This window comes from Mesorhizobium sp. L-2-11 (assembly GCF_016756595.1).
Taxonomy (GTDB): domain Bacteria; phylum Pseudomonadota; class Alphaproteobacteria; order Rhizobiales; family Rhizobiaceae; genus Mesorhizobium.
Genome location: NZ_AP023257.1, coordinates 4246826 through 4303647, shown reverse-complemented (window position 1 = coordinate 4303647; position 56822 = coordinate 4246826). Strand labels below are relative to the sequence as shown.

General features: G+C 61.9%; 51 protein-coding genes, 2 tRNA genes and 3 pseudogenes (1 of these 56 cut by a window edge). 31 read left to right on the top strand and 25 right to left on the bottom strand.

Translation table 11 applies throughout. The annotated features are described in order from the left end of the window. The 3 genes and pseudogenes from JG739_RS20655 to speB all read right to left on the bottom strand — a co-directional run. Positions 1-574 (bottom strand): annotated as a pseudogene (locus tag JG739_RS20655) (aminoglycoside phosphotransferase family protein); it reaches 261 nt to the left of the window's first position. Then, positions 575-1507 (bottom strand): N-acetyl-gamma-glutamyl-phosphate reductase, encoded by a 933-nt coding sequence (argC, locus tag JG739_RS20650; RefSeq protein WP_202363147.1) that lies wholly within the window; start codon positions 1505-1507, stop codon positions 575-577. Positions 1508-1537: 30 nt separating this feature from the next. After that, positions 1538-2545: an agmatinase gene (gene speB, locus JG739_RS20645; protein ID WP_202363146.1), complete on the bottom strand. Its 1008-nt coding sequence runs from the start codon at positions 2543-2545 to the stop codon at positions 1538-1540. Positions 2546-2859: 314 nt separating this feature from the next. Here speB and JG739_RS20640 point away from each other — a divergent pair, with 314 nt between their 5' ends. Then, positions 2860-3918: a glycerophosphodiester phosphodiesterase family protein gene (locus JG739_RS20640; protein ID WP_202363145.1), complete on the top strand. Its 1059-nt coding sequence runs from the start codon at positions 2860-2862 to the stop codon at positions 3916-3918. A gap of 450 nt (positions 3919-4368) precedes the next feature. Further along, complete coding sequence (locus JG739_RS20635) at positions 4369-5532, top strand: IS4 family transposase (protein WP_202363144.1); 1164 nt, start codon at positions 4369-4371, stop codon at positions 5530-5532. 113 nt (positions 5533-5645) lie between these two features. Here JG739_RS20635 and JG739_RS20630 read toward each other — a convergent pair whose 3' ends face one another. Continuing rightward, the gene (locus JG739_RS20630) at positions 5646-6518 is read right to left on the bottom strand and encodes an aldo/keto reductase family oxidoreductase (protein ID WP_202363143.1); all 873 of its coding nucleotides are present in this window, start codon (positions 6516-6518) and stop codon (positions 5646-5648) included. A 93-nt stretch (positions 6519-6611) separates the two neighbouring features. Here JG739_RS20630 and JG739_RS20625 point away from each other — a divergent pair, with 93 nt between their 5' ends. Further along, positions 6612-7514 (top strand): LysR family transcriptional regulator, encoded by a 903-nt coding sequence (locus JG739_RS20625; RefSeq protein ID WP_202363142.1) that lies wholly within the window; start codon positions 6612-6614, stop codon positions 7512-7514. A 279-nt stretch (positions 7515-7793) separates the two neighbouring features. Here the strand turns inward: JG739_RS20625 and rpsI are convergent, their stop codons facing one another. From rpsI to JG739_RS20610, 3 genes are all read right to left on the bottom strand, one after another. Next, a complete protein-coding gene (rpsI, locus tag JG739_RS20620; protein ID WP_027155304.1) occupies positions 7794-8276 on the bottom strand; it encodes a 30S ribosomal protein S9 in 483 nt (160 codons plus the stop codon). Between the two features lies 1 nt (position 8277). After that, positions 8278-8742 carry a 50S ribosomal protein L13 gene (rplM, locus tag JG739_RS20615; RefSeq protein ID WP_023798353.1) on the bottom strand — a complete coding sequence of 155 codons (465 nt, stop codon included), beginning with the start codon at positions 8740-8742 and terminating at the stop codon, positions 8278-8280. Between the two features lie 331 nt (positions 8743-9073). Continuing rightward, on the bottom strand, positions 9074-10288 hold the full coding sequence (locus tag JG739_RS20610) for an integrase core domain-containing protein (RefSeq protein ID WP_202362542.1): 1215 nt from the start codon (positions 10286-10288) through the stop codon (positions 9074-9076). Between the two features lie 349 nt (positions 10289-10637). Here JG739_RS20610 and JG739_RS20605 point away from each other — a divergent pair, with 349 nt between their 5' ends. The 5 genes from JG739_RS20605 to JG739_RS20585 all read left to right on the top strand — a co-directional run bounded on the left by JG739_RS20605 (position 10638) and on the right by JG739_RS20585 (position 14529). Further along, complete coding sequence (locus tag JG739_RS20605; protein WP_202363141.1) at positions 10638-11459, top strand: enoyl-CoA hydratase; 822 nt, start codon at positions 10638-10640, stop codon at positions 11457-11459. Between the two features lie 15 nt (positions 11460-11474). After that, positions 11475-11897, top strand: coding sequence for a VOC family protein (locus tag JG739_RS20600; RefSeq protein WP_202363140.1), 423 nt, complete (start codon positions 11475-11477; stop codon positions 11895-11897). 154 nt (positions 11898-12051) lie between these two features. Then, positions 12052-12573 (top strand): CoA-binding protein, encoded by a 522-nt coding sequence (locus JG739_RS20595; protein ID WP_202363139.1) that lies wholly within the window; start codon positions 12052-12054, stop codon positions 12571-12573. A gap of 304 nt (positions 12574-12877) precedes the next feature. After that, positions 12878-14158 (top strand): O-acetylhomoserine aminocarboxypropyltransferase, encoded by a 1281-nt coding sequence (locus JG739_RS20590; protein WP_202363138.1) that lies wholly within the window; start codon positions 12878-12880, stop codon positions 14156-14158. Between the two features lie 20 nt (positions 14159-14178). After that, entirely contained in the window at positions 14179-14529 is a 351-nt protein-coding gene (locus tag JG739_RS20585; RefSeq protein ID WP_202363137.1) for a cupin domain-containing protein, read from the top strand. On the opposite strand, the gene JG739_RS20580 is transcribed toward JG739_RS20585, so the two are convergent. After that, a complete protein-coding gene (locus tag JG739_RS20580) occupies positions 14519-15781 on the bottom strand; it encodes a cytochrome P450 (RefSeq protein WP_202363136.1) in 1263 nt (420 codons plus the stop codon). The two genes, JG739_RS20585 and JG739_RS20580, sit on opposite strands and share 11 nt — an antisense overlap. Before the next feature lie 183 nt (positions 15782-15964). Here JG739_RS20580 and JG739_RS20575 point away from each other — a divergent pair, with 183 nt between their 5' ends. The 5 genes from JG739_RS20575 (at position 15965) to JG739_RS20555 (ending at position 22693) form a co-directional block, all read left to right on the top strand. After that, positions 15965-17068, top strand: coding sequence for an NAD(P)/FAD-dependent oxidoreductase (locus tag JG739_RS20575; protein ID WP_202363135.1), 1104 nt, complete (start codon positions 15965-15967; stop codon positions 17066-17068). Positions 17069-17271: 203 nt separating this feature from the next. Further along, positions 17272-17901, top strand: a complete 630-nt coding sequence (gene clpP / locus JG739_RS20570; RefSeq protein WP_202363134.1) for an ATP-dependent Clp endopeptidase proteolytic subunit ClpP — start codon at positions 17272-17274, stop codon at positions 17899-17901. A gap of 294 nt (positions 17902-18195) precedes the next feature. Next, positions 18196-19470: an ATP-dependent Clp protease ATP-binding subunit ClpX gene (gene clpX, locus JG739_RS20565; RefSeq protein WP_027155315.1), complete on the top strand. Its 1275-nt coding sequence runs from the start codon at positions 18196-18198 to the stop codon at positions 19468-19470. 286 nt (positions 19471-19756) lie between these two features. Then, positions 19757-22168, top strand: a complete 2412-nt coding sequence (gene lon / locus JG739_RS20560) for an endopeptidase La (protein ID WP_202363133.1) — start codon at positions 19757-19759, stop codon at positions 22166-22168. A 252-nt stretch (positions 22169-22420) separates the two neighbouring features. Continuing rightward, positions 22421-22693 carry an HU family DNA-binding protein gene (locus JG739_RS20555; protein WP_023798342.1) on the top strand — a complete coding sequence of 91 codons (273 nt, stop codon included), beginning with the start codon at positions 22421-22423 and terminating at the stop codon, positions 22691-22693. 103 nt (positions 22694-22796) lie between these two features. Here JG739_RS20555 and JG739_RS20550 read toward each other — a convergent pair whose 3' ends face one another. Next, positions 22797-23819 carry an aldo/keto reductase gene (locus JG739_RS20550; RefSeq protein WP_202367550.1) on the bottom strand — a complete coding sequence of 341 codons (1023 nt, stop codon included), beginning with the start codon at positions 23817-23819 and terminating at the stop codon, positions 22797-22799. A 155-nt stretch (positions 23820-23974) separates the two neighbouring features. On the opposite strand from JG739_RS20550, the gene hxlB reads away from it, so the two are divergent. After that, the gene (gene hxlB / locus JG739_RS20545; RefSeq protein ID WP_202367549.1) at positions 23975-24541 is read left to right on the top strand and encodes a 6-phospho-3-hexuloisomerase; all 567 of its coding nucleotides are present in this window, start codon (positions 23975-23977) and stop codon (positions 24539-24541) included. A gap of 5 nt (positions 24542-24546) precedes the next feature. After that, complete coding sequence (locus JG739_RS20540; protein ID WP_202363132.1) at positions 24547-25290, top strand: creatininase family protein; 744 nt, start codon at positions 24547-24549, stop codon at positions 25288-25290. 12 nt (positions 25291-25302) lie between these two features. On the opposite strand, the gene JG739_RS20535 is transcribed toward JG739_RS20540, so the two are convergent. From JG739_RS20535 to JG739_RS20515, 5 genes are all read right to left on the bottom strand, one after another. Then, positions 25303-26246, bottom strand: a protein-coding gene (locus tag JG739_RS20535) for an IS630 family transposase (RefSeq protein WP_446720497.1) whose coding sequence is annotated in 2 segments (ribosomal slippage) — positions 25303-25910 and positions 25910-26246 — 945 coding nt in all. Because the reading frame shifts where the segments join, the coding sequence is not laid out codon by codon here. Positions 26247-26361: 115 nt separating this feature from the next. After that, positions 26362-27768, bottom strand: a complete 1407-nt coding sequence (locus JG739_RS20530; RefSeq protein ID WP_202363131.1) for an IS30 family transposase — start codon at positions 27766-27768, stop codon at positions 26362-26364. Between the two features lie 278 nt (positions 27769-28046). Continuing rightward, positions 28047-28964, bottom strand: a complete 918-nt coding sequence (locus JG739_RS20525) for a carbohydrate ABC transporter permease (RefSeq protein ID WP_023798337.1) — start codon at positions 28962-28964, stop codon at positions 28047-28049. 11 nt (positions 28965-28975) lie between these two features. Further along, positions 28976-30097: a carbohydrate ABC transporter permease gene (locus JG739_RS20520; RefSeq protein WP_202363130.1), complete on the bottom strand. Its 1122-nt coding sequence runs from the start codon at positions 30095-30097 to the stop codon at positions 28976-28978. A 127-nt stretch (positions 30098-30224) separates the two neighbouring features. Further along, complete coding sequence (locus tag JG739_RS20515) at positions 30225-31889, bottom strand: ABC transporter substrate-binding protein (RefSeq protein WP_202363129.1); 1665 nt, start codon at positions 31887-31889, stop codon at positions 30225-30227. A 329-nt stretch (positions 31890-32218) separates the two neighbouring features. On the opposite strand from JG739_RS20515, the gene JG739_RS20510 reads away from it, so the two are divergent. The 4 genes from JG739_RS20510 to JG739_RS20495 all read left to right on the top strand — a co-directional run bounded on the left by JG739_RS20510 (position 32219) and on the right by JG739_RS20495 (position 36314). After that, positions 32219-33277, top strand: coding sequence for an ABC transporter ATP-binding protein (locus tag JG739_RS20510; RefSeq protein ID WP_202363128.1), 1059 nt, complete (start codon positions 32219-32221; stop codon positions 33275-33277). A 97-nt stretch (positions 33278-33374) separates the two neighbouring features. Further along, the gene (locus JG739_RS20505) at positions 33375-33827 is read left to right on the top strand and encodes an RbsD/FucU family protein (protein WP_202363127.1); all 453 of its coding nucleotides are present in this window, start codon (positions 33375-33377) and stop codon (positions 33825-33827) included. A 4-nt stretch (positions 33828-33831) separates the two neighbouring features. After that, entirely contained in the window at positions 33832-34773 is a 942-nt protein-coding gene (gene rbsK, locus JG739_RS20500) for a ribokinase (protein WP_202363126.1), read from the top strand. 416 nt (positions 34774-35189) lie between these two features. Further along, complete coding sequence (locus JG739_RS20495; RefSeq protein WP_446720507.1) at positions 35190-36314, top strand: IS110 family transposase; 1125 nt, start codon at positions 35190-35192, stop codon at positions 36312-36314. 322 nt (positions 36315-36636) lie between these two features. Here the strand turns inward: JG739_RS20495 and JG739_RS20490 are convergent, their stop codons facing one another. Then, positions 36637-36906 (bottom strand): hypothetical protein, encoded by a 270-nt coding sequence (locus tag JG739_RS20490; RefSeq protein ID WP_202367724.1) that lies wholly within the window; start codon positions 36904-36906, stop codon positions 36637-36639. 124 nt (positions 36907-37030) lie between these two features. On the opposite strand from JG739_RS20490, the gene JG739_RS35435 reads away from it, so the two are divergent. After that, a complete protein-coding gene (locus JG739_RS35435) occupies positions 37031-37348 on the top strand; it encodes an EF-hand domain-containing protein (protein WP_244749493.1) in 318 nt (105 codons plus the stop codon). A gap of 601 nt (positions 37349-37949) precedes the next feature. Here JG739_RS35435 and JG739_RS20480 read toward each other — a convergent pair. After that, a complete protein-coding gene (locus JG739_RS20480) occupies positions 37950-38735 on the bottom strand; it encodes an ion transporter (RefSeq protein ID WP_202363125.1) in 786 nt (261 codons plus the stop codon). A gap of 389 nt (positions 38736-39124) precedes the next feature. Here JG739_RS20480 and JG739_RS20475 point away from each other — a divergent pair, with 389 nt between their 5' ends. The 4 genes from JG739_RS20475 to JG739_RS20460 all read left to right on the top strand — a co-directional run bounded on the left by JG739_RS20475 (position 39125) and on the right by JG739_RS20460 (position 42312). Beyond that, on the top strand, positions 39125-40231 hold the full coding sequence (locus tag JG739_RS20475; RefSeq protein ID WP_244749492.1) for a flavodoxin family protein: 1107 nt from the start codon (positions 39125-39127) through the stop codon (positions 40229-40231). Positions 40232-40302: 71 nt separating this feature from the next. Further along, positions 40303-40503 (top strand): hypothetical protein, encoded by a 201-nt coding sequence (locus JG739_RS20470; protein ID WP_202367723.1) that lies wholly within the window; start codon positions 40303-40305, stop codon positions 40501-40503. 332 nt (positions 40504-40835) lie between these two features. Continuing rightward, positions 40836-41744: a hypothetical protein gene (locus JG739_RS20465; protein ID WP_202363124.1), complete on the top strand. Its 909-nt coding sequence runs from the start codon at positions 40836-40838 to the stop codon at positions 41742-41744. 25 nt (positions 41745-41769) lie between these two features. Then, positions 41770-42312 (top strand): hypothetical protein, encoded by a 543-nt coding sequence (locus JG739_RS20460; RefSeq protein WP_202363123.1) that lies wholly within the window; start codon positions 41770-41772, stop codon positions 42310-42312. Between the two features lie 45 nt (positions 42313-42357). On the opposite strand, the gene JG739_RS20455 is transcribed toward JG739_RS20460, so the two are convergent. After that, positions 42358-42434: transfer RNA gene (locus JG739_RS20455), tRNA-Asp, on the bottom strand. Between the two features lie 215 nt (positions 42435-42649). Here JG739_RS20455 and JG739_RS20450 point away from each other — a divergent pair. The 5 genes from JG739_RS20450 (at position 42650) to nadE (ending at position 48149) form a co-directional block, all read left to right on the top strand. Then, a tRNA-Val gene (locus JG739_RS20450) sits at positions 42650-42725 on the top strand. A 628-nt stretch (positions 42726-43353) separates the two neighbouring features. After that, on the top strand, positions 43354-45300 hold the full coding sequence (asnB, locus tag JG739_RS20445) for an asparagine synthase (glutamine-hydrolyzing) (RefSeq protein ID WP_202363122.1): 1947 nt from the start codon (positions 43354-43356) through the stop codon (positions 45298-45300). Between the two features lie 20 nt (positions 45301-45320). Then, positions 45321-45578, top strand: a complete 258-nt coding sequence (locus JG739_RS20440) for an acyl carrier protein (RefSeq protein WP_202363121.1) — start codon at positions 45321-45323, stop codon at positions 45576-45578. Between the two features lie 25 nt (positions 45579-45603). Continuing rightward, on the top strand, positions 45604-47145 hold the full coding sequence (locus JG739_RS20435) for a class I adenylate-forming enzyme family protein (RefSeq protein ID WP_202363120.1): 1542 nt from the start codon (positions 45604-45606) through the stop codon (positions 47143-47145). Further along, entirely contained in the window at positions 47142-48149 is a 1008-nt protein-coding gene (gene nadE, locus JG739_RS20430; RefSeq protein ID WP_202363119.1) for an NAD(+) synthase, read from the top strand. The genes JG739_RS20435 and nadE overlap by 4 nt, the downstream gene beginning before the upstream one ends. A 32-nt stretch (positions 48150-48181) precedes the next feature. Here nadE and JG739_RS20425 read toward each other — a convergent pair. From JG739_RS20425 to JG739_RS20405, 5 genes and pseudogenes are all read right to left on the bottom strand, one after another. Beyond that, positions 48182-48403: pseudogene (locus tag JG739_RS20425) on the bottom strand (hypothetical protein); the annotation flags it as partial. Between the two features lie 157 nt (positions 48404-48560). Continuing rightward, positions 48561-48908, bottom strand: coding sequence for a hypothetical protein (locus JG739_RS20420; RefSeq protein ID WP_202362814.1), 348 nt, complete (start codon positions 48906-48908; stop codon positions 48561-48563). A gap of 657 nt (positions 48909-49565) precedes the next feature. Next, complete coding sequence (locus tag JG739_RS20415; RefSeq protein WP_202362815.1) at positions 49566-49799, bottom strand: RHS repeat-associated core domain-containing protein; 234 nt, start codon at positions 49797-49799, stop codon at positions 49566-49568. A 63-nt stretch (positions 49800-49862) separates the two neighbouring features. Beyond that, on the bottom strand, positions 49863-50828 hold the full coding sequence (locus tag JG739_RS20410; RefSeq protein WP_199202862.1) for a transglutaminase family protein: 966 nt from the start codon (positions 50826-50828) through the stop codon (positions 49863-49865). Between the two features lie 162 nt (positions 50829-50990). Further along, positions 50991-53915 carry a Tn3 family transposase gene (locus JG739_RS20405; RefSeq protein WP_199202861.1) on the bottom strand — a complete coding sequence of 975 codons (2925 nt, stop codon included), beginning with the start codon at positions 53913-53915 and terminating at the stop codon, positions 50991-50993. Between the two features lie 121 nt (positions 53916-54036). On the opposite strand from JG739_RS20405, the gene JG739_RS20400 reads away from it, so the two are divergent. After that, positions 54037-54648: a recombinase family protein gene (locus tag JG739_RS20400; protein ID WP_199202860.1), complete on the top strand. Its 612-nt coding sequence runs from the start codon at positions 54037-54039 to the stop codon at positions 54646-54648. Here JG739_RS20400 and JG739_RS20395 read toward each other — a convergent pair. Then, positions 54645-55418, bottom strand: a complete 774-nt coding sequence (locus JG739_RS20395) for an adenylate/guanylate cyclase domain-containing protein (RefSeq protein WP_202363118.1) — start codon at positions 55416-55418, stop codon at positions 54645-54647. The two genes, JG739_RS20400 and JG739_RS20395, sit on opposite strands and share 4 nt — an antisense overlap. Before the next feature lie 92 nt (positions 55419-55510). On the opposite strand from JG739_RS20395, the pseudogene JG739_RS36205 reads away from it, so the two are divergent. After that, positions 55511-55733, top strand: a pseudogene (locus JG739_RS36205) (oxidoreductase); the annotation flags it as partial. Between the two features lie 21 nt (positions 55734-55754). On the opposite strand, the gene JG739_RS20385 reads toward JG739_RS36205, so the two are convergent. Both JG739_RS20385 and JG739_RS20380 read right to left on the bottom strand, forming a co-directional pair. Continuing rightward, entirely contained in the window at positions 55755-56459 is a 705-nt protein-coding gene (locus JG739_RS20385; protein WP_202363117.1) for a TIGR02281 family clan AA aspartic protease, read from the bottom strand. 7 nt (positions 56460-56466) lie between these two features. After that, complete coding sequence (locus JG739_RS20380; RefSeq protein WP_202363116.1) at positions 56467-56700, bottom strand: DUF1289 domain-containing protein; 234 nt, start codon at positions 56698-56700, stop codon at positions 56467-56469. Positions 56701-56822 lie beyond the last annotated feature (122 nt).

The window sequence follows — 56822 nt, the reverse complement described above, 5'->3', positions numbered from 1 at the left end:
GAGAACGCCCTTCGGGTCGATCGCCAGCCAGCCGCGCGGTCCGTGCATGATGTTGTCGTGATGCAGGTCGCCATGCAGCGGCAGCATGGCGACAGGATCGGCCAGCAGCCGTTCCGCGGTCGCCGCCGCTTCGACGTAGAGGCCCTGTTCGCCGGCGTCGCGATCGACCTTCGCCTTGTTGAACAGGCTGGAAAACCGCATCCGCAGCGGCTGCAGATCCGGTGGGGGAGGGTGGTCGGATGGCGAGAACAGTCTTGCCATCACTTCGGCCGCGATTGCTGTGGCGGCATTGTCTCCCTGCTCGGCGAGAACCTGTGACAGCAAGGTTTCGCCGGCATATTCGAGCAGCATGCAGTGGCCGTCGCGGCAGCCGTACCGCGCCTTCGCCGCGCCGCCAGGCGAGGAAATGCTCGCCGCGCAACTCGTCTTCGACGTCGTCGAAAGCTTTGAGGGCCTTGACGATCGCCGGCGAGCCGTCCTCGCGAACAACCTTCCAGATGCGGCTGCTGAACGTCTCGGCAATCAGTTGTGGCGCGCTGACCTTCCAGCGGCTTGGAAATGCCGGAGCGTCCATTCAGTGCTTGAGGCCGAGCATCAGATCCATGTTCTGCACGGCAGCACCCGAGGCGCCCTTGCCGAGATTGTCATAGACGGCGAACAGCAGCGCCTGGGCCCTGTCGTCGTTGGCGAATACATGGAGCATCATCCGGTTGGTGCCATTGTACGTTTCCGGATCGATCTCCGGCACGCGCTCGAGCTGCGCATAGGGCGCCACCTCGACCACGCCGCCATCGATGGCGGCGAAATGGTCGGCGATCGCCGCATGAAGATCGGCGCCGGTCGGCACATAGTCGAGGCCGCCGAGCTGCAGCGGCACCACGGTGATCATGCCTTGCGCGAAATTGCCGACCGCCGGCTGCATGATCGGATCATGCGACAGTTTTGCATAGGTCCTGAGCTCCGGCACATGCTTGTGCTGCAGGGTCAGCCCGTAGGGCAGGAATTCCGCGGCATCCTCGCCCTTGGCGACATAGTCCTCGATCATCGGCCGGCCGCCGCCCGAATAGCCGGTAATGCCGTTGACGGTGACCGGAAAATCCGGCGGCAACAGCCCTGCTTCCACCAATGGCCTCAGCGTCGCGATCGGGCCCTGCGGCCAGCAGCCCGGATTGGCGACGCGCTTCGCCGAAGCGATTTTTCGGGCCTGATCCTTGTCCATTTCGGCAAAACCATATTCCCAACCTTCTGCCACGCGATGCGCAGTCGAGGCGTCGATAACCCTGGTCGTGTCGTTGCTGATCAGCGAGACGCTTTCTTTCGCGGCTGCGTCCGGCAGGCACAGGATCGCGACATCGGCGGCGTTGAGGAACTCGGCCCTGGCTGCCGGTTCCTTGCGGCGCTCAGTCGGAATCGAGATGATCTCCAGGTCGCTGCGCTCGGCCAGCAGCGCCCTGATCTGGAGACCCGTGGTGCCGTGCTCGCCGTCTATGAAGATTTTCGGTTTCATTGCCTGCCTGAACTCCCTGGTACTTCGTAATTATATGCCACTTGCCTGATTCAGTCCGGCAACGATCTGATTGCCGTTGTTCAGCTCTTCGAGCCGGGCCTTTCGTTCCGCCAGCAGCCCGAGATAGTGCATGGCCACCGTCGACCCGGCAATCGCCGTTATATCGGCGTGATCATAGGCCGGCGCAACCTCCACGATATCGGCGCCGACGATATCGAGCTGATTGATCTGGCGCAGCACCGACAGGATTTTTGCCGAGGACGGCCCGCCGGCGACCGGTGTTCCGGTGCCGGGCGCGAAGGCCGGGTCGAGGCAATCGATGTCGAAGGTGACGTAGGCCTTCTTGCCGCCGGTGCGGTCGACGATGGCATAGGCGATATCGGACGCGCGCATGTCCTCGATTTCGTGGCCGTAGAGGATCTTGATGCCGAAGGTGTCGGGCGCATGGGTGCGGATGCCGATCTGGATCGAACGGTCGGGATCGATGATCCCCTCCTTGACCGCACGGCCGACGAAGGAGCCGTGATCGATGCGCTTGCCGTCGTCCGGCCAGGTGTCCTGGTGGGCGTCGAACTGCACCATGGCGAGCGGACCGTGGATGGCGGCATGCGCCTTGAGCAGCGGCCAGGTGACGAAATGATCGCCGCCGAGCGATAGCAGGAAGGCGCCGGATTTCAGGATCTTTGCCGCCTCGCGCTCGATCGTCCCCGGCGTCTTCTGGTGATTGCCGCTGTCGAGCAGGCAATCGCCATAGTCGACCACGGCGAGATGTTCGAACAGATCGCGCGAAAACGGATATTGCGGGTCGTTGTCGAGAATGGTCGAGGCGCGGCGAATCGCCTGCGGCCCGAAACGCGCGCCCGGCCGGTTGGTGACGGCGGCGTCGAAGGGGATGCCCCACACCACCGCGTCCGCGCCCTTCACGTCCTTCGAATACTTGCGTCGCATGAACGACAGCGCGCCGGCATAGGTCGGCTCGAAGGACGCACCCGTCCTGGCCCGGGCGGTGAAGGCGTGGTCGATGTTGGTGTTCGGCATGAAGCGATCTCCTGTGCGTCGAGGCGCAACCTTATTGGATATAATTCTCGGAAATGCGACCCCTTCCGCGGCCGTGGCCATTCGAGATCGGTCACAAATACTTGCTTGGCAGGTGAGCCCGCATGGCCAACCCGGAAATTGCGCAGACATGCATGAATACAATCTAAAGTTGCGAACCGTCCTGTCGTGAGATTGAAGAACGGCCGCTTCAGCCGGCATTGACCTGACTTTCCGGCATTTGCGAAGCCGGCTTCGTTCACCGGGTTGTCACGTGCGTCGCTTATCCGGGTTTGCATCCGGTAGGAGCGATTCTCATGCGAACGACCTGGCTGAAACTTCTGCTTGCCGCCGCCTCGGTGCTGTTCACCGGCTCGGCATCGGCTGGCGAAACACGCGCCAGACAGATTCTCGAGCGTTTCGAACACGCCAACCAGTGGCGCGACCATGTCATGGTGGCGGCACACCGCGCCGGCAGCCTGCAGGCCCGCAAGACGCTGTTTGCGGAGAACTCGATCGCCGCCCTCGAGGCATCGATCGCGCTTGGCGCCGAAATCGTCGAGGTCGACGTCAGGCGCTCGAAGGACGGCCAGTTCGTCGTCATGCATGACAGCTGGCTCGACCGCACGACGAACTGCAAGGGCGAGGTGGCCAAGCGCACGCTGGCCGAACTCAAAACCTGCAGGCTGGTGATCGAGGGCACCGGCGCCGTCACCGACGAGCCGGTTTCGTCGCTGCGCGAGATGCTGATGGCGACCAAAGACAGGATCCTCGTCAACATCGACAACAAGCTCGACGTCGACAGCCTGGCCGGCATGATCGCGGTCGCGCGTGACCTTGGCATGGCCGAACAGGTGATCGTCAAGGAGAACCTGTGGAACCCGGCCAGGATCACCACTGTCAAGGCCGCCATGGGCGCGATCGGCAGCGGTTTCCAGTTCATGCCGATCATTGCCGACGACGCGGTTCGCGACGCCGGTTTCGCCGAGAAAGTCAGCGGCGCGTTTTCGCCGCGCGCGGTCGAGATGATCAACTGGCGCGACGGCGCCGAGACGCTGACCGAGACCGGCGGTCCGCTGTTCAGCCCGCGCATGCGCGCGGCGGCGATAAGGGGCGGCTGGCACATCTGGGCCAATACCTACGCCATCGTCAACAAGCCGGGCGGCTTCCTTGCCGGCGGTCGCGGCGATGAACTGGCGGTGTTCGCCAGCCTGCCGCGCGAGACCTACGGCTTCTGGGCCGAGCGCGGCGCCACCATCATCCAGACCGACGAGCCGAAAGCGGCGATCGAATGGCTGGCGGCGAACGGCTACCGCGTGCCCTATTCGGATGAGGCGCGCCCGGCGGAGCCGGCGAACACCGCGAGCATCAATTAGTTCCTCTCTGAACAGGGACTGACGGTCGCGCTGCCGGCCGGCCTGCCACCATCTCTGACGCTGCCACAGGCCGCCATGCCTTCGTCATCCAGGGCGAAGCAAGGAGCGAAGCGACGCGGCGCAGACCCTGGGATCCAGGCCGTTACCTCAGAGCGTCACGAAGGTGCAGAACCTTTGATGGCGGCGGGACAGCGCCCCCCTCTGTCCTGCCCCTCTTTGCCAAGACTCGGCATCTCCCCCACTTGGGGGGAGATCGGCAGCTTCGCGGGCAGCGTCCTTTTTGCAAGGTTGGTGGTTGGCGAAATCAGTGATGACGGCCAATCTCCCCCTTGTGGGCAGGGCTGTCCGGGGAAAGTTTTGAGTGAATCGAAATGCCACATGTGCATGCCCCGTAAAACGGGGTTTGTCCGTCTTTTCTCTGGTTGTCGAGACTCAGAAAAGGAACGGGGCATGCGCTTTGCACCTAGCATCTTCGGGCAGCTTCTTGAACCCATCGATCGGCGTCAATTCCAAGCAATTGTGGATCGCCACGACGGGGATGCGTACGACAAATCGTTCAGAAGCTGGGATCATCTGGTGGCGCTGATCTATGCCCAGTTCTGCGGCAGCAGCAGCTTGCGTGGCCTGGAAGCCGGCTGGAACGCCAACAGCCAGCATCATTATCACCTGGGCAGCGGTCCGTTGATGCGTTCGACCTTGTCGGATGCCAACAGACGGCGTCCGGTCGCCATCTTTGCCGAGGCGTTCGGTCTGGTGGCGAACCTGCTCGACAGGCAAATGCGGCGCGAGGGCGAAGCAATGCTGCGGCTGATCGACTCGACCCCCATTCCGCTCGGCAAACTGTGCGATTGGGCCAAGTCGAACGGGCGCATCCGCGGCATGAAGGTGCATGTCGTCTATGACCCGAAGACCGACTGTCCGCGCGTCCTCGACATCACCGACGCCAACGTCAACGACGCCCAGGTCGGTCGCCAGATCACGATCGAAGCTGGAGCGACCTACGTGTTCGACAAGGGCTACTGCCATTATGGCTGGTGGACGGCGATCGCCGAAGCCGGATCGATCTTCGTGACGCGGCCCAAATCCAACATGAGGCTGGCGCTGCTGCGTGATCGCCCTGTAGCCGAGCCGCAGGGCGACGGCTTCCTGGTTGTGGAAGACAGTGAGGTAAGCCTGGTCAGCAAGGCTGCTTGCAAGCTGCCGATGCGGCTGCGTCGCCTGCGCGTTCAGCGCGAAACGGGCGACACCATCACGCTTTTGACCAACGATCTGGAGCGCTCCGCCGTCGAGATTGGACGGCTCTACAAAGGCCGCTGGCACATCGAGCTTCTGTTCCGATGGATCAAGCAGCACCTCAAGATCAGCAAGTTCCTCGGCAACAACGGCAATGCAAGTCGCCTGCAACTCTTTGCAGCAATGATCGCCTTTGCGCTGCTGCGCATTGTCGCGCGCACCCGCCGCGTCACTATTCCTATCTTGAGGTTCACAGAACTGGTCGCTCAATACTTGTTCGGGCGGCGGAAACTGCACACCATCGATAAGCCGCCACCGGTCAATCCAAGCCGACCAAGGGACCGAGCCTCTCCCAATCAGATGGCCTTCATTTATGAATAACTTTCCCCGGACAGCCCTGCCTTGTGGGGGAGATGCCCGGAAGGGCAGAGGGGGCGCTGTCCCGCCAGCCTGTCGATCAGGGCGAGATTGGCTCGTTGCCGCTTTCGCCGACCTCATGCAGCCATCGCCACACCGTCCAGCTCGCTTACGGCATCCTCCGGCAGATCGAGTTCGGCCGCGGCAAGGTTCTCCCGCAAATGCGCAACGGAAGACGTGCCGGGGATGAGCAAAATATTGGGCGCGCGACGGAGCAGCCAGGCGAGCGCGACCTGCATCGGCGTGGCGCCCAGGCGCTGAGCGACGCCGGACAGGGTAGAGGACTGCAGCGGGTTGAAGCCGCCGAGCGGAAAGAACGGCACATAGGCGATGCCGTTGCTGGCGAGTTGGTCGATCAAGGCATCGTCGCCCCTGTGCGCCAGATTGTATTGGTTCTGCACGCAGACGATTTTGGCGATCCGTCGCGCCTCTTCGATCTGCGCTGGCGTGACATTGCTGAGCCCGATGTGACGCACCAAACCCTGTCGCTGCAGCTCGGCCAGCACAGTGAGCGGCGCCTCGATCGAGCCTTCGGCCGGGCCATGCGCGTCGAACATGATCCGAAGGTTAACCACGTCGAGCACGTCGAGCCCGAGATTGCGCAGATTGTCGTGCACCGCCCGGGTCAGCTCTTCGGCCGAGAAGGCCGGCAGCCATGATCCGTCTTCGCCGCGCCGGGCGCCGATCTTGGTGACGATGACGAGGTCTTCCCGATAGGGCGCGAGCGCCTCGCGGATGAGCAGATTGGTGACGTGCGGCCCGTAGAAATCGCTGGTGTCGATGTGGTTCACCCCAAGCGCAACAGCTTCGCGCAGCACGGCCAATGCCGCGCCATGGTTTTTGGGCGGGCCAAATACGCCGGGTCCTGCGAGCTGCATGGCGCCGTAGCCGAGCCGTTTCACGGTTCGGTCGCCGAGAGTGAATGTGCCGTAATTGTCGGTACTGGACATGTCTATCTCCGTTCTGGATGAGGCTAAGATAGGCGCTGTCCGATCTCACGATAATTAGGTACATTCCGCACGGGCTGTACAGAAAATCGAACAATGAGGATCGACCTCGGAGACCTGAACGCCTTCGTGGCCGTCGCGCGGGCCAAGGGCTTTCGCGATGGCGCCCGCGCCAGCGGCGGCAGTGCGTCGGGCCTCAGCGAGGCGGTGCGCCGCCTCGAGACGCAGCTCGGAGTCCGGCTGCTCAACCGGACGACCCGCAGCGTCGTCCTGACCGAAGCGGGCGCGAGCTTGCTGGCTCGGCTCGGCCCAGCCTTGACCGAGGTGGAATCGGCCCTCGACGTTGTCAATGGCTTCCGCGACAGGCCGGCAGGTACGTTGCGCCTCAACGTTCCGGTCAGCGCGGCGCGACTGGTGCTGCCCGGCATCGTCCCGGGGTTTCTCGCTGCCTATCCCGGCATCCGGCTGGAGGTGATCGCCGAAGAGAGCTTTGTCGACGTGCTGGCGGCCGGCTGCGATGCCGGGATCCGTTATGACGAGCGGCTGGAACAGGACATGATCGCGGTGCCGATCGGACCGCGCCTGCAGCGCTTTGCCACCGCCGCCAGCCCTGCCTACCTTGATCGCCATGGCCGGCCTGAACACCCGCGCGACCTGCTCGGCCACGCCTGCCTGCGCGGCCGCTTCGCCAGCGGCGCGATGCCGCCGTGGGAATTCGAGCGTGCCGGCGAGGTGGTGCGGGTCGATCCGACGGGGCCGCTTCTCGTGACCCTGGGCGGAGCGGCCGATCTCGCCGTCGATGCTGCCATCGCCGGTACCGGCATTGTCACACTGTTCGAGGATTGGCTTCGCCCCTACTTTGAGAGCGGTGTGCTCGAACCCGTCCTCGAACCTTGGTGGCAGAGCTTCCCCGGGCCGTTCCTCTATTATCCCGGTCGGTGTCTCGTGCCGGCGCCGTTGCGGGCGTTTATCGATTTTATCAGGGACAGCCGGACCTGAGCGCCAGGCATGAACTGCGCCCGGCGCCGTCACCCCACCCGGCGCTGCGCGCCGACCTCCCCATTGAGGGGAGGTAGGGCGTCGCGCCTTACATTCGGACCATCGTTCCGTCACCCGGCCGGCTTTTGCAGACCGTTCGGCGAGCGGGAAACTGCCGCGACCTCCTACCTTCCCTTGATGGGGGGGTCGCGCGCAGGCGCGGGTGGGTAATAGCTCTGCACGAAAAGAAAAGGCCGCCCGGAGGCGGCCTTTTCGACTGTCTGAAGCTGAAGCGGGTGCTTAGCGCTTCGAGAACTGGAACGAGCGGCGGGCCTTCGCCTTGCCGTACTTCTTGCGCTCGACGACGCGGCTGTCGCGGGTCAGGAAGCCGCCCTTCTTGAGCACGCCGCGCAGCGCCGGCTCGTAATAAGTCAGCGCCTTGGAGATGCCGTGGCGCACGGCACCGGCCTGGCCGGAAAGCCCGCCGCCGATGACCGTGGCGACGATGTCGTACTGGCCGGCGCGGTTGGCGGCGATGATCGGCTGGTTGAGGATCATCTGCAGGACCGGGCGCGCAAAATATTCGGCGAACACCTTGTCGTTGACGACGATCTTGCCGGAGCCGGGCTTCACCCAGACACGGGCGATGGCGTTCTTGCGCTTGCCGGTGGCATAGGCGCGGCCCGACTTGTCGAGCTTCTGGACATGAACGGGTGCAGCCGGCTGCGTGTTGGTGTTGCCGGTGGCAGTTCCGAGTTCTGCGAGCGAGGAAAGCTCAGCCATTTTACGAAACCTTTTTGTTCTTGGCGTTCAGCTTGGCCACGTCGAGCGTGACGGGCTGCTGGGCGACATGCGGATGTTCCGTGCCTGCATAGACGCGGAGATTCTTCATCTGGCGACGGCCGAGCGGTCCACGCGGGATCATGCGTTCGACGGCCTTCTCGACGACACGCTCGGGAAAACGACCCTCGAGCAGCTGGCGCGCGGTGCGCTCCTTGATGCCGCCGGGGTGGCCGGTGTGCCAGTAATAGACCTTGTCGGTGAATTTCTTGCCGGTGAACACCACCTTGTCGGCATTGATGACGATGACGTTGTCGCCGTCGTCGACATGCGGGGTGAAGGTGGGCTTGTGTTTGCCGCGAAGATGATTGGCGATGACAGTGGCGAGTCGGCCGACGACGAGACCCTCGGCGTCGATCAGCACCCACTTCTTCACCACATCCGCAGGCTTCTGCGAAAAGGTTGCCATGGATTGTCGCTTTCGGTTCGGACCTTCCCCATCGACGAACGACTAAGGAAAGGCGTTTCTTGTTGCTTGGATTGACGCCGAGCGCTCGCCCGCCGCCAATAACAAAACGGCGGCCTTTGCGGGCCGCTGTTCCGTGAGCGCTTATAGGCGAGGGCGGTCAGCGCGTCAAGGCTGGTGAAAAGACTAGTATCGCAGAAAATGAAGCAAAAACAAAGGATTGGATGATAGGTATTATTTTACCACCGCGGGTTTATCGAAGTCGGCGCCGCCCCTCATCCGCCTGCCGGTGTCCAGCCGATAGATAGGTAACAGTTTGAACCGGATACATAGGTTACAGTTTTCCCCCCTTCTCCTGCGCAGTGGTGTCCGCCGCAGCGCCGGCTGGTCGGGGTTGCAAGGCGCTGCGGCGGACCAGGCGCATTCGCTTGAGATCGATGTGGCCGAGCGGGTGGGCGTAGAAGCGTAAGGCCCATTCGCCGGTTTCGGTTTCTTCGACGGCGACCGGCTCGCCGGCAAGCGAGGCCGAGACATAGATCTCGCCGCCCTGCCACTTGATCGCGCCATTGTTGCGCACGCGCCTGACTGCGGCCTCGGCCGGATAGTCGGGCTCGGGCACGTTGGCCGGCATTTGCCGCTCGCTACCGCGGTAGTATTCGGCCGGCGTGTCCATGCCGAGCGCCTCATGCGGACGCTCCTCATTGTACTCGCGACGGAAGGCGTCGAAAGCCTGGCTCTGCGCCTGTCTGTCGATCTCAGGCGCCTTGGCCAGCGGCAACATGGTCAGGTGAAAGCGCTCGTGGCAGCCGTTCTGCTGAGGCTTGCCGGGCGCGATCCGCTCCAGCGCGATGCCGAGCTTGATGAAGCGCACCGCAAGCGGCGTCAGCCCGGTGACGCCGGCCGACGCGAAGGGTGAACCATTGTCGCTTCTGAACCGATCCGGCAGACCATGCTCCTCAAACAGCCGTTCGAACACCGGCCAGGCCTCCTCATCTGCCGTCGAACCCGTCGCTTCGAGCGCCAACAGGTAGCGGCTCCACGCATCCAGCACTGTCAACGGTTCGCAGCGCCACCCGTCACGGGTCCGGAACCAGCCCTTGTGGTCGCCCGTCCACACCGCATTCGGCCTTTGCGCATCTGGCCAGGGGCCGTTGCCCACAGCTCTCCAGCGCCCCCGCCGCCGGCCGACAAGGCCGTGGCGCTTCAGAATCTCGCCGGCCGTCGAGATCGCCGGCCACGGGTGCGACGGCGCCTCACGCTTGAGCCGCCCGATGATCTTCTTGGGCCCCCATGCCGGATGCGCCTCCTTCAGCGCAACGATCCGCTCAACCAGATCGGCAGCGGTCGCGCGGCCGTGATTGAGCGGCGCTCGCGGCAGATCATGCAAACCTTCCGGGCCGAACTCCCGGTAACGACCAAGCCACTTGTAGCCGATCTTGCGCGATATCCCGTACCGCTCGCAAACAGCCGTCATCGTCTCCTCTCCCGAAAGGCAATCCACTATAAACCTCAACCGCTCGTCCATGATGTCAGTCTCTCGCCAAACCATCGCCGGTACCTCCCGGCGGACAAGAAAACTGTCACCTATGCAATCGGTCTACTCTGTTACCTATCTATCCGGTTCGGACAAGGCTCCCTTCTCCCCGTCCCTATACGGGGAGAAGTGCCCGGCAGGGCGATGAGGGGCGGCGCAGACCTGAAGCGATTGCACTGAAACCGACCTCAACCGGGCGGCATGGTGAGCAGATGCATGCAAGATGCCGCGGCCGCCACCCGAGAAAACACGTCTCAAGCCTGTTCTTCAATCGGCAGCGTGCTAGTTCTTTTGTTCCATGGCCGGCGAATCCGATGCCGCTGGCCAATGATGAGGGTGGGAGACATGGGAAGAGGTTTGAAAAATGGCTGAAATCGTCGCCATCAAGCCGGCTGCTGCCGAAGGTCCTGTCGTCACGAGGCTGGAAAAGGGCGTTCTCCGCCTCACGCTCGCCAATCCGCCGGCCAATGCGCTGTCGCTGGCGGTCATGGCAGCACTGATGGCGGAGCTCGACCGCGCCAAATCAGACAGATCCGTCCGCGTCATCGTCCTGGCGGCAGCCGGAAAAGTGTTCTGCGCCGGACACGACCTCAAGGAAATGACCGCGCGCCGCAGCGATGCCGATCGCGGCAAGGCGTTCTTCGAGGAGACGTTTTCCGCTTGCGCGGCACTGATGCAGGCGATCGTGCGCCATCCCAGGCCGGTGATCGCCGAGGTCGATGGCCTGGCGACGGCGGCCGGGGCACAACTGGTCGCGAGCTGCGATCTGGCGATCGCCTCGCACGAGGCGACCTTCTGCACGCCGGGCGTCAATATCGGCCTGTTCTGCTCGACGCCGATGGTGGCGCTGTCGCGCAACGTTTCGCGCAAGCAGGCGATGGAGATGCTTTTGACCGGCGAGACCATCGATGCGGCGACGGCAAAGGAATTCGGCCTCATCAACCGCGTCGTTCCGCGTGAATATCTCAATCAGATTGTCACCAAATACGCGCAAACCATTGCCGCCAAATCGTCTTTGGTCGTCACGACCGGCAAGGAAGCCTTTTACGCGCAGGCCGAGATGGGGCTGGCCGAGGCCTATGCCTATACCGGCCGCGTCATGGTCGACAACATGCTGGCGCGCGACGCGGAAGAGGGCATCGGCGCCTTCATCGGCAAGCGCAAGCCGCAATGGTCGGACGAATAGGGACGGAGAATAGACATGGAGCCTCGCATCTCCATCATCACCATTGCCGTCGACGATCTCGAGCGCGCCACGCGCTTCTACGAGGCGATGGGCCTCACCCGTCATGCCGGGATCACCGACGGCGTCGCCTTCTTCCAGATGGGCGGCGTCATTCTCGGGCTGTTCCCGCGCGCAAGCGCCGAAGCGGATTCAGGCATTGCGTTCGGCAAGGCGCCGTCGGCGATTTACCTCGCCTACAACACTCGCTCCGACGCGGAGGTCGATGACGTGCTGACGATGGCCGAGAAGGCCGGCGGCCGCATCGTCAAGCCGGCCGGCCGCGCCTTCTGGGGCGGCTGGTATGGTTATTTCGCCGACTCGGAAGGGCATGTCTGGGAAGTGGCGCACAATCCGGCTTTTCCGATCGCGGAAGACGGCAGCATCTCGCTGCCGGGCTGATTCCACTGCCAGTATCGAAACGCACTGACGCGACTGCGGTTGTTCCGCATCAGCCGGCTCGGCCTCGACCGGACCGATTTCCACGATACATTTTGGCCGGTTTCTGCAACGATCCGGATGGTTTTCTCGCCGAAGCTCTGTATGAGGACGAGGCATGAACCACGACGCCTACGACAACGCCTATATCGCCGGCATCCTCAATGCGGTGAAGACCATCGCCATGGTCGGTGCGTCCGCCAACGATGTGCGACCGAGCTATTTCGTGCTGAAATACCTGCTGGGCAAGGGCTTTTCGGTGTTCCCGATCAACCCCGGCCAGGCCGGCAAGGAAATCCTTGGCCGGATGACCTATGCCAGGCTCGCCGATGTTCCAGAGCCGATCGACATGGTCGACGTTTTTCGCGGCTCCGCGGCGGTGCCGGGCGTCGTCGACGAGGTCTTGCGGCTCGATCCGTTGCCGAAAGTCATCTGGATGCAGCTTGGCGTGCGCCATGACGAGGCAGCCGCACGCGCCGAGGCCGCCGGCATCAAGGTGGTGATGAACCGCTGCCCAAAAATCGAATATGGCAAGCTGTCGGGCGAGATCGGCTGGACCGGCGTCAACTCAGGCGTGCTGTCGTCGAAGAAGCCGCTGATGCGGCCGGGATTCCAGAGTTTTGGAGTCCGCAGGAAGTAGTGAATAGTGAATAGTGAATTGAAGGATTTTTCTGGAAGGCGGGCGCAGCGCCATATGAGCCGCTTGCAATCGGGTTGAGGCTGCCCAACCATCCACCATCCACCATCCACCATCCACCATCCACCATCCACCATCCACCATCCACCATCCACCATCCACCATCCACCATTCACCATTCACCATTCACCATTCACCATTCACCATTCACCATTCACCATTCACTACTCACTACTCACTACTCACTACTCACTACTCACTACTCATTACTCATTACTCACCATTCACCCACCAGGGGAGATCTTCGATGACCCGCACGCCCGGTTTCAACACGCTCGCCGTCCATGCCGGCGCCAAGCCTGACCCGGCGACCGGCGCGCGTGCCACGCCGATCTATCAGACGACCTCCTTTGTCTTCGACGATGCCGACCATGCTGCCTCGCTGTTCGGGCTAAAAGCCTTCGGCAACATCTATACCCGGATCATGAACCCGACGCAGGCGGTGCTGGAGGAGCGTATTGCGGCACTCGAAGGCGGCACGGCGGGGCTGGCGGTGGCGTCCGGCCATGCAGCGCAGGTGCTGGTGTTCCACAACCTGATGCAACCCGGCGACAATTTCGTCGCCGCGACAAGGCTTTACGGCGGCTCGATCAACCAGTTCGGCCACGCCTTCAAGAATTTCGGCTGGCAGGTGCGCTGGGCCGACACCAACGACATCTCGACCTTCGAAAGCCAGATCGACGAAAAGACCAAGGCGATCTTCATCGAAAGCCTGGCCAATCCGGGCGGTGTCTTCGTCGACATCGAGAAGATCGGCGACATCGCCCGCAGGCACGGCCTGCCGCTGATCGTCGACAACACGCTGGCCTCGCCCTATCTGGTGCGGCCGATCGAACATGGCGCCGACATAGTCGTGCATTCGCTGACCAAGTTCATCGGCGGCCACGGCAATTCGATCGGCGGCGCGATTGTCGACGGCGGCACCTTCGACTGGTCGAAATCCGGCAAATATCCAATGCTGTCTGAGCCGCGCCCCGAATATGGCGGCCTCGTCCTGCACGAAACTTTTGGCAATTTCGCTTTCGCCATTGCCGCGCGCGTGCTTGGTCTGCGCGACATGGGCCCGGCGATCTCGCCCTTCAATGCGTTCCTGATCCTGACCGGGCTGGAAACCCTTCCGCTCCGGATGCAGCGCCATTGCGACAATGCGGTCACTGTCGCCGGCTGGCTGTCCAACCACCCAAAGATCGCCTGGGTGTCCTATCCCGGCCTGCCCAGCGACAACAACAACGCGCTGCAGAAAAAATATTCGCCGCTCGGCGCCGGTGCCGTGTTCACCTTCGGCCTGAAGGGCGGCTACGCTGCGGGCATCAAGTTCGTCGAGGCGCTCGAACTGTTCTCGCACCTCGCCAATGTCGGCGACACCAAGTCGCTGGTCATCCACCCGGCATCGACCACGCATCGGCAACTGTCCGACGAACAGAAGGTCGCCGCCGGCGCTGGGCCGGATACGGTCAGGCTGTCGGTCGGCATCGAGGATGTCAACGACATCGTCGCCGATCTGGAACAGGCTCTCGCCAAGGTCTGATCCCCGCTGGAGGTGTCCCCATGACCGCGCCAAAATTCCTCTCCGTCGATGTCGACAGCGTCGAGCCGGAACCTGGCGCGCCGGCGCCGGATCGCCTGATTTCAGGCGAACCAAAATTCCGCACCTGGAATGTCGAGGAGCGCGACGGCGGCCTCTATGCCGGCATCTGGGAGGCGACGCCGGGCAAATGGCGCATCGAGTATGACGAGTGGGAGTTCTGCCACATTCTTTCCGGCGTCTCGGTGATATCGGAGGAGGGCGGCGAGGCGCGCACCGTCAGGGCCGGCGACAGTTTCGTGCTCAGGCCTGACTTTAAGGGAAGCTGGGAAGTGCTTGAAACAACACGCAAGGAGTATGTGATCAAGCTTTGATCATTGTTCCAGTGTGCACGGCGAGCCTTTCCAGCCCGTGGAAATGCCAGGTGTCGCGAAAACGCGGCTGTTCGGCCAGATAGAGCCGCGGTAGCCGGTCGAACAAGGTTTTCAGCGATACCTGCAATTCGAGCCGGGCGAGCGGCGCGCCGATGCAGAAATGAATGCCGGCGCCGAACGAGACGTTCTTCTGGTCGGTGCGATCCGGCCTGAAGGCGAGGGGCTCGGCAAACGCCGCCGGGTCGTGATTGGCCATGCCGAGCAGCAGGCCAATCGTCTCGCCCGGCCGCACCAGAATGCCTGGAACGACCTCGATCTCTTCATAGGCATAACGCGTGAACATGTGCAGCGGCGCGTCGAAGCGGAGGCATTCCTCGACCGTGGCGGTGGTCGTTTGCGGCGTAGGGAAGAAGCGGCGCGGGTCGCCGCCTTGCGCGAGGATCGCGCGCACCGCATTGCCGGTCTGGTGGACGGTCGCCTCGTGCCCGGCATTGAGCAGCAGGATGGCCGAGGACACCAGTTCGTCCTCCGAGAGTTTTTGGTTGTCCTCCTGCGCCGAGATCAGCAGCGACAACAGATCGTCGCCGGGTTTCTTCCGTCGTTCAGCGACATGGCCGCGCAAAAAATCCGAAAAATCCCGCGCCGCGCGATTGGCCGTCTCTTCCGTTTCGCGGGTGCGGCCATGCATGTACATGGCGACCATCCGATGCGACCAGTCGAGGAGTTGCGGTCCCATCTCGACCGGCACGCCGAGCATTTCGGCAATGATGGTGATCGGCAAAGGCGATGAGAAGGCTGGCAGCAGGTCGACCTGGCCCGGTTCGAAACGGTCGATCAACTCGTTGGCCAACGCCTCGACGCGCGGCCTCAGCCGCTCGACCTGACGCGAGACGAAGGCGCGGTTGACCAGCGTTCTGAGCCTGGTGTGAACGGGCGGTTCCAGCTCCAGCATCGAATTGGCCTCGATGCCGTCGAAGCTGCTGAGATGGGTGCGGTCCTCGCCGAAGCCGCCTCTGTCCGGGATGCCGGCCGGGTTGTGGCGGCCGAAGCGGCGGTCGCGCAGCAGCCGGCTGACGTCGTCGAAGCCGCCGAAGCACCAGAAGCCGAACTCTTCCCAGAAGAAGACATTCGAGGCGCCATGCATGAAGGCATAGGCGGCGTAGGGATTTTGGAAGAAAGCCGGCTCATGCGGATCCAGCCGCAGCCGGCGCGTGGAGGGATCGAAGGCAAGCCACGGCGTCAAGTCGGTCATACCAGACAATTAGCGCGGCTTGCCAGCCTGGCGCCAGACCGTATGTTGGCGCCCGGTGATCCGATGCATGTCGCCCAAAAGCATGCCCTTGGGCCTGACCCGAGGGTGTGAAGCGGTTTTGGGACAATGACATGCACAAAAGCGCATTGAGCCAGCCGGCGCGGCTGCGGAAAGAAGGACTTGATGAATGTGATCGTGATTGGCGCAGGCATTGCGGGACTTTCGACGGCCTGGTCGCTGGTCAAGGCCGGGCACCGGGTCTCGATCGTCGAGCAGGGACCGATTCCCAATCCGCTTGCCGCCTCGGGCGACCATCACCGCATCATCCGCCGCGCCTATGGCGCAGCCTCGGGTTATGGCCGGCTGATCACCGAAGCCTATCAGGCCTGGGACGAGATGTGGGCCGATCTCGGCGAGAACCATCTCGACCCGCGCGGCTTCATCTGCATTTCGCGCGAGCCGGGAGACGAAGCCGAGGAATACCGCGAGGGCATGGAAGCCGGGAACTATCCGATCGAACTGTTCGAGCCGGACGCTGCGGCCAAGCGCTGGCGGTTCCTGCAGCCCGGCTCGTTCCGCTACGCGTATTTTTCGCCGGAGGGCGGCGCGCTGCATTGTCGCAAGATTGCCTTCCGCCTCGCCGAATGGCTGCGGAGAACCGGCGCCAATGTCTACGAGAACAGCAAGGTGGTGGAAGTCGACGCCGAGGCTGGCCGCCTCATGCTTGAAAGCGGCGAGACGATGCAGGCCGACCGCATCGTCGTCGCCGCCGGCGCCTGGGTGCTGAAACTGTTTCCGGAGCTGGGCGGCGACCTGAAGACCTGGCGCACCGCGCTCGCCTATGTCGAACCGCCGGCGGATCTGAAGGCGGCGTGGCATTCGGCCCCGGTCATCCTCGATGTCGGCGGCGCCGTCGACGGCTACGTGATCCCGCCCTCCGGAGGCGCCGGCATGAAATTCGGCTCGGGGCTGCACAGGGTGCCGACCAGCGACGCCGACTGGAACCGCCAGCCGGTGGCGGGCGAGGGCGAGGCAATCCGCAACCTGTTTTCGCCGCCGATCGCCCGTGTCGAGGAATACAAGGTCACCGAGGTCGTCACCTGCGCCTACACCTTCACCGCCGACGAAAAGTTCCTGGCGCATGAGAAGGGCAAATGCCTTGTCGTCTCGGCCTGCTCCGGCCACGGCTACAAGTTTGGTGCGGCGGTCGGCAGGCGCGTTGCGGCTTGCCTCGGCAACGGCGACGTTGCGGGCTTAAAGGCGTGGCTGCGGGCCGAGGCGGTCTGACCTGGTCCCGACATCGCGCCTGGCATGTAGCTTCGGGCGAATTCTGTGCAGATAGCTTGATTCGACTTAACCGGATGGCTAGGAGGTGCGGCCTTGCGCTAGGGTGAGCCGACATCCTATTTACAGGTAACGATCCAGAACCGATTCTGCCCGACTTGCTCATCTCCCGGCGCCGGAATCCCATCTTCAATAAGGGATAGTCCATGAAGAACCCCGTCGAAACCTACATGAACCTCGTTCCGATGGTGGTCGAGCAGACCAATCGCGGCGAGCGGGCCTACGACATTTTCTCGCGGCTCCTGAAAGAGCGCATCATTTTCATCACCGGTCCGGTCGAGGACGGCATGGCGACGCTGGTCTGCGCGCAGCTGCTGTTCCTCGAAGCCGAGAATCCGAAGAAAGAAATCAACCTCTACATCAATTCGCCCGGCGGCGTCGTCACCTCGGGCATGGCGATCTACGACACCATGCAGTTCATCAAGCCGGCGGTGGCGACGCTGTGCATCGGCCAGGCCGCCTCGATGGGCTCGCTGCTTCTCACCGCCGGCGAGAAGGGCATGCGCTTCGCCACGCCGAACGCCCGCATCATGGTTCACCAGCCTTCCGGTGGTTTTCAGGGCCAGGCTTCCGACATCGAGCGCCACGCCCAGGACATCATCAAGCTGAAGCGGCGTCTCAACGAGGTCTATGTCAAGCACACCGGCAAGAGCTACGACGAGATTGAAAGGACGCTCGACCGCGACCATTTCATGACCTCCGACGAGGCCAGGGATTTCGGCCTCATCGACAAGGTCATTTCGTCGCGTGAGCCGCTCGAGGGTCTTGCCATATAAGCCCGGTGGCAGTTGGATTGTGCGAAAACACGCTTTTGATGCCGCTTGCGGCATTTCGGCCACAATTGGCTGTTCCCTCGACGGGAGCGATTGCCTACGTTAAGCCTATCTTGATTTTCGACGGCTTAGCTTTGTGCGGGGTTGATGCGAATCATTGCGACGTTTTCTGATATGTGTTTCGTATGGAATGCGTTGCGGGAGCCGGAATACTGGCGGCGGCGATTTCCCGCGATAGATTGAGTTATGCGCCCTTTCAACCAGACCATCGGCGGGCGGCTATGAAAGGACATGAAAATGAGCAAGGTCGGCAACAGCGGCGGTGATTCCAAGAACACGCTTTATTGCTCGTTTTGCGGCAAAAGCCAGCACGAAGTGCGCAAGCTGATCGCCGGCCCGACGGTGTTCATCTGCGACGAATGCGTCGAGCTCTGCATGGACATCATCCGCGAGGAGAACAAGACCTCGATGGTGAAGTCGCGCGAGGGCGTGCCGACCCCGCAGGAGATCCTCAAGGTTCTCGACGACTACGTCATCGGCCAGCCCTACGCCAAGCGCGTGCTGTCGGTGGCCGTCCACAACCACTACAAGCGGCTCGCGCATGCCGGCAAGAACAACGACGTCGAACTGGCGAAGTCCAACATTTTGCTGATCGGCCCGACCGGTTGCGGCAAGACTCTGCTCGCGCAGACGCTGGCCCGCATCATCGACGTGCCGTTCACAATGGCCGATGCAACGACGCTGACCGAGGCCGGCTATGTCGGCGAGGATGTCGAGAACATCATCCTCAAGCTGTTGCAGTCGGCCGACTACAACGTCGAGCGCGCCCAGCGCGGCATCGTCTACATCGACGAGATCGACAAGATTTCGCGCAAGTCGGACAATCCCTCGATCACCCGCGACGTGTCGGGCGAGGGCGTCCAGCAGGCGCTGTTGAAGATCATGGAAGGCACGGTCGCTTCGGTGCCGCCGCAGGGCGGCAGGAAGCATCCGCAGCAGGAATTCCTGCAGGTCGACACCGCCAACATCCTGTTCATCTGCGGCGGGGCGTTCGCCGGGCTGGACAAGATCATCTCGGATCGCGGCCGTAAGACCTCGATCGGCTTCGGCGCCACCGTCGCGTCGCCCGAGGATCGCCGCACCGGCGACGTTTTCCGCCTGGTCGAGCCTGAGGATCTGTTGAAGTTCGGCCTCATTCCCGAGTTCGTCGGCCGTCTGCCGGTCCTGGCAACGCTGGAGGACCTTGACGAGCCGGCGCTGATCCAGATCCTGACTGAGCCGAAGAACGCGCTGGTCAAGCAGTACCAGCGGCTGTTCGAGATGGAGAATGTCGACCTGACCTTCCACGAGAATGCGCTGTCGGCCATCGCCAAGCGCGCCATCGAGCGCAAGACCGGCGCGCGCGGCCTGCGCTCGATCATGGAGGCGATACTGCTCGACACGATGTTCGAGCTGCCGGCGCTGGAAGGCGTGCGCGAAGTGGTTATTTCGGAAGAGGTGGTGTCCGGCAACGCCAGGCCGCTCTACATCTATTCCGAGCAGAAGGAAAAGAAGGGCAACGTCAGCGCCTGACGTGACCCCCTCTGTGGTGGAGTTCTACAAACGGCGCCGCGAGGCGCCGTTTTGTCGTTGCGGATGGGCAGGCTATGATGAAGGGATTGTGACGGATCAGATGAACGGTTTCGTGTCGACCCTTGATCTTTGCCCCGCGTGCCTCCAACTAATGCGGGAAGGCCGAGGTGCCGAATTCTGTGCTGTAAAACTCCCGTCACAAACGGTGGTAGGCGGAACCATCCCCGGTTGCTAATATGAGATTCGCGGTTGGCCGATTGGCGGCCGCGACATGAAAGGTTGGACAATGGCCAAAATATCCAAGGCTCCCAGCGACGGCGTCTTCGCAGTCCTCCCACTGCGCGACATCGTGGTGTTCCCGCACATGATCGTTCCGCTCTTTGTCGGGCGTGAAAAGTCGATCAAGGCGCTGGAAGAGGTGATGGGTCAGGAAAAGCAGATCCTGCTTGCGACCCAGATGAATGCCGCCGATGACGATCCCGAGTCCGATGCGATCTTCGACATCGGCACGCTCGCCAATGTGCTGCAGTTGCTGAAACTGCCGGACGGCACCGTCAAGGTGCTGGTCGAAGGCGCCTCGCGCGCGAAAATCGTTTCGTTCACCGACCATCCCGATTTCCACGAGGCCCGCGCCGTAGCGCTGGTCGAACCGGATGAGGAAGAGGTCGAAGTCGAGGCGCTGGCTCGTTCCGTCGTCACCGACTTCGAGAACTACGTCAAGCTGAACAAGAAGATCTCGCCCGAAGTGGTGGGTGCCGCCAGCCAGATCGACGACTATTCCAAGCTCGCCGATACGGTTGCCTCGCATCTTGCCATCAAGATCCCCGAGAAGCAGGAGATGCTGGCCACGCTTTCGGTCAAGGAGCGGCTGGAAAAGGCGATGGGCTTCATGGAGGCCGAAATCTCCGTCCTTCAGGTCGAGAAGCGCATCCGCTCGCGCGTCAAGCGCCAGATGGAGAAGACGCAGCGCGAATACTACCTCAACGAGCAGATGAAGGCGATCCAGAAGGAGCTCGGCGAGGGCGAGGACGGCCGCGACGAGGCCGCCGAGATCGAGGCGCGCATCAAGAAGACCAAGCTCTCCAAGGAGGCCCGCGAAAAGGCGGAAGCCGAACTGAAGAAGCTGCGGACGATGTCGCCGATGTCGGCTGAATCGACCGTAGTGCGCAACTATCTCGACTGGATCCTGTCGATACCGTGGGGCAAGAACTCCAAGGTCAAGCAGGATTTGGCCTTCGCGCAGAACGTGCTCGACACCGACCATTTCGGCCTCGACAAGGTCAAGGACCGCATCGTCGAATATCTCGCCGTGCAGAGCCGCCAGAAGAAGCTGAAGGGGCCGATCCTGTGCCTCGTCGGACCTCCCGGCGTCGGCAAGACCTCGCTCGGCAAGTCGATCGCCAAGGCGACCGGCCGCGAGTTCATCCGCATGGCGCTGGGCGGCGTGCGCGACGAGGCCGAGATCCGCGGTCACCGGCGCACCTATATCGGCTCGATGCCCGGCAAGGTCATCCAGTCGATGAAGAAGGCGAAGAAATCCAACCCGCTCTTCCTGCTCGACGAGATCGACAAGATGGGCCAGGATTTCCGCGGCGACCCGTCGTCGGCGTTGCTCGAGGTGCTCGATCCCGAGCAGAACTCGACGTTCATGGACCACTATCTCGAGGTCGAATACGACCTGTCGAGCGTGATGTTCGTGACCACGGCGAACACGTTGAACATCCCGGCGCCTTTGATGGACCGCATGGAGATCATTCGTATCGCCGGCTACACCGAGGACGAGAAGATCGAGATCGCCAAGCGCCACCTGATGCCGAAGGTGATCCGCGATCATGCGTTGCAGCCGCAGGAGTTCTCCGTCGGCGAGGACGCGATCCGCGGCATCATCCAGACCTACACCCGTGAAGCGGGCGTCAGGAGCCTGGAGCGCGAGCTGATGAAGCTCGGCCGCAAGGCGGTGACCGAGATCCTGAAGACGAAGAAGAAGACGGTCGACATCACGGCGGACAATCTCGCCGACTACCTTGGTGTTCCGCGCTTCCGCTTCGGTCAGGTCGAGGCCGACGATCAGGTCGGCGTCGTCACCGGGCTCGCCTGGACGGAAGTCGGCGGCGAGCTGCTGACGATCGAAGGCGTCATGATGCCGGGCAAGGGCCGCATGACGGTGACCGGCAATCTGCGCGACGTGATGAAGGAATCGATCTCGGCGGCGGCCTCCTACGTCCGCTCGCGGGCTCTCGATTTCGGCGTCGAGCCGCCGCTGTTCGACAAGCGCGACATCCACGTCCACGTGCCCGAGGGCGCAACGCCCAAGGACGGACCGTCGGCGGGTGTGGCGATGGCGACGGCGATCGTCTCGGTGCTGACCGGCATCCCGGTCAGGGCGGACGTGGCGATGACCGGCGAGATCACGCTGCGCGGCAGGGTGCTGCCGATCGGCGGGCTCAAGGAGAAGCTGCTTGCTGCACTGCGCGGCGGCATCAAGAAGGTGCTGATCCCGGAAGACAACGCCAAGGATCTGGCGGAGATTCCGGACAACGTGAAGAACGGTATGGAGATCGTTCCGGTCGCGCGGGTCGGTGAAGTCTTGCGCCATGCGCTGGTGAATATGCCGGAGCCGATCGACTGGGTCGAACCGGCCAATGCGCCGGCTGCGGCGGATGGCGCAGACGACGCCGGCAAGTTGTTGGCTCATTAGAGCGCCGCGCGTCCAGTTGCACGCGCAAAGGACGCTCTGACGCGAATGAGTGCATTAGATCGTGCTAAAGTTGCAATGCACAACAGAGAGCCGGGCCCCAGCGCCCGGCTTTTTCATGAAAAAACCCCGGAATTCCGGGGTTTTTTCGACTCTTTTGGCGCTTTTCGACTTGGTTGCGGAAGCGCTTCTTTCTAAAGTCCGTTTCCTGCCGGATGAGTCGTACGTTCCGGTTTCTCAAGGAAGGGAATTTTTATGAACAAGAACGAACTGGTGTCCGCTGTCGCCGATGCCGCGAGTATTTCGAAGGGTGACGCGCAGTCGGCGGTCGATGCGGTGTTCTCCGTCATCACCGGCGAACTGAAGAAGGGCGGCGATGTCCGGCTTGTCGGCTTCGGAAATTTCACCGTATCAAAACGCGCTGCCTCGACCGGCCGCAATCCGCAGACCGGCGCCGAAGTGCAGATACCGGCCCGCACCGTGCCGAAGTTTTCGGCCGGCAAGGGCCTCAAGGACGCAGTCAACTAAGCGGCCTTCTCACCCTTTTCAGAGATCAGAAAAGCCGGGCATGCCCCGGCTTTTCCTTTGCGCCCGACCTTTTGTCTCGCCGGCAACCGTCGAGGCGCAGGCTCTATGCCGTCGGCGCATCGGCGCGCATCAGCCCTTCCTGCTTGAGATCGGCCCACAGTGCCGGTGGCAGCTTCGCGTCGAGCAGCGACCGGTTGCTTTCGACCTCGCTCGGCCGCTGGCCGCCGGGGATCACCGACACGACCGAAGGGTGCAGCAGCGGAAATTGCAGTGCCGCCTCGATCAGGCGCACGCCGTGGCGTTTGCAGACAGCCTCGATGCGCGTGACGCGGTCGATGATGTCCTGCGGCGCCTCGGTATAATTGTAATAGGCGCCAGGCTTCGGACCGGTTGCCAGGATGCCGGAATTGTACGGCCCGCCGAGAACGATGCCGATGCCGCGCTTCTGGCATAGCGGCAGGAAGGATTGCAGCGCCTCCTGCTCCAGCAGCGTATAGCGCCCGGCAAGCAGGAAAAGGTCGAAGTCGCCACGCTCGGCAAGTGTCTGGGCAACCTGCCATTCGTTGATGCCGCCGCCGAACGCCTTGATGACGCCCTGGTCACGCAGGGACAGCAGCCCGTAATAGCCCGAACGCATGAACTCCTCGATGCGCTGGTCCGCGGCCTCCTTGCTGCCATGCGTGAAGACGTCGACGTCATGCACGAAGAGAATGTCGATGCGGTCGACGCCGAGGCGTTCCAGCGAGGCTTCGAAGGAGCGCATGACGCCGTCATAGCTGTAGTCGTAGACCTCGCGGCGCGACGGCGTGTCGAAGAACTTGCCGATGCCGGTGCGCTGGTCCGGCGGGCAGACGCGCATGATGCGGCCGACCTTGCTCGACAGCACATAGTCGTCGCGCTTTTTCGAGCGCAGGAACGGATTGAGCCGCGTTTCCGACAGGCCAAGCCCGTAGAGCGGCGCGGTGTCGTAGTAGCGGCAGCCGACCCGCCACGCAGCCTCCAGGGTGGCGTTGGCATCCTCGTTGGAAACGGCGCGATAGAGGTTGCCAAGCGGCGCCGTGCCGAAGCCAAGTTCTGTGAACGCGATGCCGCCATTGCCGATGCGGTCGAAATGCCGTGTCTTCATATGCTGCCGTTTTCTCATTTCCGGTTGTCCCGACACTACCTACCATGCCTGTGGCGCTGCAAAAGCACCTCGCACCGTTGGACACGGATTTTCGCGGTGATAGCATGAGCAAAAACAAGCTGTTCAGAGAGAACGTGCAAGCTGGTGGACCCGCCATGACGAATGCCGGCAAAAACCTGTTCAGAACTGCGCTCGACGAGATTGGAAGCGTGCTGGCGCGGGCGGACGAGAGCCGTATCGATACCGCCTGCGCCATGCTGGCTGGCGCGAACAAGATCGTCGTCTATGGCTGCGGCCGCGAGGCGCTGCAGGTCAAGGGTTTCGCCATGCGTCTCCACCATCTCGGCCTGCCGGTGTCGGTGGTCGGCGACATGACCGCGCCGCCGCTGGGCGCCGGCGATGTCTTTCTCGTCAGCTCCGGTCCGGGTGAGACATCGACCGTGCTGACCTTGATGCAGGTCGCCCGTGAAGCCGGTGCAACCGTCCTGCTGCTGACCGCGCAAGGCGAGAGCAGCGCTGCAAGACTTGCCGACTTCACCTTGCTCATCCCGGCTCAGACCATGGCGGACGACCAGGGGCCGGAAAAGACATCGGTCCTGCCGATGGGCTCGGTGTTCGAAGGCGCGCTGTTCGTTCTGTTCGAGGTCATGGTGCTGAAGCTCAAGACAATCACCGGCATGTCGTCCGAAGCGATGCGCGCCCGCCATACCAATATGGAGTAGGCACGATGCGCTATGAGCTGATGCTGCCGCACCAGATCCGCAAGGCGATCGCCGAGAACTGGCCGGTCGTGCTCCCGCTCGGCGTGCTCGAATACCATGGCGAGCACATGGCCGTCGGCATGGATACTCTTGCGGTGACTAAGATGCTGGAGCTGTTCGAAAAGGAAGCCGACATCATCATCTTGCCGCCGTTCTACTACGGTGCGGCGAGCTACGCGGTGGCGCCGCCGGAGGGCAATGGCTCGGTTCAGGTCGGCGGCAATGCGCTGGCGCCGTTCGCGGAGGAACTGTTCTACAGCCTGCTGCGCATCGGTTTTCGCAACATCCACGCCATCATCCACCACCAGACCGAGAACTTTGCCGCCGGCATGCCGACCGATCTCGCCTTCAAGACTGCCGGCCGCCAGGCGATCTTCCGCTTCCTCGAGAAGGAGCGCGGCGAGGGCTGGTGGGGCTCCGAGGCGATGGCCGGCTATTATGCCGAACACGCCGAAGGCGCCAATTTCTTCAACTGGGTGCAGGTGCATCCGTTGATGCCGGCGGTGACGGACGGCCAATATCCTTTCGACCATGCCGGCATCGGCGAGACGTCGCTGATGCTGGCGCTGTGCCCGGAAGCGGTCGACGCCGGCCACTTCGCCGACAATACGGGATGGTACACGGCGACCGCTCCGGACGCCTCGGCGGAACTGGGGCAAAAGGGCGTCGCGATGATCCTCGATCATTTGAGGGCGATACTGGCTCGTTAGAGCGGGATGAGATTACCTGCGGTCATAGCCTGAGTTTGCGAAGTAATTTGAGCACTCGAGCGGTGTGACGCGGTTGAGAATCTGGCCGATGGCGTTGCAGACCGTTTCAACGGTGCGCTTTGCGGCCTTTCGCAGCCAGTGCTTGAGCTTGGCGAAGAGCTGTTCGATCGGATTGAGGTCAGGCGAGTATTTCGGCAGGAAGAAGAGCCTCGCGCCGGCCTTTCGGATGGCGCGACGCACGGCCTTGCCTTTGTGGCTGCCGAGATTGTCCATCACAACGATGTCGCCCGGCTGGAGAGTGGGCACGAGAACCTTCTCGACATAGAGGAGGAACCTCTCGCCGTTGATCGGCCCGTCGATGAGCCAGGGCGCTTCGACGCGATCATGACGCAGCGCAGCCAGAAAGGTCATTGTCTTCCAGTGGCCATTGGGAACTTTGGCCTTGATCCGCTGTCCGACCGGTGCCCAACCCCTGAGCGGGGCCATGTTGGTCTTGGTCCAGGTCTCGTCGATGAACACCAGGCGGGCGGGGTCGATCCGGTCCTGATACAGAACCCATTGCCTCCGTCGGCGCGCAACATCGGGACGATCTTGCTCGGCGGCGATCAGCGTCTTTTTTTGTGAGACAGCTTCTCGGCGTGCACGAACTCCCACACCGAGCGGTAGTCAACCTTCAGGCCACGCTCGCCAAGTTCGGCCACAAGCCCGCGCAAGGTGAAGTCCTTCTCCCGGCAGCGCTCGACAAGCCAGTCGCGCCACGCTCCCGATATCTTCTTCGGCTTGTAGCCGCCCACTTGGCGGGGCGCCACGCTCCCCGTCTGTTCCACCCGCTTCAGCCACTCGATCGCCGCGCTGTAGCTGACGCCAAATCGAGCAGCCGCCGCGCGCCGCGAAAGCCCTTCAACCTTGACCGCCGCAACAACCCGTTCGCGCAGGTCCATTGAATATCCAACCATCAATGCTGGCCTCCTGCCCAGCAGCAAGGTTGAATCAGATCATCGCTGATTTGGGAATCCCACGACTCCCATAAATCTCATCCCGCTCTAGGCTGTGCGTAGAGCCTCGGCGGATTCAAGCGGTCGTCGCAACACCGATTGTGTTCACTCGCGACAGCAACTCGTCAAGCGCTTCTGCGGGTGTTTTCCATCCCAGAGTTTTTCTCGGTCGGGCATTGAGGGCCACGGCCACGGCGGCGATCTCGTCGGCGCTGTGGACGCTCAGGTCGGTGCCTTTCGGGAAGTACTGACGCAGCAGTCCATTGGTGTTCTCGTTGGTGCCACGCTGCCATGGGCTTTGCGGATCGCAGAAGTAGACTTGGACACCCGCGTCGATCTTGAGACGATCATGCTGAGCCATTTCGGCTCCCTGATCCCAGGTCAGCGAACGCCGCAACTCTTCGGGCAAGGTGATGATGGTGCGCGTAATCGCGTCACGCACGGCTTCAGCTCCGTGTCCCGCGAGAGCAGGGCCATTCTTCATGCGCGGAGCTTCGCCATGCCCCGCAAGTCGGGGAAGATGCAGCAACATCGTGAAGCGCGTCGTACGCTCAACCAGCGTGCCGATCGCCGAGCTGCCAAGACCAAGGATGAGGTCTCCCTCCCAGTGACCCGGCACCGCGCGATCGACCGCTTCGGCGGGGCGTTGACTGATCATGATCTCCGGCGAGACAAAGCTCTTGCCTCGCCCGCGTACGCGCGCCCTGGGGACCCGCAACACGCGCCCCGTTCTCAAGCAGGCCGACAGTTCGCGGCGTAGCGCTCCCCGGCCCTGAACAAAAAGGGCCTGATAGATGGCTTCGTGGCTGATGCGCATCGTCTCGTCGTCCGGGAAGTCGATCGGCAAGCGTCGGGCAATCTGTTCCGGGCTCCAGGCCGTGGCCCACCGCCGATTCTTTCGCGGGCCATGCCGGCGGCCCTTCCACGAAACGGCGGGACCCGGAACGGGAGCGCCGCTCGGAGTCATGACGACGCCGGCCAGTCTCTGCTCAACATAAGTGCGCAAGGTCGTGTTGAGCGCAAGCTTGGTCGGTTTGGGTCGACGGGCCGATCGCTCGGCATGCCATTGGGCTGTCGATGCACGATACTCCAGGCCACCGCTGCGCGTCGCGGCATTGCGTCGTAGCTCGCGGGAGATGGTTGAGGCGGATCGGCCAAGTTGGCGACCGATCTCGCGTCTCGAAAGGCCTTGAACGCGAAGTAGTGCGATCTCCTCACGTTCCACAAACGAGAGGTACCGCCCGGACGGCGGCTTGCTCGAAGATCTGAACATCGCTGGTGCCATGCCACCCGCCTGTCGGAACAATCTGGTTCCAACAGGCTGCGACATACCAGCAGCCAGCGCAGCATCTTCGCTTGTCATTCCTTGCGCGATCCCCAACCAGAATCGCTGGAGTTCAGATCTCTCCGCCACTGGCGGACGTCCCGGTGACGGCAACGGCGCTCGTCCAGAACGGTGTGATCGTCGCTTTTGGATGCCCATCGCAACCTCCTTCGTTTAGGTGTTGCGACGACCGCTTGAATCCGCCCTCTATTCGGGCGTTGCAGTGGTGCAGGATGAAAGCCGTAGCGATCCTTCGCGCCCCCCTCTGTCCTGCCGGACATCTCCCCCACTTGGGGGGAGATTGGCAGCTTCCGCGTCCCGACTGCCTAAAACCGTTGGAGATTGTCGAAAGCCAATGCGACATCCAATCTCCCCCCTTGAGGGGGAGATGTCCGGCAGGACAGAGGGGGGTGCCCCTCCAGCTTGACAGCAACCGCTTACTTCACCGCGCCGGCGGTCATGCCCATGATCAGATAGCGCTCCAGCGCGATGCCGATGACGGCGAGCGGCGTTATTGCGGCGGTGGCGAGTGCGGCCATCGACCACCAGTTGATGCCCTGCGAGCCGGTCTGGCTCGCCACCATGACGGGAATCGTCTTGGCGTCGGTCGAGGTCAAGAGTGCGGCGAAAAAATACTCGTTCCAGCACAGCACCATCGCCAGGATGAAGGCCGCGACCATGCCCGGCAGCGCGATCGGCATGACGATGCGGAAGAAGGCGCCCCAGATCGACAGGCCGTCGACGAGGGCTGCTTCCTCCAGTTCGACCGGGATCGAGTTGAACTGGTCGCGCATGATCCAGATGACGATCGGCAGCACCATCAGCGTGTAGAGCAGGATCAGCCCGATGCGCGTGTCGAGCATGCCGACTTCCCGGTACAGCACGAGAAAGGGCAGGGCGAGCACCACCGGCGGCAGGATCAGTTGCGACAGGAAGAAGAAGGAGATGTCCTCGTTCTTGAACCAGGCGAAGTGATAGCGGAAGCGGGTGAGGCCGTAGGCGGCGAGGCTGCCGATGACGATGGCCAGGCTCGATGCGCCGACCGAGGTGATGACCGAATTCATGAAGCGCTTGATGAACTCGTCGCGCACCGTCGAGGTTCGGAAGATCGCATCCGGCGACAGGCCGAGCGAGCGCCAGCCCTTCCAGTCCGGCCGGAAGTCGACGAACGGGATGAGATGGCCCTGGGTGACGTCGACGGCGGTCTTGAACGAGGTTGTTATCGTCCAGTAGATCGGGAACAGGCAGATGAAGGCCCAGAACACCAGCGCGCCATAGATGAAGACGCGGTTGGCGAAAAAGCTCGCCGGCGAGCGGATTTCGGAAGCGGCATAATCGGTGGTCTGGACGCTCATCTGGCCGCCTGTCAATTGACGTTGCGCACGAAGCGGTTGGCGAATTTCAACAGCCACGTCACGAACACGATGATGATGATCAGGTAGGCCATCGCCAGCATGGTGCCGTAGCCGACATTCGAACGGTCGCGATACTCGCGGTAGATGAAGCTCGACACGGAATCGGTCGCGCCGCCCGGGCCGCCCGAGGTGACGGTGATGATGATGTCGGCAAGCTTCAGCTTGAAGATGATGCGCAGGATGATCGCCGTCACCGATACCGGCAGCATCAGCGGGAAGGTGACCTGCCAGAATGTCTGCCAGGCATTGGCGCCGTCGACCCTGGCCGCCTCAAGCACCTCGCGCGACATCGCCTGAAGGCCGGCGAGCAGCATGATCATCATGAACGGGATGAACGTCCAGGCATCCAGCACCATGATCGAGATGCGGGCGGTGATCGGGTTTGAGAAGAAGGCGGGGTTTTCCCAGCCGAGCTGGCGCGCCAGCGCCGCGGCCGGCCCGAAGCGGTATTCCATCAGCGACTTGCCGATCATCCACGACACCGCGACCGGCGACAGCATCAACGGCATCAGGAAGACGACGCGGAAGAATTTGCGCGCGCGGATTTGCGCGTTGAGCAGCAAAGCGAGGCCAAAGGCGATGACATATTCGACCAGCACCGCCAGCACATAGAGCACCATGTTGAACAGCGCGTTGCGGTAATAGGGATCGGCCAGCATCTGCCAGAAATTGTCGAGCCCGTTGAACTTGCGGCCGGAGAAGGAACTGAGGTTCCAGTCGGTCAGCGCAATGTAGAAGCCGAACAGCGTCGGGAAGATCACCATGGCGATGGTGAACAGCAGCGCCGGCAGCAGGAACAGCGCGCGCTGGCCGTCTTCGCCACGCGTCAACACCTGGCCGATGCCGAGCGCTATACCCCACAGCACATAGGCATAGACGACCGGCCGCCAGGTCTCGAAGCCGATGGTGTCGACCTCTGTTTTGTAAAGGATCTGGACTGCGATCACGGCCAGCAGGCCGAGCGTCGCTGCGGCCATCAACGCCCGGCCGAGCCGCTTGCGGCCCGGCGATATCAGATCGGCTGGAGCGGCGTTTGCCGGCCACGCACTGGTGGGCAAGGTCTGGTCAGCCACGCGTCTCGTCCGTTCACTGAAGGCTGCTATGACCGGCTAGCCGGTCAAACTGTGCTATGACCGGCCAGCCGGTCAAACTGAAGTCCGGCGGCTTGCATCGCCGGACCACGGTTCCCAAAATCTCAGCCTACATGCCGAGCGAGCCCTTGTAGAGCTTGACCTGGTTTTCGCGGCCGATCTGGTCGGTCAGCTTCTCCCAGGCGGCCGCAATGGCGTCGGCGCCTTCCTGCGCCGTCATCTTGCCGGCAAATGTGTTGGCCAGGATGTCCTCGGCGGCGCTGTAATATTGGAAGATGCCGGGGATGCGCGGCTCGATCGCGGCGTTCGGATGGTTGTAGCTGTCGGCCTCCGACTTCAGATACGAGGTGATGAACGCCTCGTCGTAACCGGCCGCCACCCATTCCGGAATGTTGAAATGCGAGTTGCGGTAAGGCTGGAAGCCGGACGGATACGCCGCGCACCAGAGCGACAGGTCCTTGCCGCCGAGATGGGCGGCGGCAGACCAGGCCGCCTTCTTCTTCTTTTCGTCGCTGTCGACACGAGCCATGACATAGACGCCCCAGCCGAGATAGGCGCAGTTCGGCGCATGGTTCGGGCCGCTGGCCAGTTTGTCCCACTGGCCGGTCTTGGAATTGTAGACGTCATCCGAGCCCGGCAGGATCGAGAAGCCGGTGACGTCGCCGACGACAGAGCTGTCGTTGGTCTTGACGTTGGAGCCGACGTCGCCCCACCAGGTGACCATCGAACCGGTGCCGGCCAGGAACTGCTGGAAGGCGGTGGTGTTCGGGTCGGCGTTGATCTGGTCGGCAGGCTCGGAAGGCAGTGCGTCGATCACGTCCTGGATGGCCCGCACCCAGGCTGGATTGTTGATGCGCGGCTTCATCGTATCGGCATCGAACAGCCAGGCCTTGTCGTCGGGATGCTTGGCATAGGCGCTGGCGCGGCTGCCGAGGAAGTAGAAGCCGAAGCCGCCCCAGGCCTTGGGCGCATCGAGATAGCCGAAGACGTCCTGGCCCTGGAACTGCTTGCCCTTGAGGAATTTTGTTACCGCCTGCACCTGCTGCCAGGTCTTCGGCACGCCCCATTCACCGCCACCGCCGCTGTCCTTCCATGCCTTGGCGAGGTCGGCATCGGCAAACACGTCGGTGCGGTAGTTGAAGTTGTGCGCGTCGCCGTCGACGGTCACCCGGTACTGCTTGCCGTCCCAGGTGCCGACCGGCGGCTGCAGGTAGGCGACGACGTCCTTCATGTCGATCTGGTCCTTGACCCAGTCCGGCATTTCGGAAGTCAGGCCCTTGCCGCAGACGTCGCCTTCGAACGGCGCGCCCATCTCGATGATGTCGAAATCGACGGTGCCGGTGGCGATCGACTGCTGCAGGCGGGCATTGTAGTCCGCCTGCGCCAGGTCGATCCAGTTGATCTTGGCGCCGGTATAGGTCTCCCACGGCTTCAGGAAGCCGCGAAACAGCACATTGTGCAGGTTCTGGTTGTTGAGCCCCATGAAGGTGAGCTGGACGCCGGCGAATTCGCCTTCCTTGACGTTGGCCTTGGTCGCCTCCATGCAAAGCTCGCCGACCTGCTGGAAGTCGGCATCGGTCGGCTGGCCCTTGCCGACGCCGGGGATCTGCAGGATCTGCGCGCGCAGTTCGCTTGCGGCGGAAGCCGGGCGCGTCAGCGCGCCAAGCCCGGCGCCGGATGCCGCTGCGATCGCGGCCATGCTGGCTGCGCCCTTGAGGACGTCGCGGCGCGTGGCTCCCGCACTGACAAGTTGATTGTAAAGGCTGACTTTCATTTCGTTCCTCCCAGAATCTTATGGTGCCAGAATCTCGTGATGATCGAGAATCTCAACGGAGATTCTCAACGGTGATTGTTCGGGTGTTTGGAGCGCTGGACGTGTTCCCCAACAACAGCGGCTCCTCAAGTTTTCCTCCCGCGACGCTTCGATTTCCGTGGTCCGGACCAGCGTGCCGGCGCGCCCGGAACAGGGTCAAAACTCCAGCCCTTTCACTATTCTCACAACCAGGTGCCGTGTCAAACGAGAATGGGGTTTTTTATCTATAAAAGACTGACTTGCCCTCGCTGTTTGCGTTGTTTAGCTTCACCGCAACGAAAGGGGGGCCAATGGCTCAAGTCGCGATCAGCAATGTGGCCAAGGCGTTCGGAACCGTCAAGGTTCTGCACGGTGTCAGCGTCGACATCGCCGACGGGCAGTTCGTGGTGCTGGTCGGCCCTTCGGGGTGCGGCAAGTCCACGCTGCTCAGGATGGTGGCGGGGCTGGAGACCGTTTCCGGCGGCACGATCGCCATCGGCGACCGTGTCGTCAACCATCTGCCGCCGGCCAAGCGCGACATCGCCATGGTGTTCCAGAATTACGCGCTCTATCCGCACAAGACGGTCGAGCAGAACATGGCCTTTGCGCTGAAGCTGCGCAAGACCGATCCGGCCGATGTCGCCGAGCGGGTCAAGCGCGCCGCCGATATTCTCGACCTCAATCCCTATCTCAAGCGCTATCCGCGCCAGCTCTCCGGTGGCCAGCGCCAGCGCGTCGCCATGGGCCGCGCCATCGTGCGCAACCCGCAGGTGTTTTTGTTCGACGAGCCGCTGTCGAACCTCGATGCCAAGCTGCGCGTCCAGATGCGCACCGAGATCAAGGAACTGCACCAGCGGCTGAAGACCACCACCATCTATGTCACGCACGACCAGATCGAGGCCATGACCATGGCCGACAAGATCGTCGTGATGCGCGACGGCCGCATCGAGCAGGTCGGCGCGCCGCTGGAACTATTCGACCGGCCGGCCAACCTGTTCGTCGCCGGCTTCATCGGCTCGCCGTCGATGAACCTGCTCAAGGGCGTGGTGCGCAAGGGCGACAAACCCATCGTCGAGATCGCCGGGACGCCGTTCCCGATGGCGGCGCACAGCAAGGTGGAGGATGGCCGCAATGTCGTCTATGGCGTCCGGCCCGAGCATCTCGAAATCCACCCCGACGGCGTGCCGGCAAAGATTTCCGTCGTCGAGCCGACCGGTTCCGAAACGCTGGTGTTTCTGCGTTTCGGCGAGGGCGAGATGGTGGCGCTGTTCCGTGAGCGCCACGATTTCAAGCCGGGCGACACGCTGCATCTGAAACCGCGGCTCGACCAGGTCCATCTCTTCGACGCAGAGACCGGCAATCGTCTTTAAAACACTTTGAATTGGGCATGATCTTGTCCGAAAACCGACAACGCTTCGGGATCATGCGCCAGGCTTGGCATCAAAAAAGCCCGTTCGGGAGGGAACTATGCTCAAAGGGATCAATCCGCTGCTCAATGCCGACGTGCTCCAGGCGCTGCGGGCGATGGGTCATGGCGACGATTTGATCATCGCCGACACCAACTTCCCCGCCGATTCGGTCGCCCGCCAGACCGTGCTCGGCCGGCTGCTGCGCATCGATGCGCCGGCGGCTGACGTGGTCAAGGCGGTGCTGTCGCTCTATCCGCTGGACACTTTCGTCGATGATGCCGCCGCGCGCATGGAGGTCGTCGGCAAGCCGGACGAGATCCCCGCCGTGCAGCAAGAAGTGCAAAGCGAGATCGATGCGGCGGAGGGCAAGGCCTGGCCGATGATCTCGGTCGAGCGCTACGCCTTCTACGAACGTGCCAAAAAGGCCTATTGCGTCATCCAGACCGGCGAGCGCCGCTTCTATGGCTGTTTTGCCTTCCGCAAGGGCGTCGTGCCGCCGGACGCGGAGTAGCGGGATGCCAAGCACGCCTGTGGTCATCAAGCCTGTCGTCATATTGGGCGTCTTCGTCGCCGACACCGCCTACCGCGCCGCCCGCCAGCCGCGCATGGGTGAGACGCTCCTTGGCACATCCTTCACCCTCGGCCCGGGCGGCAAGGGCTCCAACCAGGCGGTTGCGGCCGGCCGTCTCGGCGCCGACATCACTTTCCTGACGCGTCTTGGCGTCGATCCCTTTGCCGATATGGCCAGGCAGACCTGGATGCAGGCCGGAGTGAAGAGCGCCGTCATCGACACGCCGCAGAGTTATACCGGCGCGGCCTATATCTTCGTCGAGGAGATGAGCGGCAACAACGCCATCATCGTCAGCCCGGGTGCGGCCATGCTGATTTCCCCCGATGACATCGAGGCCAACGCCGGCCTGATCCGCTCGGCCGGCGTCTTCGTCACCCAGCTCGAGCAGCCGATCGAGGCGGCGATGCGAGCGCTTGAGATCGCGCGCGGGGCAGGGGTGACGACCATCCTCAACCCGGCGCCGGCGGCAAGCCTGCCCGAGCGCATCTACACGCTCTGCGACTATGTCACGCCCAACGAGACCGAGGCCGAGGAACTGACCGGCATCAAGGTGTCGTCCATCGACGAGGCCCGCCGCGCCGCCGATCGTTTGCTTGGAAAGGGCGCCGGCGCGGTTATCGTGACGCTCGGCGAACAGGGCGCGCTATTGCACACGGCCAGCCGCTCCGACCATGTCGGCGCGATCAATGCCGGCCCTGTGGTCGAGACCACCGGCGCCGGCGACGCCTTCAACGGCGGCCTGGCAGCAGCACTTGCGAGAGGCGTGGAACCGCTGCAGGCAGTCCGCTTCGCCTGCGCCGTCGCCGGCATCTCGGTGACGCGACCGGGCACGGCGCCGTCGATGCCGACGCTGCAAGAGGTCGAGGCGCTGCTCGCCAGGGGGTGAGTGCCGAGGCTGAAGCTGCTGATCTCCCCCCTTGAGGAGGGAGATGGCCGGCAGGCCAGAGGGGGGTCGCCGCGGGTCGAGCACCAACTCCACCGTCGCAAGAGAGAAGGCCGCGCCCAGTCGAGCCGACCCCCCTCTGCCCTGCCGTGCCTCTCCCCCTCAAGGGGGGAGATTGGCAGCTTTGCCTGCAGCGCTTTTTCTGCAACGTTGAGGATTGGCGAAAGTGGTCGCGACAGCCAATCTCCCCCCTTGAGGGGGAGATGGCCAGCAGGCCAGAGGGGGGCGCCTCGCTCTGCCATCAAAGGTTCTGCACCGTCGTGACGCTCTGAGGTAACGGCATGATGGGGTGGACGGCGCCCGACGGCATCGGATGTGCCAGAATGAGTTCGTTGAGATCTCAAACAAGGGAGCCGTCCGTGGAACAGCTTATCCGTATTGGCATGGATACGTCCAAGAGTGTTTTTCAGCTGCATGGTGTCGACGCTGCGGAGCGTCCGGTGCTGGTGCGTAAATTGCGACGGCGGGCGGTAGTCCCGTTCTTCGCCAAGCTTGCGCCAGTGAGGATCGGGTTGGAGGCGTGCGGCGGCTCGCATTACTGGGCGCGCACGCTGTCGGGGCTGGGTCATGAGGTGGTGCTGATCGCGGCGCAGCACGTGAAGCCGTATGTGCGGCGCGGCAAGCATGACGCGGCTGACGCCGAGGCGACCTGCGAGGCGATGAGCCGGCCCAGGACACGCTTTGTTGGGGTCAAGAGCGGCGAGCAGCAAGCGGCGCAGATGCTGTTTGGGGTGCGCGAGCAGCTGGTGCGGCGGCGCACGCAGCTTTCCAACACGATCCGCGGCTACGCAGCCGAATTCGGCCTGGTGGCCGCACAAGGCCTTGCCCGCATCGAGCCACTGCTGGCCCGCATTGCCGGCGACGCGACGGTGCCGGCGCTGGCAAAGGAACTGTTTGAGACGCTCGGCGAGGAATACCGCGCGGTGTGCGCGCGATACGCGGCAATCGACAAGAAGCTGTTGGCCCATCACCGCAAGGACGAGACTGGACAGCGACTGGCTGCGATGCCCGGCGTCGGGCCGGTCGTGGCGAGCCTGCTCGGCGTCAAGGTCACTGATGCGACAGCGTTCGGCTCGGGACGCGACTTCGCGGCGTGGCTGGGGCTGACGCCGAAGAACCATTCGACCGCCGGCAAGAACCGGCTGGGGGTGATCACGCGGGCCGGCGACGAGATGCTGCGGCAGGCGCTGGTGGTGGGCGCGACGGCCCACATCCAGCAGGTGCGTCGCGGCCGCGCCAAGGCCTCGCCGTGGCTGGCGGCGTTGATTGCGCGCAAGCCGCCGAAGCTGGCGGCTGTGGCGCTCGCCAACAAGACCGCCCGCATGGCCTGGAAGATGATGATCACCGGCGAGCCGTACCGTTGCGGCCCATCCGGGCAGCCTGACGCCTCCTCGCCGCCCTCAAGGCCGCTTCGCGCCGCCTGCGGCGGTGGCCTGCGGCCAGCCCTGACCGCGGCTCAGCACGGCGCTGACATGCCCGGATAGGCCGCAACGGAGGAACACCGAACACAAGCTCTTGCAACGGAAGGAAGATGGACGTGATCGATCGATCCGTGACGCGCGAAACTCCGAGGGATCCATTGGCCAACGAAACCGCTGGCATGATTGGAACGGGCGTCGCGAACCCCACCTTGGCCAGCGGCCGCACGGACCGCGCTCAAAGGCCGGACATATGGACGCAAACGATCGAAAACGACGCAAGACAACCGTTGCAGGCAGGGCGCCGTCCACATATGGATCCCAGGGTCTGCGCGCGTCGCTTCGCTCCTTGCTTGCCCTGGGATGACGAAGTGGAGAGGTGTTTCGGCTAATCTCCCATGCTTGCGATTCGCCAGCGACGGGAATTATCGACTTCGCTGCCGATCGCCGATCTGTCAAAGTCTCTGTGTCGGGGCTCTGCGGCAGCGCGAAGGCTCGTCGGGATCAACATCCAGCGATCATCCACCAGCGCGTCAGGAACCATGTCGGGAGCAGCGGGTTTGGCTTGGATGCCGACACGTTCGGTCCACCCATTCTCCAAGGAGAATACGATGACATCAGCAAGCAAAACCACAGCGGTCGCCGCTGCCTTGGCCATGCTGGCCTCGCCGGCGCTATCCCAGATGAGCCCACCAGCGCCCGCCGCACCCGCACAGAATCAAGGTTCACAGCCGTCGCCAGGCGGACCAACCGAAGACTCCATGCGCCAAATGATGCGTGAGATGATGACCGAGATGCTGGAGGAGAGAATGCAGGAGGATCGCCGCCCGCGAGCAGAGCGGCGAGGTGGCGATCGTTGGCATCGCGATTTCCGAAGGCATGATGGGCGCCATATGAGAGGCGGGATGATGCATGGCGCACGGATGCGGATGATGTTCGCCATAGTCGACGCCGACGGCGATGGTGCGCTTTCTCAAACCGAGGTTCAGGATTTTGTCGAGCGGATATTCAACGCCGTCGACGAGGACGGCGATGACAGCATCGACAGGGAGGAAATTCGATCCTTCTTCCGCGGAGGTGGCGACGACACGGGTGAATAAATCCGCAGAACCGCTGCAGACGGTCCGCTTCGATCGTTACCCGCCTCCCGCTGTCCTGCCCCTCTTTGCCAAGACTCGGCATCTCCCCCACTTGAGGGAGATTGGCCTTCATCACTGATTTCGCCAACCACCAACCTTGCAAAAGGGACGCTGTCCGCGAAGCTGCCGATCTCCCCCCAAGTGGGGGAGATGCCGAGTCTTGGCAAAGAGGGCAGGACAGAGGGGGGCGCTGTCCCGCCGCCATCGTAGGTTCTGCGCTGTCGTGACGCTCTGAGGTAACGGAACGGATCCCAAGGTCTGCGCCGCGTCGGCCGCGCAGCCTCGCTGGCGCTCTCGACTTAGTCCATTCCGGCCATGGTGACATATTAGCCACAGTTAATATCAATCGCCAAACCCATCTTGCGTCTTTGGCACAGGTGTCCCGTAATGGGTCACTGGGTCTGGCGCCGCCATTGCACGGTCAGTAATGCCGGGGGGCAATTTTGACCTGGCAATCGAGGGGGGTGATTGGGGGACCCCGCCGCTTCGCAAATGGAGCGGCGGGTCTTTCACGGCCCATCACGAGCCGCCGACGGACAGGAATGTTTCTCGCGGAGGCGCTCTAGCCGCGAACGCTGGTCAATTCGCGGACCTCCGCCCGCAGCGCCTGCAACTCCGCCAGGATCATGGCCTGATCGCTGTGCAGCGTCGCCCTGTCGGCCGATTCCACGGCTTCATGCTCGGCCTCCATCGCCGAAACGATCACGCCGATGAACAGATTGAGCACGGTGAACGAGGTCGCGATGATGAACGGGATGAAGAACAGCCAGGCGGCCGGATAGACCGCCATGACCGGGCGCACCACGCCGTCCGACCAGCCCTCGAGCGTCATGACCTGGAAAAGCGTGAACAGCGAAGCCGGTATGCCGCCGAACAGTTCGGGAAACGACGCGCCGTAGAGTTTTGTCGCCATCACCGCAAAGACGTAGAACACCAGCCCGAGCAACAGCATGATCGAGCCCATGCCGGGCAAGGCGGTGATGAAGCCGGTGACGACACGGCGCAGCGACGGAACGATGCTGATCAGGCGCAGCACGCGCAGGATGCGCAGCGCCCGCAGCACCGAGAGCGAACCGGTGGTGGGGATTAGCGCGAAACCGACGACGAAGAGGTCGAAGATGCGCCATGGATCGCGGAAGAAACGCGTCCTGTAGACGACCAGCCGGATCGCGAGTTCGACCACGAAGACGCCGAGGATCGCGCGGTCGATGGCCGTTAGAAGCGGGCCAAAGGCAGCAATCGCGTCGGGCGAGGTTTCGAGGCCGAGCGTGACGGCGTTGATCAGGATCAGGACCATGATCGCGAGGTCGAAGCGGCGTGATTCGATGAGCGACTTCAGGGCATCCAAGGCTTGTTCTCCGTTAGAGCATCGGACCCGAAAGTGGGAACCGGGTTCGGGAAAATTGAATGCTCAAACGCATATGGCCGGCTTGTGACGCACCGAACAAAAAAGTTGAAACTCTCTTTGATGGCGGGAGCGAGGCGCCCCCCTCTGTCCTGCCGGACATCTCCCCCACTTGGGGGGAGATCGGCCGTCACCGCCGCCTTCGCGAACCACGACCGTCGCAGGATTGAGCGGTGCGTCAAAGCTGCCAATCTCCCCCCTTGTGGGGGAGATGTCCGGCAGGACAGAGGGGGGCGCCTCGCTCCGCCATCACAAACGCGCCCGGAACCATGCGGGGGAGCAGCGGGTTTGCCTTGGATGCCTGGACAAGAATTCGGGAAAGGAACTCGGAAATGGCTGGTCTCGTTGGCAAGTTTGCCGGGAAAACCCCGGCGCCTCGCAAGGGCATGGCTAGTCCCAGACTGAGTGAGAAAGCCTTCAAGGCAAGGTACAAGCAGCAATTCGTCGACCCAGCGTTCGAACCGCTCGCCCAGTCGATTGAGCAGATCGCTTCGATCGCTTGGCAGGCTTATGCGGATTCCCGCAAGAGCCCGATCACGAGGAAAGCCGGACCTGCGTTCAGCGACCCCGACTACGATCTGTCCGTCGATTGGATTGCGGCACACGAAGGTGTGCTACAGGCGCAGCGTCGGTACGAGGATCTGACGGCGCCGCCGCGTCTGTTGATCATCAACGGGTCGTCGCGCAGCGAGCATACCTGTCCCCGCGAAATGTCGAAGAGTTTCCGGCTCGCCGAAATCGCCCGTGAGACCATCGACAAGGAAACGAAACTTGCGGTCGAAATTCTCGATCTGTCGCGACTTGCTTCCGAATACGGGAGGAACATCCATCCGTGCAAGGCGTGCTTTTCGACGGCCGCACCGCTCTGCCATTGGCCCTGTTCCTGCTATCCCAATCATTCGCTTGGGCAAGTCCAGGACTGGATGAACGAAATCTACCCGATGTGGGTCGCCGCCCATGGCATCATGATCATCACCCCGGTGAATTGGTATCAGGTTTCCTCACCTGTCAAACTGATGATGGACAGGCTTGTCTGTGCTGACGGTGGCAATCCAGACCCTTCGCTGACACAAGGCAAGGATGCGGCAAAGGCAAAGGAGGTCGAACTGGCCGGGTGGGACTATCCGCGTCATCTGGCAGGCAGGCTGTTTTCTGTGATTGTGCACGGCGATGTCGAAGGTGCGGAGAATGTGCGGCATTCCATCGCTGACTGGCTGCGCTTCATGAAGTTGTCGCCGGCCGGCCCGAGCGCCGAGCTTGACCGCTACATCGGCTACTGGAAGCCGTACGCTACAAGCCACGATGAACTCGATGCCGACGAGACAATCCAGGAAGAAGTTCGCAATGCCGCCCGCGCGCTCGCCGAAGCCGTCGTCGAACGTCGGGCGGGCCGTTTCCGTCAGATCGGCATCGGCCTGGAAGACCCGCGGCAAAAATAGGCGATCCCGATCACCGAAGCCCGGAGTCCCCGAATTCTGCACGGAATCCAGTCCGAGCCTGGTCGGCGAACGTGCCGAGCATCGGCTCACGGAGCGTTGAGAAATGCTCTTATGAAAGCCGCGAGTGCCGCGCCGAGCTGGATCTGCAGATCAGCCTGCTCAACGAGCAAGAAACCACGCGACTGATCGAACTGACGGGGCGTTTGAAGGTTCCGACGCCGGCAGATGACGAACTGCCCCAGCCAGCTCAGAACGTCGATCCTCAGGGGTGATGCCAGATCGAACAGGTTTCTAAAATTCAGACCAGGCGCTGGGATTTATCGGGTGCCAGGGTCGACCCGAATATCTGAATTGCCGGTCCGGCATTTTTTTCATTTCCAATCAGCCAAGTGATTGAAAATGGCGCGAGTGACGGGGCTCGAACCCGCGACCTCCGGCGTGACAGGCCGGTGAAAAGCCAAGCCTTATCAACGACAGTTTCGATAGCACTGTGTGCCGAATTCGCAACAAAACGGGTCAAAGTTGAAACGCGGTCGCAGTGTTGGAACGACACTGTTCGATGAGCTATGTTCTGAGGTCCCTAGGCCCCCACGTGAGGACTTTGATGACTCTATCGGTTGTTGTGATCACACCGCAATTGGCCTTCGCCGGAGCTGATCGGCGATACAGTGATGTCGAAGCCCTGCGCGACTTCAAGGCGGCCAAGATCTGTGCCCTGGATACCGCCGATGGCTATGGATTGATCACATTCGCTGGAGCGGGTGCACGGGCAAGCAAAACTCCTTTCGAGTTAAGCGACTGGATCACGCATGTCCTGCGCGGTTCGGGGCGAACTCTAGATCAAAGCTTACATGCGATCGCTAAGGCCGCCACCGAACAGAAGCTCCACACGTACGATAAGGGCGGCCATGCATTCGGATTTGCTGGGTTCAGAAAGGGCAAGATGTGCTTACAAATAATCACTTCGCAGCCGCAGCTATTTTCAATGCCTGCCAAAGGAAAGGCGGTCCAGCTGCAGGTTCCGCATTCCTTGGAACCCTTCCAAGTCATCAATATCAACATTTTGCCGAGCCGTAAGGCCCTCGGATTCCTAATAGGAAGCGGTGCAAAACATCTGACCGGCGGAACGATTCTCAATCTTTCCAGACAAGCTAGACGGGCCAATTCCAAGGAAATCGCCGGAGATCGCTGGGCCATCATGTGGGCTTACATCAATAGGTTGGTGGCGAGGCGAGAGTCATCGGTTGGCCCAGAGGCAATGTGTGCCTGGAGGTTTAAGGGCGGCGGCGGCGCTCACATTGCTTTTGCCGCCGACGGCTCTCGAGAGAGGAACTCCGGAAGCATGCCGTCCGTACTTCACGGCCTGCCTTTTAGTGACATCGCAGATAGCCTAATGGCACATTTCGCGACTCACGCTGCAAAAGATTCTTCGAACCCTATGCCGGAATTTAACCAAGAAATTCTGGATAAGCTTATGGCGGGCGTTTCGTTCGAACCGAAAACGAAATTTTGACAGAACCTTCAGCTTGGGAAGCGACGTGCGCACGCTTACGCCGGCGCGGGCCGTGCAGACGGCGCAGGAATGGGGCTTTTTGATCGAGCGCACCAAGAGCGGCGAGGCGGCGTTCGGCACGCTGTCGCCGCGCATGCAACGGCTGGTGCTGGCCTATGTCGAATCGCTCGGTGTCACCCTGCTCGACGATGCGCCGATCTTCCGCTCACGCGGCTTCACGCCGGGCGCCAACGGCGGCCGGCCGCGCGCCGGCGTGCCCTACACCAAGGATGCGCTGGTCGACGACTTCGCCGCCCTGCGCACGCTTGTTTTCGGGGCAGGGGAGAAGCGACGGCTGATGGACATGCGGCGTTCCGGCGCGGTCGAGGCCAATGCCGGCGGCGCCTCCGTCGAGGCGATCTCGGCCAAGATGGGCAACTCGATCGACGAGAATAAGGCGCTGCAAAAGACCTATATGCCGGTCAATCTCGCGGCCGTCCGCTCGGCCGACGCCTCTCGCCGCAAAGGCCGCAAATTGCTCGGCCAGGAACGCAACGAATACAAAAAGTTGAAACTCTCAGGAAAATGAAAGTTGAAACTTTTTCAAGGGGCGGTGCCAACCCCTTGAAATGAATGGCGCGAGTGACGGGGCTCGAACCCGCGACCTCCGGCGTGACAGGCCGGCGCTCTAACCAACTGAGCTACACCCGCGCAAGACGAGCACGGTCAGCCGTGTTCGTCGTTGGGGCGGTGGATAAGGCGTAAGCCACCGGGTGTCAAGCGGAGCGCGACAGCATAACAGCAAACAGGAGAAGGTTTTTTGACAAGCCGGATTTTGCCGCCGAAAACGACCAGCGGCGAGGGCGTTGTGCGCTCATTTGGCCTTGCGAACCCCGTCCTAACTGCTTAAAGGTCCGCCCCGGAGCGGGCGATTAGCTCAGTTGGTAGAGCGCTTCGTTTACACCGAAGATGTCGGCGGTTCGAGCCCGTCATCGCCCACCATTCCTTATGGAAAACCGCGATATGAGCCTGGCGCTGTTCACCCTGTTGGGTATCGCGATGTGTCCGTCCGCGATGAAAGTTTGTAACCGTGGCGGTCATAGCGCGGTCTTGCCTTCTCCCCTTGTGGGAGAAGGTGGATCGGCGCGCAGCGCCGAGACGGAAGAGGGGTGTTGGACGGAGTGCGGTTTTTGCCAAGCTGGAACACCCCTCATCCGACCTCGCTTCGCGAGGCCACCTTCTCCCACAGGGGGAGAAGGGAGAGCCAATCTCGAATGTCGGCGATTTGCGTGACGATGGTGTTGCGGGATATTCGCGCAAACTAGGCTCCGTTAATGCCGCAAGTTTGTCGGGTTGGAGCGGGCGGGGTTACAGAACTATCAAACGAATAAGCGATCTGTGACGGAACCACTGAACCGGCCATAGTCCGCAAATGCGACCGCGTCGCTGCAACTCGAACAAGAGTTGCACTTGGCTTTAACCTACTTCTGTCTCCAGCAAGATAGAAATCTTAGACGTGCATGGCTGTTTAACTCGTCATTAACCATGTGTCGGCCGAAATTGTCCGGTTAACGCTTGACGCAATTATCAAGCTTATGCTCCGAGCCTCACCGATATATGAGTCATAGCAATGTGCGGATTCGGGGGCTATTTCGGTTCGATCCGGGATGCGGAAGCTTTGCTTGCGCGGATGATCGCTGCGATCGCCCATCGCGGGCCGGATGAGCAAGGAAAATTTATGACAGCCGACGCTGGCCTCGGCCATGCGCGGCTGTCGGTGATCGGCATCGGTGATGGCCAGCAGCCGATGTCCGACATGTCGGGCAATTTGACGATTGCGTTCAACGGCGAGATTTTCAACTATTTGGAACTGCGCGAAGGGCTGATCGCCAAGGGCCGGCGCTTCCGTACCTCGAGCGACACCGAGGTCATCCTGCACCTCTTTGACGAGATGGGCGAAGACTGTCTGTCGCTTCTGAACGGCGATTTTGCCTTCGCGATTTGGGATAACAGGCGCCGGCGCATGGTGCTTGCCCGAGACCGGATGGGGGTCCGGCCGCTGTTCTACACGAGCAAGGACGGCGTGCTGTACTTCGCGTCGGAGATCAAGGCCCTGCTGAAGGTCCCCGGCATCTCGGCCGAAATCGATCCGACAGCACTCGACCAGATCTTTACGCTGTGGGCGCCGATCGCTCCCCGCACGGCTTTCCGCAACATCCACGAGCTGGAGCCGGCGAGCATGATGATCGCGACACCGGGGCAGGTCACGGTCAAACGCTATTGGCAGCTCGACTATCCGCATCGCGACGCGCCATCGAAGCTCACCAACGAGGACGATGCGGCCGAGGAACTGCAGGCGCTGTTGAGCGATGCGGTGAGGCTTCGCATGCGCGCCGACGTGCCGGTCGGTTCTTATCTTTCGGGCGGGCTTGATTCGTCCCTGGTTTCGGCGCTTGCCGCCGGCATGACTCCTCTCCAGCTGCAGACATTTTCGGTGACGTTCGACAGCGCCGAGCACGACGAAAGCGCCTTCCAGACCGAGATGGCTTCAGCTCTTGGCACCCGGCATCGAACCATTGCCTGCCAGGCCGGCGATATCGCCGGCGTCTTCCCCGAAGTCATCCGCTTTGCCGAGCGGCCGATCATCCGCACCGCCCCGGCCCCGCTCTATCAGCTGTCCGGCCTCGTTCGCCAGGCCGGCCTGAAAGTGGTGCTGACCGGCGAGGGCGCCGACGAGGTTTTTGCCGGCTACGATATTTTTAGAGAAGCGCGCGTGCGCCGGTTCTGCGGGCGGCAGCCGGCATCGCGCATCAGGCCAAACCTGTTCCGCAGGCTTTATCCCTATCTGCCGGGCCTGCAGCAGCAGTCCGTGGAGTATTTGGCGGCGTTCTTCGGCGCCGGCAACACCGGCAACACTGCGCTCGACGATCCGCTGTTTTCGCATCGGCCGCGCTTCAAGACCACGGCGGCGACAAAAATCTTCTTTTCCGGGGACCTGCGCGCGACGTTGAAGGGCTATGATGCGGCCGAGGAACTGGTCGGCCGGTTGCCCCAGGCTTTTTCCCACTGGCACCCGCTGCATCAGGCGCAATATCTCGAAAGCCGCTTCCTGCTGCCGGGTTACATCCTCTCCAGCCAAGGCGATCGGATGGCCATGGCGCATGGTATCGAAGGGCGGTTTCCCTACCTCGACCATCGCCTGGTGGAATTTGCCGGAAAACTTCCGCCGGAAATGAAGCTGAAGGGATTGGTCGAAAAACACATATTGCGCAAAGTGGCGGGGCATCTGCTTCCCGCCGCGATCCGGGAGCGTAGCAAACAACCCTACCGGGCTCCGGAAGCCCGCTCCTTCGTAGGAGCCGGTGAGCTGGACTATGTCAGCGATTTGCTGTGTGAAGCAAGCATCGCTGCCGGCGGACTGTTCAACGCCAAGGCGGTAGCCAGCCTTCATGAGAAATGCCGCACGCAGCCAGCGTCCGGGTTCCGCGACAACGCGGCCTTCGTCGGCATCCTGTCGACGCAACTGTGGCAGAAGAATTTCACCGGCCAAGAGGCCGGTGCAGCAAGAGCAGCCTGAGAAATGCAGGGAAGGAAAAAATGATGATTACAATCAAGGACAAGGTCAGAGCCTTTATCGTCGACAACTTCTTGTTCGGCGACACGTCGTACGAACTTGCAGATACCGCCTCGCTGATCGACAACGACATCATCGACTCGACCGCCGTGGTGGAACTCGTGGCCTTCATCGAGGATACCTTCGGCATAGCGATGGTCGATTCCGACATCGTGCCGGCCAACCTGGATTCGGTCGACCGTATTTCGTCCTTCATCAAGGCGAAAGCGCCGACAGTCTAAGGCTGATCGGCGAGGAGGAGCGTCTGTGCGGATCGAACATTTTCTGGCCGCGAATGCCGCTGCCCAACCTTCCAAGACGGCATTGATCACCAGAGATAAAAGGCTGAGCTACGACGAACTGGATGATCTTTCGAGCCGTCTTGCCGCTGCCCTTTTCCTGAACGGCGTCAGGCGCGATGATCGGGTTGTCGTTTTCATGGACAATTGCTGGGAGGCCGCGGTTTCGATTTTCGCCGTGCTCAAGGCAGGGGCGACCTTCAGTCCGGTCAACCCATCGACCAAGGCCGACAAGCTTGCCTACATCATCGGCGACTGCGACGCTGCCGCTATTCTCACGCAGGCAAAACTGATGCCCGTGGTCGCCGAAGCCTGCGGCGGCAACACCGGCATCTTCGTGGCTTCGACCGTCGGCGCCGATGGCCAATGCCCGGTGGGGGCGACGTCCCTGGCCGACTGTCTGACGCTCGAAGCCGGAGAGATAGACCACCGCGGCATCGACGTCGATCTGGCGATGTTGATCTACACGTCGGGCTCAACGGGCCGGCCCAAGGGCGTGATGATGACGCACCGCAATTGCGACGCGGCGGCGGACTCCATCACCACCTATCTGCGCAACACGTCCGACGACATCATTCTGAATGTCCTTCCTCTCGCCTTCGACTACGGCCTCTATCAATTGCTGATGGCCGTCAGACTCGGCGCCACGCTGGTGCTCGAGAAATCCTTCGCTTTTCCTCAGGCGGTCTTCGAACGCATTCGCGAGGAGGGCGTCACCGGTCTTCCGCTGGTGCCGACGATGGCTGCGATGATCCTGCAGATGCGTGACCTGGAGCCGGGTTTCCTGCCCAGCCTCCGCTATATTTCCAACACCGCGGCGGCCTTGCCGCCGGCCCATATCGAACGCCTGCGCTGCCTTTTCCCCGGCGTCAGGCTCTATTCGATGTATGGCCTGACCGAATGCAAGCGCTGCACCTATCTGCCGCCCGAGGAGCTCGACCAGCGGCCGGGTTCGGTCGGCATAGCCATTCCGAACACCGACGCCTTCGTCGTCGACGACAACGGGCAACGCGTGCCGCCGGGCGTGGCGGGTGAGCTGGTCATTCGCGGTCCGCATGTCATGCAAGGTTATTGGCGCAATGAAGCTGCGACGGAACGAGCGCTGCGACCGGGCCCGAACCCTTGGGAGAAGGTCCTCTACACCGGTGACCTGTTCAGGACCGATGAGGACGGCTTTCTCTATTTCGTCGGTCGCAAGGACGACATCATAAAGACGCGCGGAGAGAAGGTGGCGCCGAAGGAAGTGGAAGCCGTGCTTCACGCCCATCCCGGCATCACGGAGGCCGTTGTCGTCGGCGTGCCGGATCCGCTGCTCGGGCATGCGATCGGCGCGCTCGTCATTCGCTCGGACCCGACGCTCAGCGAAAAAGATGTCATGCGCCACTGCGCCCGTCACCTCGAGGATTTCATGGTCCCCAAAATCATCGAATTCCGCCTGGAATTGCCAAAGACGGATACGGGCAAGGTCAGCCGCCGGCTTGCGTCGCAGATGATGGAGGCCGCGCAATGAGCGTTCGCCCCGGCGATGACGCGCGGACCATTCTGGCGCAGGCTCTGGCGATCGATTCTGCCGCCGAAACGGACAGGATCGTGACCGCCTTGCGCCAGCAGTTGCGCGGCATGCGCAAGCGCGGCCTCGTGCTCGGTCTTTCCGGCGGCATCGATTCCAGCGTTTCGGTCGCGTTGGCGGCGCGAGCCGTCGGGCCCCAGAATGTATTGTGCCTGTTCATGCCGGAAAACGATTCCGATCCGGAAAGCCTGCGGCTCGGCCGGCTTGTCGCCGGCACTTTCGGTGTCGAGGCCATTGTGGAGGATATCGGGCCGACCCTGCGTGCCATGGGCTGTTATCAGCGCCGCGACGCCTTCATCCGCGAATTGGTCCCGGACTACGGCGAAGGCTGGGCCTCGAAGATCGTGATTGCGAACGCCCTCGAGCATGAGGGCTACAACATTTCGTCGCTGGTGGTGCAGGACCCCAGGGGCAACCAGACCAAACTGAGAATGCCGCTGCCGGTCTATCTCGGCATCGTCGCCGCCACCAACATGAAACAGCGCACCCGCAAGCAGATCGAATATTTTCATGCCGACCGTTTGAACTTCGCCGTTCTTGGAACGCCCAACCGGCTGGAATACGATCAGGGCTTCTTCGTCAAGAACGGTGACGGCGCGGCGGACGTCAAGCCGATCGCCCATCTCTACAAGACCCAGGTCTATGCGCTGGCGGCCTATCTCGGTGTTCCAGAGGAAATCCGCAACCGGCCGCCGACCACCGATACCTACTCGCTGGCGCAGACGCAGGAGGAGTTCTACTTCTCGCTTCCCTATGACCGCATGGATCTTTGCCTTTGCGGCCTCAACAACGGCGTGGCGGCCGAAGTGGTGGGGCAGGCGGCGGGACTGGACGCCTCGCAGGTGGAACGCGTCTGGGCCGACATCGCCGCCAAGCGCAAGGCGACGCGCTACCTGCACCTGCGCCCGCAACTCGTCGATGAGGTCGAGGAAATCGATACCTGAACGGCTACTCCAACCTTGCAGCGGCGAGCGCTTCAGGTGAAGCGGCCGCCGATCAGCCGGCTCCACTGCTCGCCCGCAAGCCCGTTCAGGAAAGCTTGCGCGTTCTTCATGGCATGCAAAAGTTCTGGATCACGTGAATGCACCACGGTCGAGGCGACGGTCAGGAAAGCGATGCGTCGCCCAAGCATTGCTTCCAGAAGTGCGGGTTGAATGCGTCCGCGCAGGCCGCTGACGCCGCGCGCGGCGGCATCATCGGGGTCGGTTCCGGCTGAGTGCGAAATGACACCCTAAGCGGCAAGGACGAGCTTGCCATAATAGGGTCCATTCTGGAGGAGGCAGACCTACGTTCTCATCAACACTGTGGCAATGTTCTTGTCATGAAGACGGCGACGATTCGAGATTGCCGTGTCTTCATTCGACAAGCGTGCTTTTCTCCGTGGATTCTGCAAAAGTACAATTCTTGGCGATAATTTCGAACTGAAAATCGCTCCCGCTTAGCATAAATAAAAATCTAGAGAATCCTTCATATTCCTCATTTTTATAATTTTCTGCCAGAACAACATCGTACGGAAGCTGCTTCTGGCTATTTAGAATGCCATTTACCGACATATGTATGCAAAACTCAAAATACAATTCGGGAATGCGATCCTTTCCGCCGGCCCGATACCTAAAATGCACCCTCGCATCGGTACCGACATAGGAGACGCCAAAGTCCCCATACCCACTTGAGTCATAAGGCAATTGCAGGAATTCTTTCATGAGACTTGCCTACTCTTACCAGAGACCGGTTGCACGACCTATTGCGCCTAGAAGTCCGCCACCCGAATTCCCGTTAGACGCACTCGCACTTCCGGCAGATGCACCTGAACTCTCGCTCTTTGGCGCAGAAATGGTCTGCCCAGGAGGTATGTTGTTTCTTTCAAGCTGAGCTCTCAATCGATCCATTGCGTACTTGTCCTTCGTCTTATCTACAATATTCCATTGTGACCGCGGTACATTGGCGCGCTCCAAAGCAGTCGCCGTGCGGGTGTTCATAATATACCCTTTTCCATTAACTCTCCCGGTTTCAACCGAGAGTTGGCTTGGTTTTACTTGTCCACTTTTTATCGCAGAGGCGAGGTCATCAATCGTACTTATTTTCGTTCCAGCCAATTTTGAATATTGTGCTCTGCCGAACGAGCTGAATGTTTCGCTAAATGTCCGTTGAGCGTAGCTTAGGCCCCTTAAGGTGCTTGCTCTAGCCATGCCTTGGCCGATACCCAAAGCGACGCCGCCGGTAGGAGCAGACGCAGCGCCAAGCGCCATATTTGCCAACGCTTCCGTCTCACTTGTCTGCGCTATATCGTCAGGCGTGGTGGGGGTATTGGCTTCGGTGGTAGAAGCGAAGTAGCCTACTATCGCACCGGCGACCCACCCTCAAATATGACCATTTGGATCGCTTTTATTGACAGGATCATTTTCGGCGTAGGCGTATCTGTTTGTTCCGACCCCCGGCATTGTCGGGTCCATCGTGTCGGGAGATATGAAACGCACCGGAGTAGCCTGAGCCCCGCTGGAAAGTGGCAACAAGTGTGGTCTGAATGCCGAAGCGGCGTAACCGCCGGCCGTGCCGGCGACCGTCATCGAGATCGCCAGCATGACCGCCAGCAAGCGTTGAACGATCCTTCCAACTCCCATTTTCAGTCCCCTGCCTCTTCAAATGGTATTCGGTATTCAGTTCAGTTTCGGCTCGCGCCAGCCAAGCGCTTCTGCCTTGGCGAAGGCGTCCTGATTGGCACGTGAAAGCTCAATGGCGCGCGGCATTTCTGCCGGCGGAATGTCTTTCTCGGCCGGATATTTGCGAATGAAGTCGCGTTCGAGCAGCCGATAGTAGGCCGTGCCTTTCTTGGTCAGCGAGTAGGCATCGGCCGGATTGGCTTCGATCAGCACATCGGCAACGGCGATGGCTTCGTCATAGCGGCCTGCCGCCAGCAGAGCATCGAGAGCGCCGGTCGCGATCAGCGCAAGTGTTTCGTGGCGATTCAGTGTCTTGAGATAGACGCCATTGGCAACCGCCTGGTCTGTCATTGGCGCAATCTTGCGATAGTGTTCGTCGCGGGCGAAGCCGGCCCCGCTTGTCGTTTCAAGATTCCATGTCTTGCCTGTCGCTCGGTCGGTGAACTTTACGAACACATGGAGCGGCGCTGTCGAGAGGGCGAGATCGAGGCCGAGCTTTTCGCCAAGGGCGAGGAACAGCATCGGCATAGAAACGCAATTGCCCTTTTTCGTGGCAAGGTAGCGCGTCAGCATCTGCGCGCCGAACTGCTGGCCGAAAGGATCGGCCAGATCGTACTGGAACGGTTTCTGATCGTTCCAGTGTCCCGGCTCATAGATGAACGCCCTCAGAGCCTTCATCTTTTCCATGTCGGTTGCCGCCTCGGCCGGCGGCAAGGTGGACAGCATCTTGCCGACAATCGCCACCATGCCGTCGAGTTCAGCAATCGTGGCCGCTTCATTAATCGACGGATCGGCGAACCTGTCGACCGCGATTTTGGTGCGGGCGAAGCTCATCTCGCTGGCGGGGGCATTGAGGATCGAGCGCACGAAGGTGACTGGCGATTGCGCCTCGCCGGCAATAGCCGGCCACGTCGCTACGACGAGAAACAGCGTCAAGCCGAGCTTTGCGACGGTGCGATGCATAGGCCCCTCGTAACCGCATCGACTGCCATCATAATCGCGCCCGGGCCCAAAGATAGTGGGCAATCTCCAGTTGCGCACAAAAAACGATAGAGGGCGCGACTCTCGGTCGCGCGGTGGGCGAAGATACTCCGCCACATTGATTTTCGCGCCGGGCCGTTTTTGTCATGGAGCAGCGCGAAGGATGGCCTCAACTCGCTTGGTGGGCTTGGGCCATCGGTACTCGCCGGTGAGCAGGATATGCGCCCAGCCGAGCGGCGAGATATGGGCAAGCAGTTCCGGCGGCACGTCGAGCCCCGTATTTCTGCGCTGCAGGACGGCTCGCCCGAGATGAACCGTGTTCCAGTAGATGATGATGGCGGCAAGCAGATTGAGACCCGCTATGCGATAGTGCTGGCCTTCCGTGGTCCGGTCACGAATCTCGCCTTGCCGGCCTATCCGCAGGGCGTTCTTGAGCGCGTGATGTGCCTCGCCTTTATTGAGACCGATGCGCGCACGACGCTGCATGTCGACATCGAGGATCCATTCAATGATGAACAGCGTGCGCTCAATGCGGCCGACCTCGCGAAGGGCGAGCGCAAGATCGTGTTGGCGCGGATAGGAAGCGAATTTGCGCAGCAGCTGACTGGGCGCCATGATGCCGGCGACCATGGTCGCAGCACTACGCAAAATGTCGGACCAGTTCGAGACGATGAGGTCCTCTCTGATCTTGCCGCCGACGAGGCCGCGCAACTCGCTAGGTGTGCCGGCAGGATTGAACACGTAAAGACGCTTCGACGGCAAATCCCGGATATGCGGAATGAACCGGTAACCCAGGATCGAGGCGGTGGCGAAGACATGGTCGGTGAAGCCGCCGGTATCGGCGTATTGTTCACGGACACGCTGGCCGGCTTCATTCATGAGGAGACCGTCAAGAATATAAGGCGCCTCGCTGACGGTCGCCGGAATGAGCTGGGTCGCGAAAGGGGCGAACTGATCGGACAGGTGTGTATATGCCTTTACACCTGGTTCGTTGCCATATTTGGCGTTGATGAGATTCATCGCCTCGCCCTGTCGCGCGGTCGGGAAGAACTGGCCGTCACTGGAAGCGGTCGCTCCCATTCCCCAGAATTGGGCCATCGGCAGACGGCCTTGAGCCGCGACCACCATGGCGAGCGCCTGGTCGATGGCGTCGCTTTCGACATGCCAGCGCGAAAGGCGAGACAATTGCCAGTAGTCGTGGGTATTGGACGCTTCCGCCATCTTTCTTAAGCCCAGATTGAGCCCTTCGGCCAGCAGTACGTTCAGAAGGCCGATCTTGTCCTGGCAGGGAGCACCGGTTCGTAGATGGGTGAAGGCTTCCGTAAATCCGGTTGCCGCATCGACATCCAGAAGAATGTCGGTGATCCGCACTTCCGGCATGCGCCGGTAAAGATCGAGGATCAGTTCGTCGGCGTCCTGCGGTGTTGCCGCAGTCAGCCGTTCAAGATGCAAGGTACCGTCTTCGATGCTGCCGAGCGGAATGGTGCCGCTCCGGGCGGCTCTGGCCAGCCGCTTCAGTCCATCCGCCATTCTGGCCTTGCGATCGGCAAGCCATGAGCCGGGTTCGAACGGGACCGCCAGCCTTGTTGTGGCCAGAGCAGCCGACATCGGCACCAGCGCTTGTTTGAGATCGGCATAGCGGCGGGAATGGGCGAGCCATACGTCGCCGGACCGGAACGCGTCGCGTAAATGGAAGAGGACCGCTACTTCCCACAAGCGATGGTCGCCGTCATCCTGCGCCTTGAGATGGCGGTTCCATTTTGATGTGGGACGCAGAAAAGTTGTCGGTTGCGACGGTGTTTCGCGCTTTTCCCGGATCAGGGCGATTGCTCGCATGAGCGGTTCGGCCACGCTTGCCGCCTGTATTTCCAGGCAGCGCAGCATGCGCGGCGCATAGCGGCGGAAGCGATGAAAGCCCTGGATGACATGAGCCAGTGGATCGGCGGCAAGGGTGTCGGTCAATTGAGATGCCGTAGCGACCAGTTTCTCCAGCTCCGGCCAGCCTGGCGATGTGGCAATCGCCGTTTCAAGCGAAATGCCGTCGTTTCGTGCTTCGAGCATTGCCGTGCCGAGACCGGAGAAGGCGCGCAAGGTGTCGGTTACGGCCGTTTTGGCATCAGCAACGCGTCCATCGCAAAGCCGTTTGGCCTCTCGCCAGGTCTTGCCGACGATCCGGTCATGCGTCTCCACAACAGCATCGCCAATCGCCGCGGCCCACTCCACTACGCAAACGGCAAGAATAGCCAGGCGCCGCTCCGTTCCGATATCGCGCAAGCCATCGGCGAAATATCTCTCGCCCTGCCGTCGCAGACGGGCGATCCGATGTGGCGGAACATCATCGAGAACCTGTGGCTTCAATCCTAGCCCTGCCAGAAATTCAAGGCGGTCGAGCAGACGGTTCGCCAAGGCAGAGTTGTCACCCGGTTCGGTTCTGCGCAGCCAGACGAAGCGGCTGACATTGCCCTCCGTCATTTCTGTCAGCAGCATATCGAGCCGATCGCGGATCGGCTGATCGAGGCGATCGGTAATCCGCATCTCGATCCGGCGTTCGGCTGCCACAAGGGCGTCGGCGCAGAGTCGCTCAATCATCGAAATCGCCGGCAAGATGGTTTGAGTTTGGCGGCATCCATCGACAAATCGCCGTGCGAGATCTTCATTGGAGCGGGAATCTTCGGCCTGCGCGTCAAGCGACTCTTTCAGTTCCCGTGCGCCGCGGCCTGCGAAATTCTTGTAGCCGTAGATAGCGCGCAAGGCCTCCATATGCTGCTGGCGCGTTTGCCGGCGAACGGCATAGTTGAGCAGCGCGTCGCCGGCCACGCCGATCTGCGCGGCGATGAACGCAAGAACCTGGTCAGGAATGACCTCGCCCTGATAAAGCGTCCGCCCGGGATATCTCAGCGCGCAAAGCTGAAGCGCAAATCCCAGTCTGTTCTCGGGACGCCGCCGTTCCCGAATATGGACCAGATCGTCGTCGGCCAAAGTGTAGTGCCGCAAAAGTGAGACTTCGTCGGTCGGCAGGTCGAAGAGGGTAGCGCGTTGGCGATCAGTCAGAACGGAACGATGAGCCATGTTTCTTTTTTATCCCGAGGAAAGGATTGAGAATTCTTGTTTGTGAAATGGAATAAGGTATATTCACAATGGTTATCGCACCTGGTTGCGCGTCAATGCCTCAAACACTCGTTTGTGAAACATGCTGATCGGATACGCCCGCGTCTCCAAAGCCGATGGAAGCCAGTCGCTCGACCTCCAGCGCGATGCGCTCCTCAGTGCCGGCATTACAGAACAGCACATCTATTCTGACCGTGCATCAGGCACGAGAGATGACCGTCCCGGTTTGGAGGCCTGTCTCAAAGCACTCCGTAGTGGTGACGTGCTTGTCATCTGGAAGCTCGATCGGCTGGGCCGCAGCCTGCATCATCTGGTCAAAACCGTAACCGAGCTCACCGATCGCGGTGTCGGCCTGAAGGTCTTGACCGGTCAAGGGGCGCAAATCGACACGACAACGCCAGCCGGGCGGCTTTCTTTCGGCATCTTCGCCGCCCTGGCCGAGTTTGAAAGCGAACTTATTCGCGAACGAACGATCGCCGGCCTGCAGGCCGCACGCGCCAGAGGCCGAAAGGGCGGGAGAAAATTCGCCCTTACCAAGGCCCAAGTTCGGCTAGCGCAAGCCGCGATGGCAAATCGCGACACCGCCGTCTCCGAACTTTGCCAGGAACTCGGGATCAAACCGGTGACATTGTATCGATACGTCGATCCTACCGGCCACCTTCGCGACTATGGCAAGCGTGTCCTTGCCGCTTAGGGTGTCATTTCACACTCAGCCGGAACCGACCCCATATTGGTGAACGGCAACACAGCGATGGATGGCTTGTCAGGCAGCGGGAGCACCATTCGTGCCTTCGAAGCCACCTCGACCGGCGGTCCTGAACCGTCCCCGACGACCTTCCAAAGTGCTACACCTCCGGCGATCAGGATCAGCGCCGTCGCCGCGACCGCCGGCCGGCGCCATTCGATATAGCGCTTGCGTTTTGCTGGAGCTGTTCCGGATGCGGCGCGTGCCCGCGGGCCTACCCGATACAGACGAATAGGTTTTTCGATGTTCTTGAGCTTTTGTTCACCCAAGAATTCGAACTCAAAATCCAGCTTTCTCTCGACCTGATCGAATGCCGTTCCTGAAATAAGGACGCCCCCGGGTTCGGCCAATCCTTCCAGTCTCGCTGCGACATTCACACCGTCGCCATAGATATCCTGCCCTTCAACAATCACATCGCCAAGGTTTACGCCAATGCGGAATTCGAGTTGTTTTTCCTTCGGCAGTTCGGCGTTGCACTCCGCCATCGTCCGCTGGATTTCGACGGCGCAACCGACCGCGTCGACCACGCTGGAGAATTCTATCAGCGCGCCGTCGCCCATGAGCTTCACGATGCGCCCCTTATGAGCGGCGATCTTCGGATCGATCAGGTTCTCGCGGGTGCTCTTCAGGCGCGCGAGGGTATCCGCCTCATCGGCTTCCATAAGGCGGCTGTAGCCAACGATGTCAGCGGCAAGTATCGCCGCAAGCCTGCGCTCCATGGTAGTTTCCGGCGCTGGGCAACTGTTTCCATGATAAAAGAGTATCGCTTCGGAGCCTAGTCCTGCTCTGGTCGGCTGTCGTAAGCAGATGAGTTGTCCAGCTTGCGCCGCCAGCGGTTCGCACTGAACTCACACCTGGCCAGTCGACGCGCGACGAGTATATGCCGCTCGATGCGTTTGTCGACGAGGCGATGGCGTTGTTCAGCCGGGAGCCGACGCCAAAGGAGATTCTGGTGGAGCGCGTGGGCTTCCCGCGCTGGGCGGAGCGGGAACGGCCGGTTTGATCAAGCGGTCGACATGCTCAACGCTCACTGAGCGGCGCAGCAGCCTGACTGTTCAATCACGCAAGATCATGCGGTCGCCGCGCACGTCAAAACCGGACAGTGAGCCGATGAAATTCATGCCGAGCAGGCTCTGGCCGAGCATGCCGGGCGCGGCGATCATGACCGGCATGTCCTTGCGCACGATCCCGCCGATCGCCAATTCGTCGGTTCTCACGGCGGCGGCGCGCGCCATGCCGTTGGCGGTGGAAACCGGGATGGTGAATTCGAGAGCGGCTGGATTGAAGCCGGCCGCTTGCGCGTCCTGCGCGGTCAGCACGGTGCTGGTTGCGCCGGTATCGACCACAGCCCGGACCGGCGTGCCGTTGACCATGACGCGCGCTTCGAAATGGCCATTGCCGGCCTTGTCCAGGGTCACCGTGGCATGGCCGTCCTCAAGCCCCAACGCCAGTGGACTGCCGGGAACAAGGCCGGCCGTTACCCGGCTGGCGAAATCCTGCAATTCATAGCGGTACTGGTAGCCGGCGATCAATGCGAGCACGATGGCGGCCCAGGCGCCCAGGCTGCGGGCCATCGTGCCAAAGGGTCTGCCTGATCTGAGAAGGCCGGCGGCGATGAGCGCGATCAGGGCGCCAAGCCAGACCAGCCGGCTGAAATCGTAATTCTCGACGCCGAATGTGCTGCCGGCGGAATCGTTGAGCACGAGCAGGACCACGCCTAGCCCGATCAGGATCATCAAAACCCAGAAAAACCGGTTCATATCTGGCTCACGAGAGGGCGTCGCGTTCGCGCGCGAGGCGGGTACGGCGGGTTTCGCGGCGCGGCCTGCGCTCAACCGTTTCCAGCCGGGCCGGCAGCTCGGCCATGACGCTGCGGCGGGTTTCGGGGGTCATCTCGATCCAGGCGCCGATTTCCTCGCGCGTACGGCCGCAACCGAAGCAGAAGCCGGTTTTCATATCGATCGAACAGACCAGGACGCATGGGGATTCGATGGCCGTCATAATGTTCTCTCAGGGTTCCGTCAGGATCCCTTGTCTCGCTTCCACATGGTGTAACGGCAAAGCCAATGCAAGCCCTTCGGAATCCGCCGCCGGCCGCCGCTTTCGCGTCAATGCAGGCAGTT

Bases quoted from the DNA above. Each gene is read 5' to 3' on its own strand.
- argC (WP_202363147.1), bottom strand. From the start codon at position 1,507: ATGAAACCGAAAATCTTCATAGACGGCGAGCACGGCACCACGGGTCTC.
- speB (WP_202363146.1), bottom strand. From the start codon at position 2,545: ATGCCGAACACCAACATCGACCACGCCTTCACCGCCCGGGCCAGGACG.
- JG739_RS20640 (WP_202363145.1), top strand. From the start codon at position 2,860: ATGCGAACGACCTGGCTGAAACTTCTGCTTGCCGCCGCCTCGGTGCTG.
- JG739_RS20635 (WP_202363144.1), top strand. From the start codon at position 4,369: ATGCGCTTTGCACCTAGCATCTTCGGGCAGCTTCTTGAACCCATCGAT.
- JG739_RS20630 (WP_202363143.1), bottom strand. From the start codon at position 6,518: ATGTCCAGTACCGACAATTACGGCACATTCACTCTCGGCGACCGAACC.
- JG739_RS20625 (WP_202363142.1), top strand. From the start codon at position 6,612: ATGAGGATCGACCTCGGAGACCTGAACGCCTTCGTGGCCGTCGCGCGG.
- rpsI (WP_027155304.1), bottom strand. From the start codon at position 8,276: ATGGCTGAGCTTTCCTCGCTCGCAGAACTCGGAACTGCCACCGGCAAC.
- rplM (WP_023798353.1), bottom strand. From the start codon at position 8,742: ATGGCAACCTTTTCGCAGAAGCCTGCGGATGTGGTGAAGAAGTGGGTG.
- JG739_RS20610 (WP_202362542.1), bottom strand. From the start codon at position 10,288: ATGGTTTGGCGAGAGACTGACATCATGGACGAGCGGTTGAGGTTTATA.
- JG739_RS20605 (WP_202363141.1), top strand. From the start codon at position 10,638: ATGGCTGAAATCGTCGCCATCAAGCCGGCTGCTGCCGAAGGTCCTGTC.
- JG739_RS20600 (WP_202363140.1), top strand. From the start codon at position 11,475: ATGGAGCCTCGCATCTCCATCATCACCATTGCCGTCGACGATCTCGAG.
- JG739_RS20595 (WP_202363139.1), top strand. From the start codon at position 12,052: ATGAACCACGACGCCTACGACAACGCCTATATCGCCGGCATCCTCAAT.
- JG739_RS20590 (WP_202363138.1), top strand. From the start codon at position 12,878: ATGACCCGCACGCCCGGTTTCAACACGCTCGCCGTCCATGCCGGCGCC.
- JG739_RS20585 (WP_202363137.1), top strand. From the start codon at position 14,179: ATGACCGCGCCAAAATTCCTCTCCGTCGATGTCGACAGCGTCGAGCCG.
- JG739_RS20580 (WP_202363136.1), bottom strand. From the start codon at position 15,781: ATGACCGACTTGACGCCGTGGCTTGCCTTCGATCCCTCCACGCGCCGG.
- JG739_RS20575 (WP_202363135.1), top strand. From the start codon at position 15,965: ATGAATGTGATCGTGATTGGCGCAGGCATTGCGGGACTTTCGACGGCC.
- clpP (WP_202363134.1), top strand. From the start codon at position 17,272: ATGAAGAACCCCGTCGAAACCTACATGAACCTCGTTCCGATGGTGGTC.
- clpX (WP_027155315.1), top strand. From the start codon at position 18,196: ATGAGCAAGGTCGGCAACAGCGGCGGTGATTCCAAGAACACGCTTTAT.
- lon (WP_202363133.1), top strand. From the start codon at position 19,757: ATGGCCAAAATATCCAAGGCTCCCAGCGACGGCGTCTTCGCAGTCCTC.
- JG739_RS20555 (WP_023798342.1), top strand. From the start codon at position 22,421: ATGAACAAGAACGAACTGGTGTCCGCTGTCGCCGATGCCGCGAGTATT.
- JG739_RS20550 (WP_202367550.1), bottom strand. From the start codon at position 23,819: ATGAAGACACGGCATTTCGACCGCATCGGCAATGGCGGCATCGCGTTC.
- hxlB (WP_202367549.1), top strand. From the start codon at position 23,975: ATGACGAATGCCGGCAAAAACCTGTTCAGAACTGCGCTCGACGAGATT.
- JG739_RS20540 (WP_202363132.1), top strand. From the start codon at position 24,547: ATGCGCTATGAGCTGATGCTGCCGCACCAGATCCGCAAGGCGATCGCC.
- JG739_RS20530 (WP_202363131.1), bottom strand. From the start codon at position 27,768: ATGGGCATCCAAAAGCGACGATCACACCGTTCTGGACGAGCGCCGTTG.
- JG739_RS20525 (WP_023798337.1), bottom strand. From the start codon at position 28,964: ATGAGCGTCCAGACCACCGATTATGCCGCTTCCGAAATCCGCTCGCCG.
- JG739_RS20515 (WP_202363129.1), bottom strand. From the start codon at position 31,889: ATGAAAGTCAGCCTTTACAATCAACTTGTCAGTGCGGGAGCCACGCGC.
- JG739_RS20510 (WP_202363128.1), top strand. From the start codon at position 32,219: ATGGCTCAAGTCGCGATCAGCAATGTGGCCAAGGCGTTCGGAACCGTC.
- JG739_RS20505 (WP_202363127.1), top strand. From the start codon at position 33,375: ATGCTCAAAGGGATCAATCCGCTGCTCAATGCCGACGTGCTCCAGGCG.
- rbsK (WP_202363126.1), top strand. From the start codon at position 33,832: ATGCCAAGCACGCCTGTGGTCATCAAGCCTGTCGTCATATTGGGCGTC.
- JG739_RS20490 (WP_202367724.1), bottom strand. From the start codon at position 36,906: ATGGCCAAGGCAGCGGCGACCGCTGTGGTTTTGCTTGCTGATGTCATC.
- JG739_RS35435 (WP_244749493.1), top strand. From the start codon at position 37,031: ATGATGACCGAGATGCTGGAGGAGAGAATGCAGGAGGATCGCCGCCCG.
- JG739_RS20475 (WP_244749492.1), top strand. From the start codon at position 39,125: ATGGCTGGTCTCGTTGGCAAGTTTGCCGGGAAAACCCCGGCGCCTCGC.
- JG739_RS20465 (WP_202363124.1), top strand. From the start codon at position 40,836: ATGACTCTATCGGTTGTTGTGATCACACCGCAATTGGCCTTCGCCGGA.
- asnB (WP_202363122.1), top strand. From the start codon at position 43,354: ATGTGCGGATTCGGGGGCTATTTCGGTTCGATCCGGGATGCGGAAGCT.
- JG739_RS20440 (WP_202363121.1), top strand. From the start codon at position 45,321: ATGATGATTACAATCAAGGACAAGGTCAGAGCCTTTATCGTCGACAAC.
- nadE (WP_202363119.1), top strand. From the start codon at position 47,142: ATGAGCGTTCGCCCCGGCGATGACGCGCGGACCATTCTGGCGCAGGCT.
- JG739_RS20420 (WP_202362814.1), bottom strand. From the start codon at position 48,908: ATGAAAGAATTCCTGCAATTGCCTTATGACTCAAGTGGGTATGGGGAC.
- JG739_RS20410 (WP_199202862.1), bottom strand. From the start codon at position 50,828: ATGCATCGCACCGTCGCAAAGCTCGGCTTGACGCTGTTTCTCGTCGTA.
- JG739_RS20405 (WP_199202861.1), bottom strand. From the start codon at position 53,915: ATGGCTCATCGTTCCGTTCTGACTGATCGCCAACGCGCTACCCTCTTC.
- JG739_RS20400 (WP_199202860.1), top strand. From the start codon at position 54,037: ATGCTGATCGGATACGCCCGCGTCTCCAAAGCCGATGGAAGCCAGTCG.
- JG739_RS20395 (WP_202363118.1), bottom strand. From the start codon at position 55,418: ATGGAGCGCAGGCTTGCGGCGATACTTGCCGCTGACATCGTTGGCTAC.
- JG739_RS20385 (WP_202363117.1), bottom strand. From the start codon at position 56,459: ATGAACCGGTTTTTCTGGGTTTTGATGATCCTGATCGGGCTAGGCGTG.
- JG739_RS20380 (WP_202363116.1), bottom strand. From the start codon at position 56,700: ATGACGGCCATCGAATCCCCATGCGTCCTGGTCTGTTCGATCGATATG.